Consider the following 57,671-nt stretch of genomic DNA (forward strand, 5'->3'; position numbering starts at 1 on the left):
CCGTCCTTCACCGAATAGATGTCGACCAGCCTGTCGCGCTTGGCTGCCGGCACATGAAAATAGGTGTCGACCATGTCGAGCGGCGCGAAGATGCGTTCCTTCATATAGACGTCGGCGGGGCGGCCCGAGACGAGCTGCACGATGTAGAGCGCGGCATCGAAGGCATCGGTCGGCGAATAGGAGAAGCGCGTTCCCGGCTGGAACTGGAGCACCGCTTCTCCCATGCGCGGAACATAGGTCTCGAGCGTGTCGTCGGGCTTGCGCTCGATCGAATTGACCAACCCCGCGGTACCGGACGAGGGGTCGAAGCCTGAGTTGGTAATCCCCGAAGTGTGCGTCAGCAGGTCCCGCACGACGAGTTCACGATCTGCCGGGACGATCCGGACCTTCGCGGGATCCTTATTTGCTTCAGGGGCAACGGCCACGCGCGGATTGGCGAAGGAAGGAATATATTTGCTCACCTTGTCGTCGAGCGACAGTTTCCCCTCGTCGACGAGCGTCAGCACGGTGAAGGCCGTCACCGGCTTGGTCGACGACATCACCCGAAAAATCGCGTCCTTGCGGTACGGCGTTTTGGCGACCGGATCGGAAAAGCCGAGAGCCTCATGCCAGACGAGCTTCCCGTGCCGCGCGATCGCGCCCACGGCGCCGTTGATTATGCCGGCATCGATCTGCTGCTGAACCGCCGCGCGCACGGCCGCGAGCCCCGCCTCGCTCATTCCAGCTTCGGCAGCCGGGCGAAGCGTCCAGTCGAATAAGGGCGCCGGCGCGAGTGAAGGTCCGCGCGGCGCACAGGCGCCCAGCGCCGCGAGCGCCCCCATCGACAGGACCGAGCGCCGCCCGAGATGCGCCGCACCCCAATCCGCCGCCCCGCCCGCAGCACCGAGTCCCGTCTTTTTCATGTCCTTCTCCCTTTCCGGCCCCGACTCTGCCGGCGACCGCCTTCTTTCTTCCATTTCGAGCGGGCGCGCTCAGACGATCCCGGCCCCAAGGCCGACCGCGCGCCGTTCCTGCGCCTTGCGCGCGCGATATTGGCTATCGCGATAAACCTGGATCATGTCGATCGCGCCGCCTTCCTCGGCGCGCGCCATCGCGAGGATGGGTGTCACGTCAATATCATAGGCGGCACGGAGCGTGCGGAACGCGAGCATCGTGTCATTTGCTTCCTGCGCGGCATGGAGCAGCGGACGGTCGACCAGCGAGGCCTTTGCATAGGCTGCGGCGATCGCTTCGGCCGACGACATCATGCTTTCGATCGGATCGGTCACATTGTGCGACTGGTCGATCATATAGGCCGGACTGAAGCCTTCGCGCGGATTCTGCTCGGCCTCGATCAATTCGTTGAACACGAGGAAAAGCTGGTGCGGATTGATCGATCCTGAATCGAGGTCGTCATCGCCATATTTGCTGTCGTTGAAATGAAAGCCGCCGAGCTTTCCGAACCGGTGCAGGCGGGCGACGATCTGCTCGATATTCACATTAGGGGCATGGTGACCGAGATCGACGAGGCATTTCGCCTTGGGACCGAGTTCCTGCGCCGCGAGGATCGAGCTGCCCCAGTCCGAGATCACGCTCGAATAGAAGGCAGGCTCGAACATCTTGTGCTCGAGCAGCATCCGCCAGCCATCGGGAAGCGCGGCATAGACTTCGGCCGCCGATTCCAGGTAGCGGTCGAGGCTCCGCGCCAGATCCTGCTGCCCCGGAAAGTTGGTGCCGTCGCCCACCCAGACGGTGAGGTCGCTCGCGCCGAGCTGCTGCCCGATCGCAATACATTCGATATTATGCTCGACCGCCTGCTGGCGCGTGCGCCGTTCGGTCGACGAAAGCGAGCCCGTGGCATAGCTGTGCGCCTGCCCCGGCTGATCCTGGAACGTATTGGAATTGACCGCGTCGAAGCCGAGCCCGAGCGCCTCCGCTTCGTCGCGAAGACCGCGATAATCCTCGACCCTGTCCCAGGGGAAATGCGGGCTCACGCGCGGCGTCGTGCGGCTGAGCTGATTGACGACCGCACAATCCTCGAGCTTCTCGTGAATATTGGTCGGCTCGCCGGGAATAGGGAATTTCGCGAAACGCGTGCCGCCTCGCCCGGCGCCCCAGCTCGGGATAGCGACCGAGAAATCCTTCACGCGCTGCTTGATGCCCGCAATCCCGACGCCGCGGCGCGCGAGCTTGCGCCCGAGGGCTTCATAATCTTCCTCGAGCGCGGGCATTTCGCGCGCATTGGCCTCGGCAATCAGCTCGTCCGAAATCGGCAAGGTCGTCGTCATCGTTTCATCTCTCCCTGCCGCGGATCAGCGGCTGAACGCCTGCGCGTTACCCGCGTCGACGTTGATCATGTTCCCGGTCGACTTTGCCGACATGTCGCTTGCGAGGAAATAGACTGCCTCGGCGATATCCTCGGGCAGTACGTCGCGCTTCAGCATCGAGCGCTGGCGATAATGTTCCTCGAGTTCCTTGCCCGCATCAATTCCGTGCGCGCCGGCGCGCTCCTGGCGCCAGTCGCCGTCCCAGATCTTCGAACCGCGAATGACGGCATCGGGATTGACGATATTGACGCGAATGCCGTCAGGCGCACCCTCGAGCGCCAGACAGCGCGCGAGATGGTTCGCCGCCGCCTTCGCCGAGGCATAGGCCGAGGCGTTGGTCGCGGCCGCCACCGCGTTCTTCGAGCCGATAAAGACGACGCTCGCGCCGCCCTGCTCCTTCATGCGCTTCAGCAGCGGCCAGGCCGAGCGGCTGGTCAGGAAATAGCCTTCGGCGAGGACATCGTAGTTCTTCTTCCAGAGCGCCGCGGTCGTCTCCTCGAGCGGCGCGGAGGAGGCGATGCCGGCATTGGCGACCAGAATGTCGAGCCCGCCAAATTCGCGGGCGCAGACTTCGAATGCTGCCTCCACCTCCGCCTCGTCGGTGACGTCGCAGCGCACGGCGCGCACGACATCGTTACCGAACTGCTCCGCAAAGCCCGCGCGGACGTCCTCGACTGCCGCCTCGTCGCGATCGGCGAGAAGGACGCAGGCCCCGTCGCGCATCAGCCGCGCCGCGGTCGCAGCGCCGATGCCGCCGGCTCCGCCGGTCACGATAGCGATGCGGCCGACGAGCGGCTTTGGCGCGGGCATGCGCTGGAGCTTTGCTTCCTCGAGAAGCCAATATTCGATGTCGAAGGCTTCCTGCTCGTCGAGCGCGATATATTCACCGATCGCCTCGGCGCCGCGCATCACATTGATCGCATTGCCGTAGAATTCGCCGGCGAGCCGCGCGGTCGTCTTGTCGGTCGCAAAGGTGATGCGCCCTACCCCCGGGATAAGTACGACGACCGGATTGGGATCGCGCATCGCAGGCGAATTGGGCCGCTTGCACCGCTCATAATAGGCGGCGTAAAGTTTGCGATAATCCTCAATCTTCTCGCCGAGATAGGCTTCGTCCTCGAGGCGGGCCGGGTCGAGCGTGAGGGGCGCGATCTTGGTACGCAGGAAATGATCGGGGCAGGAGGTGCCGAGCGCGGCGAGCCGCTCGAAGTCGGCGCTTCCGACAAATTCGAGCGCTTCGGCGTCATCCGAATAATGGCCGAGTTTACGCCGCGCGCCCGTCATCAGCCCGCGAAGGCGCGGCATGACGGCCGCCGCTACCGCCGCACGATCGGGTGCGGGCGCCACGCGCTCCCCGCCGAAGGCGGGCTTCGCAGCCAGACGCTCGTTGAGATAGCGCGCGGCGTCAGCGATGAGCCTAATCGTATGTTCGTAGCAAGCCTTGGCACTGTCGGCCCAGCAAATGATGCCGTGCCCGGCCAGCATCACGCCCTGCACCCCGGGATTGGCCTTCACATAGTCGCGAAGCTGGACCCCGAGCGTGTAGCCGGGCCGCTTCCAGGGGAGCCAGCCGATCTTGCCGCCCCAGATCGCCTGCGTCGCAGCTTCGCCGCCCGAACTTGCCGCGAGCGCAATGATCGCATCGGGATGGACATGGTCGACATGCTCGAACGGCAGCAGCGAATGAAGCGGCGTGTCGATCGAGGCCGCGCGGCCGTTGAGATTGAATGTACAATGGGGCAGATAACCGACCATCTTGTCGTCATCGTCGGGGCCCGAATAATGCGACTCGAGCGAGAGCAGCTTGTCCTGATAAAGCGTCGCGAAACCATCGAGCTTCATCGAGCCGATGTCACCGCCCGAACCCTTCACCCAGAGCACCTCGACCTGATTGCCGCTGAGCGGGTCGGTCTCGACGATCTTGGCCGAGGTGTTGCCGCCACCGAAATTGGTGACGGTCAGGTCGGAGCCGAGAAGGTTCGAGCGATAGAGCAGCAATTCCGCGGGGGAAAGCTTGGCCGCGACGGCATCGTCCCAGCGGCTCGAGGGAACCGCGAACGGAATGGCGGCAGTGCGAGCGGGCGCGGAGCCCGTTTCCATGATGGTATCCATACTCTCCCCGATAGTGAATCACTGTTGCATGATCAATCCCATACGCTACATTGCAATCATATTCAATCACGCGAACAGCAAAATCGGTCCCGGAAAGCATGTCTGAAAGCATAAGCTATATCGTCGTCGACATCGGCAAGACGCTGAGCAAGGTCACCGCCTGGACCAGGGATGGTACGCTTGTCGACCGGCAGGTCCGACCCAATGAGCGGGCGCAGCTGGAGGGTGTGCGGCGCCTCGACATCGGCGGAATCGGCGGATGGCTACGCGAAGCGCTCGCACGCTACCGCGGCGCGCCGGTCGAGGCCATCATACCCGTCGCGCATGGCGCGGGCGTCGTCGCGATGGATCCTGCCGGCAAGGGCGCGCTTTTTCCCCCGCTCGACTATGAACAGGCGATCCCGTCCGACATTCTGACCGCCTATCGAAGCGAGCGCGATCGATTCACCGTCACGGGGTCACCTCCGCTTCCCGACGGTCTCAATATGGGCTCGCAGCTCTACTGGATGGAGCGGCTGCACCCGGCCGCGATGGCAAAGGCCATATTGCTCCCCTGGGCGCAATATTGGGCGTGGTTTCTCTCGGGCGCGCTCGCGAGCGAGGTGACCAGCCTCGGCTGCCATAGTGACCTCTGGTCGCCCGCCGAAGGGCGGTTCGCACCGATGGCGGACCGACTCGGCTGGAGCACGCGCTTCGCGCCGCTGGCGCGCGCTTCGGACCCGATCGGCACGCTCCGCCCGGAACTCGCCGCGGCGACCGGGCTTCCTGCCAGCGCCGTCGTCCTCGCCGGCCTCCACGATTCGAACGCCGCACTGCTCGCGGCGCGCGGCTTTCGCGACATTGCCCGCAACGAGGCGACTATCCTCTCGACAGGCACATGGTTCGTCGCGATGCGGCTCGCCGCAGAGGCCGTGTCGATCGCGGCCTTGCCGGAGGCACGCGACACGCTCGTCAATATCGACGCCTATGGCGCGCCGGTTCCCTCGGCCCGCTTCATGGGCGGGCGCGAGATCGAGATGGTGATCGAACTCGATACGCGCCGCGTCGACATCCGGCCCGATCAGCCGCTGCTGCTCGCCTCGGTGCCGGCGCTGCTCGAGCGCGGCACCATGGTTCTTCCGACATTCGCGCCGGGGTTCGGCCCTTTCCCCGACCGCGAGGCCCGCTGGGTCGATCCGCCGCCGCAATGGGCCGGAACCTGGTATGCCCGCCGCGCGGCGATCTGCCTTTATGCTGCTCTCGTCGCCGATACCGCGCTCGATCTGATCGGCTCGAAGGAACGGCTGCTCATCGAAGGCCGATTCGCCGAAGCGGAAGTCTTCGTGCGCGCCCTCGCCGCGTTGCGCCCGGGCACCGACGTTTTTGTCGCCAACGCCCATAATGACGTATCGTTCGGCGCGCTGCGGCTGCTCGACCCCGCTCTCGAAGCCAGTGGTTCGCTGCGCCGCGTCGAGCCGCTCGACGGCGACCTCGCCGCTTATCGCGCCAAATGGCAGTCCGAGCTCGCCGCGGTGACGGCATGATCGTCGCTTCGGTTGCAGATTATCGCGAAGCGGCACGGCGCCGCCTGCCGCGCTTTCTCTTCGAATATATCGACGGCGGCTCCTATGCCGAGGCGACGCTTGCGCGCAACGTCGACGACCTCGCCGCCCTCGCGCTTCGCCAGCGAGTGCTGCGCGATGTTTCCGATATCGACCTCTCGACCGAGATTTTCGGGCAGAAGATGGCGCTGCCGCTCGCGCTCGCGCCCATCGGTCTCGCTGGGCTCAACGCGCGGCGCGGCGAATGCCAGGCCGTCCGCGCCGCCGAGGCGGCCGGGGTGCCCTTCACCCTTTCGACGGTCGGCGCCTGCTCGCTGGGCGAGGTCGCCGCGGCTGCCAGCAAGCCCTTCTGGTTCCAGCTCTATATGATTCGCGACCGCGCGTTCATGAAGGATTTGCTGGCCCAGGCCGCGGAGGCGGGCTGCAACACGCTCGTTTTCACGGTCGACATGCCGGTGCCCGGGAGCCGCTACAGGGATTATCACACCGGCCTTGCCGGCACGAGCGGCATCAAGGGCGCGACCTGGCGCGTCCTGCAGGCGATGCGCCGTCCCGCCTGGTGCTGGGATGTCGGCGTGCGCGGCCGCCCGCATACCCTCGGCAATGTCGCCCCTGTTCTGAAGGGCCGGACCGGCATCGAGGATTTCTTCGCCTGGATGCGCGGCAACTTCGATCCCTCGATCGACTGGCGCGACCTCGACTTCATACGCGCCGAATGGAACGGGCCGCTCGTCATCAAGGGCATTCTCGATCGCGAGGATGCCGTCGAGGCGGCGGAACTGGGCGCCGACGGCATTGTCGTCTCGAACCATGGCGGGCGCCAGCTCGACGGTGTCCTCTCGTCCGCCAGGGCACTGCCGCCGATCGCCGAGGCGGTCGGCGACCGGCTGACGATTCTTGCCGATGGCGGTATCCGGTCGGGCCTCGATGTGGTGCGCATGCTCGCGCTCGGGGCGAAGGGCGTTCTCATCGGCCGCGCCTGGGCCTGGGCGCTCGCGGCCGAGGGTGAAGCCGGGGTCGGCAAGATGCTGCGGCTCATCGAGGCCGAAATGCGGGTGGCCATGGCGCTCACGGGAAGCCGGAGCATCGCCGAACTCGGCCCCGACAAGCTGGCCTGACGAACGTTTCCGCTTGTCGGTCCTGACGAGAAGACCGAGGCGCTTGTCAAACGCGGCCGAGTTAGCGAAATATGAGCGTATTGGAGCGAATATGATAAGGGCCTTCCTGTCGAGGCCCGCCGCGCGGAAGAGAGGGAAGGAATTGCGTCCGATGCACCTTGAGGAGCGCGAGAAGCTGATTCTGGCAGCGCTGGACGGCACCGGCTTCGTGACTTACCGCGAACTCGAGACACGCCTCGACGCATCGCCCGCGACGATCCGGCGCGATCTCGCGCGGCTCGAGGAGGCGGGCCGGATCCAGCGCGTTCACGGCGGCGCGAAACGCCCGGGCGATGGCGACAGCAAGTCGGATCATCTCGCGGGCGTTCCCTTCGACAAGTCGATCACCCAGAATCTGGCTGCCAAGCAGGCGATAGGGAAAGCCGCCGCGTCGCTCTGCGATCCCGGTGAGGGGATCATGGTCGATGGCGGCACCACGACGCTCCAGATGTGCCCGCATCTCGCCGGTCTCGGCCTTCAGGTCCTCACCAACTCGCTCCACATCGTGAACGCGCTGCTTCCGCAGGCCGACACCCGCGTCCTGCTGCCGTCGGGTACCGTGTTTCGCGAACAGAATATCGTGCTCGCCCCGGCAGGCGAGGATTCGATGCCGCGCTTCCATGCACCCAAGCTGTTCATGGGCGCCTTCGCGGTCGGGCCGCAGGGGGTGATGCAGCAGGACGTCATCCTCGTCGCGGCCGAGCGGCGCCTCATCGACCGCGCCGAGCAGGTCATTCTGCTCGTCGACAGCAGCAAGTTCAGCGCGTCGTCGGGCGCGATCGTCTGCGGACTCGACGAAATCGACGTCATCGTAACCGATGACGGCATTCCGGGCAGTCTTCGCGCGACGTTCGCCGATGCCGGCATCAGGCTGATCGTCGCCCCCACGGCCTGACCGGCCTCCTCCAACCCGGAAGGCGCCGGACCCGGACAAGCATAGAAAAACGGCCCCGGCAGCGATGCCGGGGCCGATCAGTTTCGGGAGCGCCCTCCCGGGAGGAGCGGCCCGCCGCCGGGCGAGCCGCGATACGCCTCAGAATTTCTTCTTCACCCCGAGCAGCACCATGCGGCCGAGCGTCGAACCATTGGTGTAGCCCGAGAAGGAACCGATCGTCGGATTGCCGCCGAAGAAGGGCGGATCCTGGTTGAACAGATTTTCGACGTTGAGGGTGAAGGTCAGGTCCTTGAGAAGCCCTTCGCCTTGCGTTCCATATTCGAAGAACAGATCGACGGTGTTGAACGACTTGACCTTGCTCTGCGTCCCGAACAGCGCCGTGTTGATCACCGGGTCGAGATCATAGCCCGCGGTATGTTTCCACGTCGCCGAGGCCTTGAAGCCGCCGGACGCCATCCCGAGCGTGGTGGCGACAAGGAAATCGCTGTCGCCGGGCGACTTCAGCACGTCGGTGAAGGCCGCGCCGGCAATCGCCGCCGTGTCGCGCTTGAAGGTGTGCGTCCCCGCCACGCGGCCGAACACCGAGCCGAAGCCGGTATCCGCCTTGTAGGAGAGGTTGAAGTCGAGCCCGTCCTGTTTGACCTCGGCGAGGTTGTTGCGGCGGAAGTCGAGCAGCGAATAGACGCCGCCGAAGCCCGGCGAATAGAGCACATCGAGGCTGGTCCCGAGATAGGGCTGCGCCGCGCCAATCGCCGCCTCGACCACCTCCCGGCTCGGCGCGAGGGTCGAGAAATTGGCCCCCAGCGGCGTGTAGAAGAGCGCCGGGTTCGCAAAGGATATCTGGTCGGTCAGATGGATGTTGTAATAGGTCGCGCTGAGGCGCAGCCCTTCCGCAAATGGGAAGTCGATATCGGCGCCAATCGACCAGGTTTTGGCTTTCTGCGGTCCGAGATTCGGATTGCCGCCTACGAGGGCGACCAGCTGCTGGGCAGCCGACGCGGGCGGAACCCCCGGCGCAAGCGCAAGGAAGGCCGGAAGCGAGAAGGACCGAGTGTCGGGCGCATTGGTATCGGCAAGGCTTGGCGCGTTGAACGACTTGCCCCAGTTGCCCCGGATGGTCAGCCAGTCGGTCGGGACGAAGGTCAGGCCGAACTTCGGATTGAAAGTACCGCCAAAGTCCGAATAATGGTCGTAGCGTGCCGACGCCGAGAAGGTCAGCGACTGCATGCCGCCGAAACCATTGTCCGCGCCGAAGATCGGCACGACCAGCTCGCCGAACAGCGACTTGATGTTGCGGCTGCCCTCGACCGGGGTCGCATTTTGCTCGGTCCCCGGAACGAACTCGCCGAACACCACGTCGCGCAGGCTCTCGCGGTAGAATTCCGCGCCGACCGCGACATTCACTCCGCCGCCCGGCAACTGGAAAAGCTCGCCGTCGAGGATGAGGCGGCCATTGACGAGGCGCTGCGTTCCGGTCCCGATGAAGTTGCGGAAGATCGTCGCAAGCGCCGTCGCCGGCGTCGCCGAGGGATCATAGGGGTTGAGCGTTCCCGCCGCGATCGCCGCCGCCTGCCCCGTGGCATTGGGCTGCTGCTGGAAAATGTCGGTCGAGCTTTCCCCGAAGCTGCCGAGCGCGCGCAGCTGCCAGCCGCCCCCGAGTTCGGCGGTGAGGCTCGGAGTGATCTGGAACTCGTCGAGATTATTGGTTTGTCTGGTGTTGATCACGCCGCCATAGTTGAAGGCGACGCGCTGAACCCCGGTGTCGCCCGCGACCGGAACATAGCCCGCGAAGGCGACACCGCCCGCTGCGGCACAGGTAGCCGCGGGGGTCGTCGGCGCGCAGATGACCTGGCTGACGCCGCCGCCGCCCGAATTATTGTCGTTCGGATCGGCGCGTCCCGTCGTCTCGCGGCGCGTGTAAAAGGCCTTGAGCTCGAAGGTTACGGAATCGCTCAGATCCTGCATGAAGCTGCCGAAGATCGAATGCCGCGTCTCGCGCGGATAGAGCGTGGCGTTATCGGTGATGTCGCAATTGGTGATCGTCCCGGCGGTGCGGTTCGGCAGCGCAAAGGGCGTGTTGCCGACGAACACCGTACCCGCGTCGCACTGACCGCCGTTGGCGGTGACCTGCTGGTAGAAGTCACGGTCGCGGCCGAAAAGCTCGTCATGATGCAGGAAGGAATAGGAAATATAGCCCGAGCCCGAGCCCCAGTCGCTTCCTGCGGTCGCATTGGCCTCGACCACCGAATAATTGTCGGCAAAACCGTAACGCCCCATCAACTCGACGCCGTCGAAGCGCTTGCGTGTGATGAAATTGATGACGCCGCCGACCGCGTCCGAACCGTAGATCGACGAACCACCATCGGGCACAATGTCGACCCGCTCGATGACGCCCGGCGGAATGACGTCGGGATCGGGCGATGTCGAGAGCACACCCGCATTGACCATGCGGTGGCCGTCGACCAGCACAAGCGTGGTCGTTGCGCCCGAAGCGCCGAAATTGCGAATATTGGGCGTCAGGTTCGTTACGCCGCTGGCCCCAGCAGGCAGCGTGCGAACGCGGTTGAAATTGGTCGTGACCTGCGGAACCTCGGCGAGGATCTCGTTCGCCGTCGTCGCACCGCTCGAGACGATATCGTCGCGCGTAACGCCGACGACATTGGTTCCGGTCGGCGCGATGCCGCGGATCAGCGTGCCGGTAACGATGATGGCCTCGTCCTGCGAGGCATCTTCGCCGGGCGCGGCGTCCTGCGCTGCCGCGCCGGTTGAAATGGCGAGCGCGCCAAGCGCCGCGCCTGCAAACAGGTGCTTGATAATGTGTCGGGTCATTTTCGTCCTTTCCCCAAACCGCCCTGGCGGCAATTTTCCGGGCCCGATCTGCCGCGCCCTCCCTCAAGGCCGCGCGGCGTCGAACCCTGCCCGCGCATATTCGATAAGAAGTGCTCCCGAGTCAATTGCCAAATGATCATTATCGCGCTATTTCGGTCGCGTGGCTGGAAGGCGCAAAGCGAAACCGGCTTATTTCCGCCAAAAAGGCGGAGCTTGAAAATGATTGGTTCTGATTGACTAGCGGCGGAGGCTTACGCTACATTTTATTTCTGCGGTCGCTCACAAGCGCCGAAATTAGCCACTAGATGCGATCATGCATGACTGTTAGTTGTCGAGCGGACGATCCGGCACCGGTTCCGTACCGACCATGTGTTTCGCTCCGCCAAAAAGATACGAGAAGGGGAAGGATAGAAATGACCGAGGCAGCAGCGGCCGGAACTCCGGAGCAGACGGACGACTGGAAGGGCACGATTCTCGCCGGCCTGGCCAATTATATCGACGCGGGATCGATCGTCTCGGGCGCCGCGGCGCTCGCCCTCTGGCAGAGCCTCTATGGCCTGCCGGATAACCTCCTCGGCCTCATTGCCGCTTTTGGCCCAAATGCTATCGGTGCCGGCGTCGGCGCGATGATCGGCGGCTGGCTCTGCGACAAACTCGGGCGCAAGAAGATCTACCAGTGGGACATGCTCGTCTACGCCTTCGGAATGACGATATTGGTGTTCGCGGTCGCGCCGTGGATGATTGTCCTCGGCTTCCTCATCGTTGGCCTCGCGGTCGGTGCCGACATCCCGGCAAGCTGGTCGCTGATCGCGGAGGAAGCGCCAGACGAGAGGCGTGCCAAACACTCCGGCGTAGCGCAGATCCTCTGGAATCTGGGGCCCGTCGTCGTTCTGTTGATGAGTCTTGCCCTGACCGGCCTCGGCGAGCTCGGCGCGCGCCTAGTCTTTGCCCACCTCGTCATTATCGCCCTCGGCCTGACGCTGCTTCGCCGCAAAATGCGCGAATCGAAACGCTGGGAGGAAACGCAGAAATCGGACGCCGCACCCTTGCCGATTTCGACGCTGTTCAAGGGTCCCTATCTGACGTCGATCCTTGGCCTCGTCGGCATATACGGCTTCTGGAACCTCTGGGCCGGTACGAATGGCCTGTTCTTCCCCTATTTGATGGAAACGCTGGGCGTTGCGACACGCGCCGAGAGTATCGCTCTCCAGTGCCTGAACTTCACCCTGACGATGGCCGCCAATTTCTTTGTTTTCATGAAGCTCGCCGACAAGTTCGATCACCGCAAGCTCTTCCTGATCTCGGCGATCCTCCACGTTATCGGCATGGCGCTCTTTGCCGTCTTCCCGCTGAGCGTGCCTATCGTGTTGCTTCATATCCTGATCATCGGCACGGCGGGCGGCTTCGGTGCACAGGCCTTCTTCCAGCTCTGGAGTGCCGAGATGTTTCCGACCGCGCTCCGCAGCACCGCGCAAGGCGTGTGCTTCGCGATCGTCCGGATCGGACTTGGCTTTTTCAGCTTTTTCGTACCGCTTCTAGCCAGCGCCAACTTTACGGCCCTCGCCTGGATCCTCACCGCATTCCTCGCCGTCAGCATGATCGTCGGCTGGCTCTGGGCGCCGAGCAACGCAGGCAAGACGCTCGAAGCGCTCGAACGCGAACAACGGCAGGCAGCGTGAGGCCGACTTGCTCCGGCAAAATATGATCCGGTAAAGGGAGAAAATGATCATGACCGATTATGAGAGCGCCTACGCCGGGTTCGACCTCGAAACCGCGCAGGCCAGTCTCTCGCGGCCCATGAGAGAGGGTCTGAATGCGGCGGAGGAATGCTGCGATCGCTGGTGTGGAAACGACCGGGTAGCGCTCCATTGGGCGTCCGAAGACGGCCGGCGCGAAAGCTGGACCTTCGAGCAGCTTCGCGATCGATCGTCGCGGATCGCCAATCTGCTCGCCGGGCTCGGCATCGGCGCGCGCGACCGCGTCGCCGGTCTGCTGCCGCGCACGCCCGATTTGCTCGCGGTCATTCTTGCTGTCTGGCGCCTTGGCGGTGTCTATCAGCCGCTGTTCACGGCATTCGGGCCAAAGGCGATCGAGCATCGCCTCGCGACGGCAGGCACGCGGGCGATCTTCACCGATGCCGGCAATCGCGAGAAGCTCGACGGTATCACGCACGAGGCGGCGGTCATCTGTGTCTCGGGCGCACGGCCCGGGGACATCGATCTCAACGCGCAGATCGGCGCGCAATCCGACCATTTCGAGCCCGTGCGGCGCTCCGGCAACGATCCTTTCCTGATCATGTTCACATCGGGCACGACGGGCGCGCCGAAATCGCTTTTCGTGCCGTTGAAGGCGATCGCGGCTTTCGCCGGCTATTTGCGCGATGCGGTGGGGCTCACGGCCGGCGATCGTTTCTGGAATGTAGCGGATCCCGGGTGGGCCTACGGCCTCTATTATGCCGTCACCGGCCCCCTCGCGCTCGGCCATGCGACGCTCTTCTACAGCGGCCCTTTCACCGCGGCGAGCACCGTCGAGATCATCCGCGAATATGGCATCACCAATCTTGCCGGCTCGCCGACCGCCTTTCGCCTGTTGATGGCTGCGGGTCCCGATGCTGTGAGGCCGATCAAGGGCCAGATCCACCGGGTGAGCAGCGCCGGCGAGGCGCTCAACCCGGAAGTCGCGCGCTGGTTCGACGAGCATCTCGAAGCGCCGATTCGCGATCACTATGGCCAGACCGAACTCGGCATGGTCGTCTGCAACCATCACGCGCTCGATCACTCAATTCGTTCGGGTTCGGCCGGCTTTGCGGTCCCCGGTCACCGCGTGGTGGTCGTCAGTGAAGCGGGTGAAGAGCTCGGCGCGCATGAGCCGGGCGTCCTCGCCGTCGACCGGGAAAATTCGCCGCTTTTCTGGTTCGGCGGCTACGAACAGGGCAGCGGCGACGGTGAAGGCCGCTATTATCTGAGCGGCGATGTGGTCGAACTCAACGAGGACGGCAGCATCAGTTTCGTCGGCCGCGCCGACGACGTGATCACCTCATCGGGCTATCGCATCGGCCCCTTCGATGTCGAAAGCGCGCTCGTCGAGCATCCCGCGGTTGTCGAGGCGGCTGTCATCGGCAAACCCGACCCCGAGCGCACGGAGATCGTCAAGGCCTTCATCGTGCTGGCATCGGGGCAGGTAGCGTCCGATGCGCTTTCGAAAGAGTTGCAGCGGCATGTGCGTGCACGCCTTTCAGCGCACGCCTATCCACGCGAGATCGAGTTTGCCGAAGAGCTGCCCAAAACGCCGAGCGGCAAGATCCAGCGTTTCCTGCTGCGCGCCCGCGAGAAGGCGGCGTAACCGACAAAGGGTCGACGATTACTTGCCGTCGGCCGTCTCGGCCGGATTCTTCATGAAGCCATGGGCGGCAAGCCACGCTTCGAACGCCGCCGGCCAATGGTCGACAGGCTGGCCCTGGCTGCGCATACCGAAGCCGTGCTGCCCCTTCTCGTAGATGTGGAGCTCGGCAGGGCGTTTGGCCGACGTCCATTTCTGAAAGATCTCGATGCTGGCCGACGGCGGGATGGTTCCGTCGTCGGCTGCAGTCACGATGAAGGCCGGGGGCGCATCGGCGGGAACGGCCGCTCCAGAGGCGAGCATGCCATAAACGGGCACGATAAAGTCCGGGCGCGCTTCGGGCGGAGCTTCGGTTGCCACGCCGAGCGTTGTCATCGCGCCAGCCGAGAAACCGATCATCCCGACGCGCGCGGGATCGATACCGAACCGCGATGCGTCGCGGCGAACCAGCCGTATCGCCTGGCGGGCATCGGCCATTGCCAGTTTCCGGTTGGGCTCGATCATCTTCAAGAGCTCGTCGACGCCCGTGGGTATGGGAGCGCCTGCAGGCCGAGGAGGCGTCCCGACACGATATTTGAGGATGAACGCCGTGATACCGCGATCGGCAAGCCAGCGCGCAACCTCCTCGCCCTCAAGATCCCACGCCAGCGCCATGAACGCGCCTCCGGGCGCCACGATCATCGCGGTTCCATTGGCCGTTCCATCGGCGGGCCGGACGATGGTTAAGGTCGGCTCGGTAACGTTCGTCTTGATCCTGATCTTCGATCCCGTCGGTGCGGCCGACTCTCCGGCCTGTTCGGAGCCGGTCCAATATGTGTCGGTGGGCGTTCGCTCCCAGATTCTGATTTCGCCAGAAGTCTGCAATTCCGGCTGCGCCTGCGCTTCGACCGCCCCCGACAAAGTTGCCGCGAGCCCGAGGATCGTAATTGTCCACCGCATCTTCATCTTCTTGCCCTCTCCCCGGATCGCGCGCGCGCCGTGCGCCGATTCTTCTTCGGTTCCGACATATCTTGATGGCCTATCATATAACTTACAAGCAATATTGACTGCTAGTGACGCGCCCATCTAGGATGACCCGTGAATGCAACCCGAAAAGGGGTGTGCGAAGGGAGCGATGCACGATGAGGCAGGTAAAGCATTTCCGGCGGGCTACGGGCCTCGCTATCATTCTGGCTATCGCCGCGACCGCGCCGCTGCCGGCGGCCGGACAGTCGAGCGACGACCTCCTCACCGAACTCGCCGATCCGCCCGCCTCGGCACGGCCCCGCGTCTGGTGGCACTGGATGAACGGCAATATCACCGAAGACGGGATCGAAAAGGACATTGCCTGGATGAAGCGCGTCGGGATCGGCGGGCTCCAGAATTTCGATGCGAGTCTCGCAACCCCGCAGGTTGTCGACCAGCGCCTCGTCTACATGACTCCCGAGTGGAAGAAGGCCTTTCGCCTCGCGGCCGAACGCGCCGATGCCGCCGGTCTCGAACTTGCCATCGCGGCCTCGCCCGGCTGGTCCGAGACGGGCGGTCCCTGGGTCAAGGCGGAAGATGCGATCAAGAAGCTGAGCTGGTCTGCCACAGTCGTCGACGGCGGGAAGCCATTCCGCGGCAAGCTGCCGTTGCCGCCGACCACGATCGGACCATTTCAGACGATCGTCGAGGGCGACGAACATGGGCTCTCGCAGAAACTCCAGGGCGTCGATGCCGTCTACCGCGATGTCGCCGTCTATGCGGTTCCTGCCGATACCGGGCCGGCGATCGCACCGCCCGCGGCGCGGCGCGGCGACGGCGTTGACGGCGATCTCTCGCTGCTTGTCGACGGCGATTTCTCTAAAACGATCGACCTTGGCGGCGGCACGCCGGGCAATCCGCCCTCGCTCATCCTGACCTACAAGACGCCGCAACAAATTCGCTCGGCCACGCTTTTCATGCGCGAAATCGCCTCGGTTGGCGCCATGCCGCGGTTCACGCCGCAGCTCGAAGCGAAATCCGGCGAGCAATGGCAAAAGGTCGCGACATTCGAACTGTCGAATGTGCCGACAACAACCGCTTTCGCGCCCGTGACCGCACGCGAGTTCCGGGTAGTATTCGCACCCTATAAGGGGCCGACGGGCCCGGGGCTCGGCGCCAACGCCCCCGGCGCGATCGTGCCCTCTTTCCTTGCGGGACCAAGCGGGCCGCCACCAGTCAAGGTTGCCGAATTGTCTCTGTCCGGGGCCCCGGTCATCGACCGGTTCGAAAGCAAGGCCGGCTATTCGCTCACCAATGACTATAACGCCCTGACCACGAGCGCGCCGCCCGGGGAGAAGGGCGCTCCGGCAGCCTCGATCCACAATCTCACGGACCGGCTGCGGCCCGACGGGACGCTCGACTGGACCGCGCCCGCGGGCAAATGGAAGATCGTTCGCCTCGGTTGGACGCTGACGGGCAAGACGAACCATCCGGCGCCCGCAGAGGCAACCGGCCTCGAGGTCGACAAGCTCGATAGCGCTGCGGTCGAGCGCTATCTCCGCCACTATCTCGACATGTACAGGGAAGCCGCCGGCAGCGAGCTCGTCGGCGCGCGCGGCGTGCGTGCGCTGCTCACCGATTCGAGCGAGGTCGGCACATTCAACTGGACACCGCGCATGGTCGAGCATTTCAAGCGCCTGCGAGGCTATGACCCCCTCCCCTGGCTACCGGCGCTGACGGGCACGATCATCGGCACACGCGCTGAGAGTGACCGCTTCCTGTACGACTATCGCCGGACACTCGGCGAGCTTCACGCGAGCGAGCATTATGCAACCGTAGCGCGCATTGCGCGCGAATATGGGCTCACGCTTTATGGCGAGGCGATCGAGGATCGGCGCGCGGTCATCGGCGACGACATGGCGATGCGCCGCTATGCCGACATTCCGATGGGAGCATTGTGGGTCTGGAACGACCAGAATGGTGTGCGTCCGACGCTGCTCGGCGATCTCAAGGGCGCAAGCTCGGTCGGTCATTTCTACGGCAAGAACATCATTGCCGCTGAATCGATGACCTCGGCGCTGGCGCCCTGGGCGATGGGACCTTCGGATCTTCGGCGCGTCATCGACCTCGAATTTGCGCACGGCATCAATCGGCCGGTCGTCCATACTTCGGTCCACCAGCCGCTCGACGACAAGAAGCCCGGGCTTTCGCTCATGATTTTCGGACAATTTTTCAACCGGCACGAAAGCTGGGCTGAAATGGCGAAGCCCTGGGTCGACTATATGGCGCGCAACAGCTACCTGCTCCAGCAGGGTCGCAATGTCGCCGACGTCGCCTATTTCTATGGCGAAGAAGGACCGATCACGGCGCTTACGGCTTATGGCCCGCTTCCCGATACCCCGGTTCGTCACGCCTATGATTTCGTGAATGCCGAAGGGCTCATCGACGGGCTGAAGAACGGCCCGGACGGGGCACTGCTTGCTCCGTCGGGAGCGACGTACCGCGCGCTCTATCTCGGTGGGCGGAGCGAGCGGATGACGCTCGCCGCGCTTCGCCGCATTGCCGAGCTTGCCGAGGGCGGCGCCACGATTATCGGGCGCGCGCCTACGTCGAGCCCGAGCCTTGCCGACGACAGCAAGGAATTTGACGCGCTGGTTCGCCGCCTGTGGGCCGGCGGCGACGAGACCGCCGTCGGCAATGGGCGCGTGATCAGGGGCTCCGATCTCGACGCAAGCCTCGTCCGGGCCGGGATAACGCCAGATGCGGACCTCGGCGCGGCGGCACGCGACACCATGTTCGTGCATCGAAAGCTGGCTGACGGCGACCTCTATTTCCTCGTGAACCGCTCGAAATCACCGATTAAGGTCGACGCCCGGTTCAGGGTGACAGGCAAGGCGCCCGAGTTTCTGAGCGCGATCGACGGCCGTTCGACTTCCGCCTCCTATCGTATCGACGGCGACACCACGGTCGTGCCTGTCGCGCTCGGCGCAGAGGAGAGTCTTCATATTCTCTTCCGCAAGGCTGCCGCCGGTACGTCGCGGACGGTGCCTGAACCAAGGCTTGCCGCTCCCGTCACCCTGAACGCGAACTGGAAGGTGACATTCCAGTCCGGACGAGGGGCTCCAGCATCGACCATGATGCCCTCGCTAGCTTCGCTTTCCGAAAATGCCGATCCGGCTATCCGATATTTCTCGGGCGAAGCCCGTTATTCGACCAGTTTCGAAGCACCGAAGTCCTACCGAAAAGGCAGCCCGCTCTGGCTCGATCTCGGTGCCGTGGGCGACATCGCCGAGGTAACCGTCAACGGTAAGTCTGTAGGGTCGCGCTGGCAGACGCCATTCCGGCTGGACATCGGCCCCGCGATGCGCACGGGCGAGAATAGCCTCGAGGTCAGGGTTGCAAATCTCTGGGTGAACCGCCTCATCGGTGACGCACAACCCGGCGCGGAAAAGATCAGCTTCGTGACGATCCCGACCTTCCGCTCCGACGCGCCGCTTCGTCCATCGGGTCTGATCGGGCCGGTCACGCTTCAGGCCGGGCGATAAGGCCTCGCGCACCAGTCCGGCCCGCCGGGCCGGTGCGGGGAACATCTTACCAGCACTGACCGTAAGTTTTTTCGCTCGCGTACGACTTTTCTTGAATATTGGGCTTTGATCGTTCAACTGTTCGCACATCAATCCTGCCCCCTGCGGGCATTTGAGGGCAAGTTATGGCGAGCAAAGCGGTTCTGGTGAAAGAAGAGCCTATTTCGACGAAACCGCAGCGCAAGACGCAGGCGGAACGAAGCGCAGCGACCCGAAAGGTGTTGCTCGATGCAGCGATCAAATGCCTTTTCGAACATGGGTACGGGACGACGACCACCATCCTCGTCGCCGAAATCGCCGGCGTGAGCCGCGGCGCCATGCTGCACCAATTTCCTTCCAAGGCCGATCTTATGACCTTTGTCGTCGAGGCGGTGTTCGAGGACGAGGTGAAGCAATATGCGAAGCTATTGAAAAACGCCAAGGATCCGCGCGAGCGCTTGCTCGCCTATCCGCTTGCGACCTGGAAGCTGCAAAGCCGGCCTGCCGGGGTCGCGGTACTTGAAATCCTGCAAGGCTCGCGGAGCGATCCGGTGCTGGCGAAGAAGCTCAAGCCGGTCCAAGCGAAGATCGAGAAGTCGGCCATTTCGTCGCTCGAACGCGAGTTCCCCAGCGGAGTCTCGATACCTCTGCTCCAGCTCGTTGTCGGCGTCGCTCGCGGCCTCGCCATTTCGCAGGTCATCGCGCCCACGGCTCGCAGCGGGCGAGCGCCGATCGAGCTATTCCAGCACATGCTCGAATCGGCAATCGGCGATGGTTTGCTTCGCGCGGAGCAGCCAGCCAGAAAGAGGTGAGCGCGCAATCGGCGCGAGCAAATAACAAGCAATCTTGACTGTAAATAGCTGCTCCTGCAATATCGGCCGAGCCGCGCGATGTGCTGCGGCCTTTGGAAGGATGAGGATATGAACGTCAAGATTGCAGCCGCAGCGCTGCTAGTCGCGGCTGCCCCCGCACAGGCCGCGGAACCCGCCAAGACCGATGCTGTCGCAGCCGCGCCCGCCGCCCCCGCGGCATCGCCCGCGCAACCCTTCTCGCGCGACACGACTTTGGAGGCCTTGATGGCCCACCCCGCCGCGAAAACCGCCACGCTCACGGTTTTTCCGGATCTCGACAAACATCCGGCCTGGGAAATGATCAAGGGCATGAGCGCAAAACAAATCGCCGATGCGACCGGCGCAATCCCCGAGGAAAAGCTCGTCGCACTCGACGCTGCGCTCAAGGACGTCAAATAAAGCCGAACGTCCCGGCGAAAGGATAGAACGCCCGGTTGCGATAGCATCCGGGCGTCTTCCGGTCAGCAGACCCGTCCGGGAAGTTCTCCCGACAATGCGAAGTCGCTTGCCGAGCGCCCGACCGCGAGCGGCATAGCCTTGGGACCGCGTCGCCACCGCTTTGCTCCATCGTCCCAGCGCGAGAAGCTTCGCGGATCGAGCTCGACGGCAACCCGGACGGTCGCACCGGCGGCAATTTCTGTTCGAGCGAAGCCGGCAAGGCGCCAGCTCTCGCGTCCCAGGCGGTCGGCCGCGCGGATATAGACTTGCTGGACGTCCGCACCGCTGCGACCGCCCGAATTAGTCACATCGACGAATATGCGCGGCGCCGCGCCATCGTCGACGATTTCGAGGTTCGAATAGTCGAACCGCGTGTAACTCAGCCCGAACCCGAAGGGAAAGAGCGGTTCCCTGTCCATGATTTCGTACCAGCGATAACCCGAATTGGCGCCCTCGACATAATCGACCGTAAACGGTGCGATGCGCGCGTTGCGCTCGCCTGCGGCCAGCGCGGCGTCGCGGGCGCGAAGCTGCTCAAGTCCGCCCGGCTGGGTGCGCGGCGCCTGATCGTCGGTGGCAGGAAAGCTGATCGGCAGCCTGCCCGATGGATTGACATCGCCAAATAGCAGTCGCGCGATTGCCTCGCCCCCGCGTTGCCCCGGATACCAGGCCTCGAGGACGGCTGGAACCGAAGCGAGCCAGGGCATCAGAACCGGACCACCGGTTTCAAGTACGACGATCGTGCGGGGATTCGCAGCTGCGACGGCCTCGATCAGCGCATCCTGGTCGTGAGGAAGGGCAAGGGTCAGCGCATCGATCGCCTCGGTCTGCCACTGGGTCGCGAAGACGATCGCCACTTCGCTTTCGCGCGCAAGGGCGCATGCGGCGGCAATGTCGCTGCCATCGGCAAAACGGACCTCGGCCCCCGACGCCCGGTCGCGGAGCGCGTTCAGCGGCGAGGAGCAGTGGTAGGTTTCGCGGCAGAACCATGAGGCATCGCCCGAATCGAGCGATCTTTCGTAAGTCACCCCGCCAACCGATCGAACCTGCGACGATCCGCCGCCCGAGGGCACGCCTATATCCGCGCGGCCGCCGATGACGGCGATCGAGGCGAGGTCGGCAGCGAGGGGGAGCATCGCATTCTCATTGCGAAGCAGGACCGCACCCGCTTCGGCGACCCGCTGGGCGACATCTCCGTTCGCAACGACATCGACCGGCTGCGGCGACGCAGGCGGCGGATTATCGAAAGCGCCAACCGCGATCATCGCCCCGACAATCCGCCGCGCCATATCGTCGAGACGCGCCACGGGTACCCGTCCCGCGTCGATCGCCTCGCGGAGCTTGTCCGTGAAGAAAATGGCACCGTTCAGGCGCTCGTCGAGTTCGAGGCCCGACTCCTGGTCGAGACCCGCAAGTGCGGCTTTCTCGGTCGAATGGACAGCGCCCCAGTCGGACATGACCCATCCCGGAAACTTCCAGTCCCCCTTGAGAATATCGTTGATCAGTACGGCGTTTTCGCCTCCCCAGTCGCCATTCACCTTGTTGTAGGAGGTCATAACCGAAGCGGGTTTGCCGATCTCGAGGGCGACCTCGAAGGCCAGCAGGTCGCTCTCGCGCAAATCAACCCAATCCATATGCGCATCGGCGATCATCCGCCCGGTTTCCTGCGAGTTCAGGGCGAGATGCTTCAGTGTTGCGGCAATATTGTTGCTTTGAACGCCCGCAACAGAAGCACCGCCGAGAACGCCGGTGAGCAACGGATCCTCGCCGATATATTCGAAGTTGCGGCCGGCCCATGGATCGCGCGTGAGGTTGATTCCTCCGACGAGCATGACGTTGAAGCCCTTCGCCTTCGCCTCGCTGCCGATCATCGCACCGCCGGCAAAGGCCAGATCGCGATCGAAGCTCGCTCCGGTGGCAAGCGAAGAGGGCAGCGCGGTTGCAGTGTCGCCGGGCCGTGCATCAAGGACGTTAGCGACGCCGAGGCTCGCATCGCTGATGCGCAGGTGCGGGATTCCCAGCCGTTCGATACCCTGCGTATGGCCCGAGGCCATCGTCATCCCGAACTCCTTCGCCCGCGGTGAGATGAGCGGAAAATAGCTGATGACAAGGGACAGCTTCTCGTCGAGCGTCATCCGGGAAACGAGCCCTTCGGCGCGTTCGGGCTCGCTGCGCGCGTCTCCGACGTGGTCGTTCCCCGCCCCCTTGCTGGCGACGCATTGCTGTTCGGAACTCATTGTCTCTCCACTTGTCGATTTTCACCGATGCACGCTAGGGCTATTCGAGCGCCTTAACAAGCATCTTTGACTGTTTGTTTTTAGATAGGTGCCGGATATTCGACGAGGCCGGCCCGGAGCCCGGAGCGCGGCGCCGAGTCTGGCTCAAGACGCTGTTTGAAACAGTCAGCCTTGCTTGCATGTAGCCACGCTGCTAGAAGCGACAGGAGAAAATGACGCGAGCCGATGCGCCGCGCAATTTCCACGCCCGGGAGCCGGACAGGCAAAGGGCCGACGACTGGAGAGACGATGTCACGGCTATTTCACTCTACGTTTGCACTTCTCGCGCTCGCGACCGCGCTTCCCATTGCCATTGCGCCCCAGGCTGCGGCACAGGCAGACACTGTGCGCGGCGAGACGCTTTTCAAGCAACGCTGCGCCATGTGCCACAGCGTCAAAGGCAAAGGCGGAAAGCTGGGTCCCGACCTGACGGCAGTTGTGGGCCGGAAGGCGGGTGCAGGCAGTTTCGCTTATTCACCGGCAATGAAGGCCTCGAAAATCGTCTGGAAGCCGGCGGCGCTCGACACCTATCTTGCCGCCCCCATGAAGATGATCCCCGGGAGCCGCATGGCGATCTCGGTCTCCAAGCCCGAGGAGCGGAAAGCGCTCATAGGCTATCTGGCCGCGGCCAAGTAAAGGCAGGCAAAGAGCGACACTTGCCTCCGCCCCTCGGCGGCGGCGGCGGCCTAGAGTATGCGCGTCCCGCTTTTCCGAACGATCGCACAACCATAAGGGTCGAGCGCGATCACACCCTCTGCTGCCTCGACTACCCGGGGCTCACTACCCGTGTTCTGATAGAAAAGGAGGGAGCCCGAAGGTCCGGTGCGCGAGCTTTGCTCCACGCCCTGCGGCAGCGGCGCGGGTACGATCCCCGTTTCGGCAAACAGCGGCTCGAAGAGGCTCGAGACGAGTTCGTGGGTGAGATAGGTTCCCACATAAATGACCGCACCCTTCCCCACTTGGCGCCGGGTAATCGCCGGCTCGCCAGCCAGAAATCGAGAGGTCCAGCGGCCGATGACCTCGGTCTCGTCCCCGATTTCGAGACTTTCATAGCCGTGGACTGCCTTGATTTCGGTTCCGCCTATATCGATGAAATGTTCGCGCCGGGCCGATTCTGCGGTGCGTCCGCTGCGCATATTCTCGACCTGAAACACCGGCCCCGACAGCACCGAGGCGGCGCCGGGCGCCGGCAGCCTGCCAAACTCCCCGACGTTGACGCCGCATAAGCCGGCAAGCGGTCCGGGCGGCGTCGAGGTCAGGATATGATTGTTGGCGTCGCGGGTGGCGGTCCGCGCCCCGACGACGACGATCCCCCCGGCCTCGGCAAAGCGTTCTAACTTCGCGGTCCACAGCTCGTTCCAGATCGCGAGATGCGGGACGAAGGCGATCCGCGCGCGGCTCAGATCATCGCCAGGCGCGGCGAAGCCGCAGGCCACGTTGCGCAGATAACAATAATGATGCAGCGGCACCGAAAGCTCGGTCAGACCCGGAAGGCCCAGCGAGAAGGTCGATTGGGCGAGTTCATTCTCCCAGTCCGCCGCAAGGATCGCCACGTCCATGTCGACGCTGCTGCCCATTATGTCACCGCGCACTGCCTTCAAACTTGCGATCGTCTCCTTGAGTTCGGCGAAGCGCCGGCGCGGGACGCGATCATGATCGAGCACGCCCATCCAATAGGCCTCCGCGCCATAGCGCGCGCTCGTCCAGCGGAACCACAATATGCCGTCGGCGCCGCGCGCCACCGCAGAGAAGGCAAAGCGCTTGATCTCACCGGGCTCGAGGTTCGGAATCGCGAAACCCGGATGTGCCCCTGCCCCCAATTGCAACTCGGGGACTATAAAATTGCCCGCCCAGCCGCGAAAATGGTCGAGCTGCATGGCCTGGGCGTAGCCGAGGCCAGCCTTCATGAACTCGTCGCGCAGCCCGGGATAGAGATCGGTTCCCAGAAAATCGAGGTCGGACCCGAAGCTGCGCAAATCGGTGTCGTTGAGACGGCCGATATTATGAAAGACAAACCATTGCGGATTGGCCGCGCGCAGCAGATCGACCTGATCGCGCTGGAAGATCTGGGTCGCATCGGCAAGAAAGCGCCGATAGTCGAGAAGATGCGAGGGATCGGCCGAGGCGGGGCGATTGTTGATCGGGGTTTCGACCTCGGCAAAGCTCGCATATTGCCGGTTCCAGAAGATGGTTCCCCAGGCCCTGTTGAGCGCATCGATATCGCCGTAACGCCCTTCGAGCCAGGTCCGGAAGCCCTGCTGTGCGGCCTCCGAATGCGTTTCGGAAAAATGGGTATTGAGTTCATTGTCGGTCTGCCAGCCAACGACATGCTTATTGTCCCGATAGTGGTCGGCCAGTGCCCGCGTTATCTTCCGGCCATATTCGCGGAACAGCGGGCTTGTCACATCGGCATGCTGCCGCGATCCATGCCGCAGCTGGCGACCTTCGGCATCGACGCGCAATATTTCGGGATGCCGCTGCGTGAGCCAGCGCGGCGGTGTCGCCGTTGGCGTACAGAAGATCGTATCGATCCCGTGGGCGCCAAGCACCTCGATCGCCTCGTCGAAAAGCGAAAAGTCGAACCGCCCTTCCTCGGGTTCGATCACGCTCCAGGCGAACTCGCCCATGCGGACGGTCTCGATGCCCGCCTCGACCATGAGCCGAGCGTCCTCGGCAAGATGCGCTCTCTCCTCCTGCTCGGGGAAATGGCATACACCGATCAGGAAGCGGTCGATAGGCAGCGGGCGCCAGGGGCTTGCGGCATCGGTCATTGTTTCTCACCTGTCGTCGATTGAGGGGCGCAGCCCGACGGAACAAGTCCGACGGTCCAGGAAAGCGCCTGTTCCATGAAACGGAGATTGTCGGGATCACGGTAGGTTTCGGGGCGATGACCGATGGCTGTGTAGAAGGACCGGCCGCGCCCGACACAGCGGGTCCAGGCAATAGGATGATCGCCCATTCGGAGATCGCGCAGCGCGCTCACCGGCGCGTAGCTCGCTTCGTCGAGCGTGAGCAGGACCGTCGTACCAGGTCCGCGCGGACTCTTGGCGAAGCTGTACCACTCCTCGAGCATTGTCCAGTCGGGGGACAGCCCGGCCGTGATCGGCGAGGCACTATCCTCGATCCGGATCCGGGCCGTCTGATGTTCGTCGACATGGCCGATGAAGCGGGCACCGATCAGCGTGTCGGCGTACCAGTCCCAGATATAGAGCGGATCGCCCCCCGACCCGTGCACGGCGGCGAAGCCCCCGCCTCCCTCGACGAAGGAACGGAGCGCGGCGCGCTGCCCGAGCGTCAGGACGTCGCCGCTGACATTGTTCCAGATCACGGCCTTGAACTGGTCGAGGTTGGCGGCGGTGATATCGCCGGGATCACTCGTAAAGATGAACGTCCAGCCGCGGCGCGCCGCGATGTCGCGAAACGAGGCCTCGGCCGCCTCGACCGAGGGCGCATCGCGAAAGCCGTTGCTGCGCTCGAAGACCAGCACCGCTGTGCCCCCTGCCGGGACGGGGCGCGGTTCCTCATTGTCCCCGCTGTACCTCGCACAGCGCTTCAGGCGTTGGTCGCGCGAAATCGGCAGGCCGGCAAGCAATCGATCGAGCTTTTCCAGCTCCCCCGCATCGAATGCGAAGGCCTTGGCGACCATGCGGAGCGATATGATCGTCGCGAAGCTCGGCGCCTCGTCTTTCGCGAGCGCCGGCGGCAGCTTTGCAAGGAGGCCGGCCTGTTCGACCGCCCTGCGCGCCGCCGGATCGATCAGCAGATCGAAGAGCGGTGCATCCGCCGAATAGCGCGCGCCGGCGAGCGGACAATCGGTCACCGGCTCGTTGGCGAGGGCTCCCGCGGGGACGAGTGTCGCGGCCAGCGCGAGGAAAGGTGACAAGAATTTCCCGAAGAAGCTCATGTCCGGCGCGCCCTCTCCCCCCGTTCGCGCCGATAGGCCAGGATACGTACGATCCGACGGTGCGTGTCGCCGGCGATAGGATAGAAGGCGATGGTGGCCACGCTCGCGGCAAACAGCAGAAAGGGACCAAGCCCGTAAAGGAGGACGATACCCTGGAGCGTTTCGGCCGATTGGGGTCGGTTCGGGACATAGCCGATCCAGCCCATGATGATGCCGATAAGGCCGGTTCCCACGCCGAGCGCCACTTTCTGCGAGAAGGCGATCAGTCCGAAGATGGCCCCCTCACCGCGGATGCCGGTTTTCCACTCGCCAAACTCAACTGTGTCGGGAAGCATCGACCAAAAGGTCAGGATGAAGGCCGAGTTGCCGATCCCGACGAGAATCAGCGGCGTCCAGAGCGCCGCGCCGCCGCGCGGCGCGACAAGGAGGATGAAGAGATAGGCAGCGAGATTGAACATGGCGCCCGTCACCCAGACAAAGCGTTTACTCGTCCACCGGGCGATGATCATCCACGGCAGCATTGCCAGCGCGGCAGCGCCAAGCGTTACAACGAGGCCCGAGGTAACTGCTGCTTCGGAGCCGACCCAATATTTGAGATAATAGATGAGTGCCTTGCCCGACATCGTATAGCCGGTAAGCCCCGCGACCGTCGCGACAAGAAGCGCGAGAAAGGCTCGATTGTGCCGGACAATCGCGATCATGTCGCCGAAACCGGGATGTTTTTCCTCTACGTCGGTCACCGCCTCGCGCGTTGTTGCAAAGGTGATGAGCAGGATGATCGTTGCGATAACCGAATATAGTACGCTTACCAGAAAGAACCCGGACTGCCCCCCGCCGAAGGCCTTGGCGAGCGGCAACGTCAGCGAAGCGAGGAGTAAGCCGCAGCTGATCGCAAAGAGCATGCGCGCCGCGGCGAGTTGACCGCGCGCGTCGCTATCCTGCGTCATCTGCGCCGACAGCGCGATATAGGGGATATTCACGAAGGTGAAGACGGTGCGGTAGACAAGGTGGGTCGCGAAACAATAAGCGACCAGCGCGCCGCCGCTGAGCCCCAGCGGCAGGAACATGGCGGCGACCGAAAGCCCGAGCGGGATGGATCCGAACAGGAGATAGGGCCGGTAACGCCCCCAGCGGCTTTTTGTCCGGTTCGCGATGAGGCCGATGACAGGATCGGTGATCCCTTCCCAGATCAGCGCGACCATGATGATGAGCCCCGCCGTCCCGGCGTTGATCTCGAGAACGTCGGTATAAAAGTAGAGAAGGAAGAGCGAAGCGAAGGTGAAGCTGAGGTTGAAGGCAAAATCGCCCGCACCATAAGCGATGATCCGGCCAAGGCCGAGGCGCTCTGCTACGGCGTGACGCCCATCGCGCGCTACCGCACCCCCGGCGATCGGCGACGGGATCGCCTCGGACAATTGGCTCACTTCATATCTCCCGCAAATTCGCCGGCGCCCACTTCATCGGCGGTGCGACACGACATTTCTCAATAAGTGGTGCGCCCGCCCGACGTGTCGAAGACCGCCCCGGTTGAAAAACTACATTCCTCCGACGCGAGGAAACAAACCATTGCGGTCGTTTCCTCGGTCTTGCCGAGCCGGCCCATCGGAATCTTCGAGCGCATGAAGTCGATTTGGCTCTGTGGCATCTGCGCGAGCAGCGGGCTGTCGAAAACCGCCGGGGTCACCGCATTGGCGAGGACGCCTGCGGTGGCGAGTTCCTTGCCGAGGGACTTTGTGAAAGCGAGCACGCCGGCCTTCGACGCCGAATATGCCGACGCATTGGGATTGCCTTCCTTGCCCGCGACCGAGGCGACATTGATGATACGGCCATAGCCGCGCTGCGCCATCGCGCCGGCGAGCGCGCGGCAGCAATAGAAGGTCCCCGAAAGATTGATGTCGACGACCTTGTGCCAGCCCTCGAGCGGGAATTCGGTAACCGGGGTCGTCGGCCCGGTAATCCCGGCCGAATTGACGAGGATATCGACCGAACCTGCTGCTGCCAGCGTTTCGGCAGCCGCCGCCTCGACCGCCGGCCAGGAAGAAATATCGACGAGGATCGCTGCCACGACGTCCAGTTCTTCGGCGGCGCGATCGAGCGCGTCGCGGTCGAAATCCCAGAGAACCACCCGTCCGCCTTCGCCCGCGATGCGCCGTGCGACATCGAGACCAAGACCCGACGCGCCGCCCGTGACGACCGCGGTCCGTCCTGCAAAGCGCTCAGCGAATATCGTCATCTCATCCATCCTGTTCCATGCGATCCGCGCGCGGATCGATAATTTCGCGGCGGGCGGCCGCCGATTGCGTTCGCTATTCGATAAAGTCCGCGACCGTTCGCCACCGCCCGATGAAAAAGGCATCGGCCGCAAGCGCCAGCGGCGCCGCGTCGACCTCGCATTCGCCGCTCCGCACGAGGGCTGCGAACCGCCGGTAGATCGAGGGATATTCGCGGCTCGGTCCAATATTCTGGCGCGAGCCTGCAAGGATGAGTTCGGCGCCGCCGAGCGCGAGCGAGACCGTGCCCACGTCGGTCACGACGTCGATCGACCAAGTTTGCTCGCCCTCCTGCAGAAAGTCGAGGACAGCGTGAAACTGTCCGCTAAGGCCGACCCGCCCGACAAGTTCCGCCGCGACGGGCGTTGCGCAGTTCGCAGGGACGTCGAGCCGCGCTTCGGTGAGAACGATCCGCTCGGGAAGGATGCGCGTCAGGATCGACAGCGCATTGATCCCCGGATCGAACACGCCGAGCCCGCCCGGCTCCCATATCCAAGTCTGACCAGGGTGCCACTCGCGCACATTCTCGCACCAGCGCATGCGCACCTCGCGCACCGTCTTGCCGGCGAGCCAGCCCTGCGCCGGAAGGACCGCGGGCGCGTGCTGCGAGTGCCAGCCGGTGTAGAGGGTCACCATCTTGCGCCGGGCAATGCGCTCGAGCTCGGCAAGCGCCGATAGGCTTGCCGCGGGCGGCTTTTCGAGCAGGACATGTTTTCCGGCCAAAAGCGCCGCGCGCGCGATCTCGAAGCGAAGCTGGGGGGGCGTATTGACCGCGACGGCGTCGAACTGTTCGGCGGCAAGCGCGGCCTCCAGGTCGGGATACGCCGGCACCCCAGCGGCGCGGCTGCGCGGGGAGACGCCCGCGACGAGTTCGAAGTCGCGATCAGCGACAATCGACGGAATATGCTGATCGACGCTGATCTTACCGAGACCGACAAGGGCAATACGGATGGGCATTAGTGATTGTCCCGCGGTACGCCGAAGCGCGTGCTGATCCGCTGGAACGCCTCGGCGCCCTCGAGAATGGCGCCTTCACTCAAATGGCCGACGCTGCTGCGCTGCAAGGCCTGCCATGGCGTTTGTGAAGGCGGGTAACGATAACCTCGGTTCGCCTCGAGCGCCGCGCGGCGGTGCGCGATCTCTTCGTCGGACACGAGCAGATCGACCCTGCCGCCGACAAGATCGACCCGCAGCCGGTCCCCCGTCTCCAATATGGCGAGATTCCCGCCAGCCGCCGCTTCGGGCGAAGCATTCAGGATCGACGGCGATCCCGACGTGCCCGACTGCCGGCCGTCGCCGATACAGGGCATCGACCGGACACCCTCACGAATGAGCTTTGCGGGCGGCTGCATGTTGACGACCTCGGCAGCCCCCGGAAAACCGATCGGTCCTGCGCCACGCATCACGAGGATGTCTGCGGCGGTAATCGCCAATGCGGGATCGTCGATCCGCGCGTGATAGTCTTCGGGTCCGTCGAAGACGACCGCCCTCCCCTCGAATGCGTCGGGGTCGGCGGGGTTCGAGAGATACCGATCACGGAATTCCTCCGAGATAACGCTCGTCTTCATGATCGCCGAATCGAACAGATTGCCGGTGAGGACGAGGAAGCCTGCGCGCGCCTTGAGCGGCGTACCGAACGGGCGGATCACGTCGGGCAGGACGGTTTCGGCGTCGCGGCAATTCTCGCCGATTGTCTTGCCATTTACTGTGATGGCCTTTTCGTTGACAAGACCTGCGCCGATCAGCTGCGCAACCACCGCGGGCACCCCGCCGGCGTGATGGAAATCCTCGCCGAGATATTCGCCGGCGGGCTGGAGATTGACAAGCAGGGGGACGTCGTGACCGACGCGCTGCCAGTCTTCGAGCGGCAAATCGACGCCCGCATGGCGCGCGATCGCGGCGAGATGAATGGGCGCATTGCTCGATCCGCCAAGCGCCGAATTGACGACAATGGCGTTGTGGAAGGCGTCGCGGGTCAATATGCGCGAGGGGCGAAGATCCTCGTGCACCATGTCGACGATGCGCAGCCCGGTCCGATAGGCCATTTGCGCACGCTCGCGGTAGGGCGCGGGAATCGCCGCCGATCCCGGGAGCTGCATCCCAAGCGCCTCGGCGAGCGAGTTCATCGTCGTCGCCGTTCCCATCGTGTTGCAATAGCCCGGCGACGGCGCCGAGCTTGCTACGAGATCGAGAAACTCGGCATAGTCGATTTCGCCCGCTGCCATACGCTGGCGCGCCTCCCAGACGATGGTGCCCGACCCGGTGCGGCGGCCGCGATGCCAGCCGTTGAGCATCGGCCCCACCGACAGCGCGATCGCAGGAATGTCGACTGTCGCCGCCGCCATGAGGAGCGCGGGTGTCGTCTTGTCGCAGCCGATCGTGAGGACGACACCGTCGAGCGGATAGCCGTAAAGGCTCTCGACAAGGGAGAGATAGGCAAGATTTCGGTCGAGCCCGGCGGTCGGGCGCTTACCGGTTTCCTGGATCGGGTGCACGGGAAATTCGATCGCGATGCCGCCCGCCTCGCGAATGCCTTCGCGGACACGCTTGGCGAGCTCGATGTGATGACGATTGCAGGGCGCCAGATCGCTGCCGGTCTGCGCGATACCGATGATCGGTTTGCCCGACTGCAGTTCCTCGCGCGTGAGCCCGTAACTCAGATACCAACCTAGATAGAGCGCGGTCATGTCCGGATTGGCCGGATTATCGAACCAGGCGCGCGATCGCAGGCCACCGGATTTAGTCACGAACGTCTCTCCCTCGACCGCCCGCTATGCGAGTCCGGCCTCCTGAGACTATCCGTAAAACCAATACCGACATTTGCAAGCAGTAATGCCTGTTTGTTACATTGACCCGTTCGCGGGTCCAGTTCGGATTGCCGGACCGAAACCGCAAGAAGCGCTCAGATCCTCGCTCCAACCTTCACAGGGAAGCTGAAGATATTGCCGGCCAGCGGCTGGGCACGCAGCTCCGCCCCATCGAGCCCCTTGCGCGCCGTCGTCGCATAGGCCGTCCGCCCATCCTCGCCGCCGAGCGCAATCTTGGTGACGTTCGCGACCGGCAACCGCACCTCGTCGGTGATTTGGCCATCGCGATCGTAGCGGCGCGCGCGCCATCCGTTCCATAGCCCCAGCCACACGCCGCCTTCGGCATCGCATGTAACGCCATCGGGCCAGCCGTCGCCGGGCGCAACCGCGGCGAAAAGGCGCGCCTCCGAAAGCGCCCCGCCCTCGCCGATCGCATGGACCCATATTTCCCGCGCCAGCGTATCCACCGTGAAGAGCCGCTTCCCGTCGGGTGAGACTGCCGGTCCGTTCGTGATGCACATCGCGGCTATGGTGCAAGGCCGCACGTCCCCGTCATAACGGTAGAAGCGCCCGCTCGCGTCGGTCTCGCTATTGTCCATCGTGCCGAACCAGATGACGCCATCGGGTCCGAGGGCCGCATCGTTCAGCCGGTTACCAGGTAGATCGGGCTCGACCGCGACAATATGCGAGAAATTGCCATTGTCCGGATTGAACTCATAAAGCCCGTCGGCAAGGCCCGCGACGAGGCGCCCGTCAGGCATCGGCAAAACCCATCCGATCCGTGCCGGCGCCGGCCAGCTCGTATGACCGAGCGTCGCCGGGTCGATCCGGTGAAGGGCGGGCGCGACGATGTCGACGCACCAGAGACAGGCGCGGCGATTGTCCCATACCGGTCCCTCACCGAGCACGGCCTGGAGGTCGAAAAACGGTGCGGCGTCTATAATATTCATGGCAAGCTCCAGTCGCGGGTCCGGCTGGTCTTGCCAATGCCGGGATTCAAGGCGTTGCAGGGATCGAGCGCGCGGTAATGTGCTTCGAGCGCCGGAGCGGCGGGATAGAGATGCCCGACATTATGTTCAGCGGGATATTGTGCACCGCGCGCATCGAGCAGCGCCAGCAGCCGATGTTCGAGCGCAACCGGGTCGACGCCCTTCCGGACCAGATAATCCTGGTGAAAGACGTGGCAGAAGAAATGGCCGTAATCGAGTTTCGCGACGATATCGCGCTCGATCTCGGGCGGCAGCGTCTCGACCCACTCGAGGCAATTGCGCGGCAGGGCGATATCGAGCGCAACAATGTCCTCGACTTCATCCGGGTGGACCGCACGGTAGCGAACGGCCGCCCCGGCGACCGCAAAGCGGTGGAGCATCGCGCGCGCGGCTTCCTTTTCGGAACATTCGAACATGTCACCGGCATCGCTCGGAAAAATCCCGGCGAACATTCGGCGGACATAGCCGAGACTGTCCCTCGGCACCTTGACGATGAGATGATGTTCGAAGCGGTCGCGGTATTGGCGCATCGCCGGGGGAAGCTGGTCTCCGAAGAGGCGGGCCGCTGCGTTCAACATCCGGTCCGACAGCGCGGCCGGGAGTATAGGCAACCGGCGCGCCCAGCGATCGATCCACGCCTTGGCGCGAAACAGGCGCGGGAGGCGCGCCGTGCCGAGCGCCGCGATAGCGAGAACCATATCCTTGCCGTAACGGTCGGCGAGATCGAAGGCGTCGCGGTGGATATATTCGCCCGAGATCGGGAGCGACGGCGCATCGAGCAGCAGCCGGCGGCGAATGCGCGTGAGTTCGTGCGGATCATTTGTTCCGACATAAAAGACCGCGGCATCTTTCTCGCGCTCAAAACTGTCGACCCGCACCGCGAAGACCACGAGCTTGCCGGCGCTGCCCGACGCCTCATAAAGCCGCGAGGGGTCGGCATTGAAGCGCGCCGGCGTCGGCGCATCGACCGCCCGCACGATCGGTTCGTAATCGCTCGCCGCCGAGGCGGCGCGATTGTCCTCGACAATATCGGTGTCCGCGAAGCGGCCGGCTTCGAGGTTGGCGAGAATGGTCTCGGGATCGTCGCCCAGCGCAAGCCCGAGATGGTTGCACAGCGTGAGGCGGCCATCGGCGCCGACCTGGGCGTAGAGGGCATATTCGGTATAGGCTGGCCCCCGCCGCACCAGCGCGCCCCCGGAATTGTTGCAGATGCCGCCGACGACCGAGGCGCCGATGCACGACGAGCCGATCACCGAATGCGGCTCGCGCCCGAGCGGGGCAAGCCTTTCCTCCAGATCATAAAGCGTCGTTCCGGCAAGGCACACGACCTGCTCGCCGCCGCGAAGCGGAAAGACACCCTTGATCCGGCTCGTGTTCATTACCACGACCGGGCGATCATATTGTCCGTCGGGCGTCGACCCTCCGGTCAGGCCGGTATTCGCGGCCTGGCAGATCAGAATCCGTCCCTCTTCGACGCACGCCTCGGCGAGCCGCCACATTTCGACGAGGCTCGCCGGGCGAATGACCGCCTCGACGGGCCCGCTGCCGAAGCGATAGCCGGTCGCAAAGGGTTCGGCGGCGCTCGCCGTCAGGACATGGGGCGATCCCGCAATATTGCGGAGCCGCGCGAGGAAGCTCGCGCGGTCCGGCTCAGCGGCCATCGTTCCAGGCGATGACCTTGTGCTTCTGCTGCCCCAGCTTTTCGATGCCGAGCTCGATCACATCGCCTTCCTTCAGCCATATCTGCGGCGACTTGCCCATGCCGACGCCGGGCGGCGTCCCGGTCGTGATGATGTCGCCGGGGAGCAAGGTCATGAATTCGCTGACATAGCTCACCAGCTCGGCGCAATCGAAGATCATCGTTCGCGTGTTGCCGCTCTGCATACGCGTGCCGTTGACATCGAGCCACATGTCGAGCTGCTGCGGATCGCCGACCTCGTCGGCGGTCACGAGCCAGGGGCCGACGGGGCCGAAGGTCTCGCAGCCCTTGCCCCGGTCCCAGGTTTGCCCGCGTTCGAGCTGGAACTCGCGTTCCGAGAGATCGTCGACGACAAGATAGCCCGCGACATGGTCGAGCGCCTTGTCCTTGCCGACATAGGAGGCGCGCTCGCCGATCACGATGCCGAGTTCGACCTCCCAGTCCATCTTGGTCGACAGACGCGGCTTGCGCACATCGTCGTTGCAGCCCTGGATACACGAGACGGCCTTGGTGAAGATCACCGGCTCGCCTGGGACCGGCATGTTCGATTCTGCCGCATGGTCCGAATAGTTGAGACCGATGGCGATGAACTGGCGCGTCCCCGCAACCGGCGGTCCGAAGCGAACCGGCTGCTCGACGAGCGGCAGCACCGTCGGGTCGAGCGCACGCAGCCGTTCGAGACCGGCGCGCGAGAGGGCTTCGGCATCGATATCGCCGACAACATCGCCAAGGTCGCGAAGATTGCCTTCCTGGTCGATCAGGCCGGGGCGTTCGGCGCCGGCTTCGCCATATCGAACGAGTTTCACTTTCAGCTTCTCCTTAATCTTGTCGCAGGCCCCATAGATACAATCATAGCTGCTTGCAAATGTTGCCGCACCCCAATCGCCCCCGAAACATCACCCTGCAGACGACATTCCCGCAGCGCGCGTAAAAATCGCATCCCGGGTCTTTTCGATGGCCTCCATCGAGCGAATGAAATCATCGTCCGCGTGCGGAAAGGCTGCCCCGTCGACAAGCGTGGCCCGCACCGCCGCCAGCTGCGCAGCATAACTGCTGGGCCCCTCCACGGTGCGGCTCTCGGATCCACCTCCGACCTCAAGCGTCAGCAGGTTGCCGCGCTGCGGCACCAGCGGATTGACGACCGACAGCACCCCCTCGGCACCCTCGATCCGGAGCGAGACGGCTGGCGCCTCCACCGTCATCGACGACGAAACCCGCGCGGTTGCCCCATCGGGATATTTCAGCTCAGCGGCAAAACTCGCATCGACGCCACCCCGCATCTCCGCCTCGACCGAGCCAAGCTCGAAATTCTCGCCTGCAATACGGCGCACCCACGCAAGCGGATAAATGCCCAGATCCATGAGCGCGCCGCCGCCAAGCGCTGCCTGCCAGCGGATCGGATCTTCAGGATCGATCGGCGCATCGAAGACAGCGTCGATGCGCATGATCCGTCCCAGCACGCCGCTCCCGACAATTTGCATTATCTCTGCGAACAGGCGGTGATGCGGCGAGTGCATTGCCTCGAAGACAGGGACCCCGCGCGCGGCGGCGATCGCCGCCACTTCCCGGGCTTCGGCGGACGACAGGGCAAAGGGCTTCTCGACCAGCACTGGCTTCCCGGCCTCGATGGCGGCGATCGCCTGCGCCGCATGATAGCGCGGCGGCGTGCCGATATAGACGAGGTCGATGTCGGGATCGCCAATGAGCGCATCATAGCTATCGAGCGCCCGCCCGATACCATGTTCCTTCGCATAGGCCGCCGCGCGGGCCGTGTCGCGCGCCGCGACCGCACTGACCTCGACGCCCTCCGTTTCGCGCGCCGCAGCGATAACCGCATAGCTCGCGACCCGCGAGGCACCGATCAATCCGATCCGAAGATCGCTCACCGAAGGTTCTCCTCCAACGGATTGCTCAGCGCGCCGCGAAGCGAAGTCCCGTTAATCGCGGCCGCCGTCAATAAGGCCAGGGCGCGCGCGAGAAGACACCGCCGTCTACCCAGAGCGTCTGGCCGGTCACGAAGCGCGAGGCATCGCTCGCAAAGAACAGCACGACATCCGCCACGTCGTCAGGCCGCCCGGCCCGGCCGAGCGGCGTAATCGGGGCCCAGCTCGCTTCATAATCGGGGGCTTCCTCGAGCGTGCGCGCGGTGATGATGGCGCCCGGAGCGACGCAGTTCACCCTGATACCGAATTGCCCGAGCTCGACCGCGGACGATTTGGTAAGCTGCTCGATGCCGCCCTTGGACGCGGTATAATCGACGAGATTGGGAAAGGCGTGCTTGTTGCAGCCCGAACCCAGGTTCACGATCGCGCCGCCGCCCGCCTCGCGCATCAGCCGTCCGGCTGCCTGCGTATTGAGGAAGCAGCCCTTGAGGTTGGTGGCGATTACACGGTCCCAGGCTTCTTCGGCGAGATCGAGGAGCGGCGACCAGCTCTGCACGCCCGCATTGTTGACGAGAAGCGCTGGTGCGGCGCCCGCCCATTCGGCGGCGCGGGCGTGGAAAGCGTCGACCTCGGCCCGCGCGGCGACATCGCAGCGAACCGGCAGAATGCGCGTCCCGCCCGCGGCAGCAGCAGCGGCACTCTCCTCCGCCCCGACCGCGTCGCTGCTGTAGCTGAAAGCGACGTCATAGCCCGCCGCGGCAATGGCAGAGACGAGGTGGCGGCCGATCCCGGTGCTGCCGCCGGTTACGATGGCGAGTTTCCGGCTCACAGGCTCATGCCTCCGTCGATGACGATGTTGGAACCCGTCATGAAGGGCGCCTCGTCGGATGCGAGGAGAAGCGCGGCCGCGGCGACCTCGCCGGGCTGGCCGATCCGCCCCATCGGCTGGCGGGCAACGAAGGCGGCGCGCGCCGTCTCGACGTCACCGCTTTCCCGCCAGCGGCCGTGCAGCGAGGGCGTCTCGACCGTTCCCGGCGAGATCGCGTTGCAGCGAATACCCTGCTTCACGAAATCGAGCGCGACCGACATGGTGAGCCCGATGACCGCTGCCTTGGTCGCGCCATATGCGAAGCGATTGGGCGCAGCCATGACCGAGGAGACCACCGAGGCTATGTTGATGATCGAACCGCCCCCGCGCTCGATCATGCCGGGCAGAAAGGCGCGGATGACCGAGGCCATGCTGCGGACATTGAGATTATAGCTCTGGTCGAGTTCGCTGAGCGGCCGGTCGAGGATCGTCCCCGAAGCCACCATGCCGACGCAATTCACGAGGACGTTCACCTCGCCGGCACCCGTCGCCGCGGTTTCCACCGCGGCATCGTCTGTTACGTCCAGCAGGAGCGTCTCGACGCCCTCCGGAAAGGGCGTATCGTCGAACCGGATGTCTGCCGCGACGACCGCGGCCCCTTCCCGCGCAAAGGCCTCGGCGATGCTGCGACCGATGCCTTGGCCGGCTGCACTTACGAAGCATCGTTTTCCATGCAGCCGCGGTTTCGGGGTGTCCATCTCAGCTCCTCTCATCCGGTTTTCTCAGGCTCACCCGCATCGGGCCAGACCAATTAACAGTCAACATAGCTTGTAAATGACCGAGCCGCGATTGAACAGCCTGAATTTGCCGTCAGCCGATATCAATTCCCATCAGCCGCGCATTTGCGGCGCGATCGGCGCCGCCGGCAGCAAAATCGTCGAACGCATGTTCGGTGACGCGAATGATGTGATCGCGGATGAATGGCGCGCCTTCGGCCGCTCCGTCCTCGGGATGCTTCAGGGCGCATTCCCATTCGAGAACGGCCCATCCGGGAAAATCATATTGCGCCATGCGCGAGAAGATGCCGCCGAAGTCGACCTCGCCGTCGCCGAGCGAGCGGAAGCGTCCCGGACGATCGACCCATGACTGGTAACCGCCATAGACCCCGGCGCGGGGCGACGGGTTGAATTCGGCATCCTTCACATGAAAGCAGCGGATGCGCTCGTGATAGATGTCGATGAAGCCGAGATAGTCGAGCTGCTGCAAGACGAAGTGACTGGGATCGTATAGTATGTTCGCGCGAGCGTGTCCCCCGACGGCATCGAGAAACATCTCGAAGGTCACGCCGTCGTGCAGATCCTCGCCGGGATGGATTTCATAGGCCACATCGACCCCCGCCTCGTCGAACTTGTCGAGGATCGGCTTCCAGCGCCGCCCCAGTTCGGCAAAGGCATCCTCGACAAGTCCCGCAGGGCGCTGCGGCCAGGGATAGAAATAGGGCCAGGCAAAGGCGCCCGAAAAGGTCGCGTGGGCCGTGAGACCAAGGCGCCGGCTCGCTTTTGCGGCCAGCTCGAGCTGGCCCACCGCCCAGCGCTGCCGCGCAGCCGGATTGCCGCGAACTTCGGGCGCGGCAAAGGCGTCGAACTGCTCGTCATAGGCCGGGTGTACGGCAACCAGCTGCCCTTGGAGATGCGTCGAGAGCTCGGTAATCGCGAGGCCTTTGTCGGCCAGCATGCCTTTCACCCCGTCGCAATAGGCTTCGCTCTCGGCGGCGAGCCCGAGATCGAACAGCCGCGCGTCCCAGCTGGGGATCTGTACGCCCGCATAGCCGAGCGACGCGGCCCAGTCGGCAATGGCCTCCAGGCTGTCGAAGGGCGGCGTATCGCCTGCGAATTGGGCGAGGAAGATGCCCGGTCCCTTGATCGTGCGCATAAGCAGCTCCTTCAGACGATGAAATCGATCCAGCCGCATTGCTCGCGGCTCGCTCGCACCGAAGCGGCGACAAAAGCCATGCCGCGCACGCCCTCGGCGATCCCGGGAACGAGGCCTGCCCCGCCTCCGCGAAGCTGTCCGGCAAAATCGCGGTAGATATTGGCGAACGCCTCGAGATAGCCTTCGGGATGTCCGCCCGGCGTGCGGCTCGACCGCAGCGCCGCGGCACCGAGGCTTGTGCCCGCACGGATCAACTCCGCGCTTCCATCCGAACGATATTGCAGAAGTTTATTGGGTTCCTCCTGCCGCCACACGAGCCCACCGTGCTCGCCGTAGACCCGGATGCGCAGCCCGTTGAGCTCGCCGGTCTCGATCTGCGAGGCGAGCAATACCCCGCGCGCGCCATTGTCGAAGCGAAGCAGCACCGCCACATCGTCGTCAAGCTGGCGGCCGGGGACGACCGCCCCGAGATCGGCAAGCAGGCGGGTGACGCGCTGACCGGTAATAAATTCGGCAAGGTGGAAAGCATGGGTTCCGATATCGCCGATGCAGCCGCCCTCGCCCGCGCGCGCCGGATCGACCCGCCATTCGGCCTGCTTGCCTTCGGCGCCGCCTGCCAGCCAGCCTTGCGGATATTCGACGACGACCTTGCGGACCGCACCGATCGCGCCTGCCGCGACGCGCTCACGCGCCTCGCGTACCAGCGGATATCCCGAATAGGTGTAAGTGATACCGAAAGGCGCGCCGGACTCGCGAACCAGTTCTGCGAGCTCGCGCGCTTCGGCGAGCGTCGCGGTGACCGGCTTGTCGCAAAGCACCGGCAGGCCCGCGGCAAGCGCGACACGCGCGGCCGGGAGGTGATGGAAATTGGGCGATACGATCGCCACGAAATCAGCGCCGTCCGCTCGAGCGCCTTCGCCTGCGACGAGCGCCTCGACATCGGCATAGGCGCGATCCGGATCGATCCCGTAGCTTTGCCCGCCCTCGCGCGAGCGCGCGGCATCGCTGCTGAAAGCGCCAGCGACCAGTTCGATCTCGCGGTCGAGCTCGGCGGCGATTCGGTGAACGGGACCGATGAAGGAACCCGGGCCTCCCCCGATCATCGCCATGCGCAGGCGCCGGTCCGTGGCGGCCACCGGTCAGGCCTCGAGCGCGGCGAGGAAGGCGAAGGATTTCGCCGCCGCCTCGATGCGCGGCATGGCGAAGGGCGGCTCCTGCTCATAATAGAAGTGGCGCGCGCCTGCCGCATAGGCGGCGGGAAGGACGCGTGCCCAGTCGACGCTTCCCGATCCGACTTCGGTCGGATCGGTGCGCATCATCGTGTTCGGCACAAATCCCCGCTTCACATCCTTGACGTGAAGCTGGCGCACCCGCCCCCTGTGGCGGCCGAAGAACGCTACCGGGTCGATCCCGGCCGAGGCCAGCCAGCCGACATCGAGTTCGAAATGAACGAGCGCGGGATCGGTTTCGGCCGCGAGGATATCCCATCCGGTGCGTGTACCGAGCGACATGAATTCGAGGCTGTGATTATGATAGCCGAGCGATAATCCATAGGGCTCGAGGGCGGTCGCCCGTGCGTTGAGCTTCGCGGCAAGATCGGTCCACATCGCCTCGCCCCCCGAGCGCACGGCGCGCGTCAGCGCGGCAGCGATATCTTCACCGGCCTCGAGCTTGAGCCCGCTCGGCAAGGGAAACATCGGTACTACGATCTGCCTGAGACCAAGCGTCTCGGCCGCCCGGGCGATCTCGCCGGCATCGCTCATCACCGAGAAGGCGCCCGAGACACCAAGGTGCAGCGAACTGATCGCAAGGCCCGCCTTGTCGGCCGCGGCGCGGACCGTCGCGGCATCGCGCCCGAGCAGCCCGGGAAGCTCGACATCGCGAAAACCGATCGCAGCCACTTTCGCCAGCGTCCCTTCGAGATCCTTCTGCGGATCCTCGCCGAGCGCATAAAGCTGGATACCGACCGGCAGGCCATACCGCTCGAAGAAGCGCGAGGATCGGGGTCGAACAGCGCAGGCGGGAAGCGCCAATGCGGCTGCGGCGGCCCCTCCGCCAAGGAGGAGCGAACGGCGATCGAGCGTGAAGGTCATCGAATATCTCCGGCTGGAACGAGGGGTTCGGACATCGTGTCGGCTTCGGGATCGAGCGGGCGCGGCGCCGGCGGCCGAAAGGCAAAATAGAGGAGCAGCGCACCGAACATCGCGAGTCCCGAAGGAATGAGGAACAGCGTACGGTAGTCGGTTACCAGCCCCTGCGCCGTTTCCTGCGTAAAAGCTGCGGTGAGCCAGGGGAAAAGGAAGCTCGCGACGACCATGCCGACACCCAGAATGAGGAGGTTGAACAGCCCCTGCGCGCTCGATCGTACGTCCGCCGGGAAGGCTTCGTCGACGAAGATATAGACGGTCGCAAAGAAGAAGGCGTAGCAGATGCCGTGCAGGAGCTGCACCGCGACGATCGTCGCCACGCTGTCGGGCATGAAGGCGAAAACGAGAAAGCGCGCGGCATGCCCGAGAATGCCGATGATGAGAACCGGCCGCCATCCAAGTTTTGCCAGCACCGAGCCGAGCACCAGCATCGTCAGAATCTCGGCGACCTGGCCGAGACTGAGAACGACCATCGAAAGATTGCCTGCGATGCCGACACGCTGGGTGAGAAACGCATCGGCCATCACGAAATAGCCGTTGTGCACCACCGCGTCGATGAAGGTCACGGCAAAAAGAATGCCGATGAAGGGCGTGCGCAGCATGCGCGCCGCGCGCCGCCATGCGAGCCGGTCGATGCCCTCGCCGCTACGCGGCGGCGTGTGCGGCAGGGTCAGCGAATAGGCGGCCATGGCGAAGGAGAGAAACGCGCCGACAAGGAAGATCGAGCGCATCTCGACAACGTCGGCTCCGGCGCCAAGGAGCAGGATGAACGGCCAGCTCGCCATCACCCAGCCGATCGTGCCGCCCATGCGGACCGAGCCGAACTGGCGCGCTGGGTTTTTGAGATTGGCGAAGGCGAGACTGTTCGCGACCGAGAGGGTCGGGACATAGACGAGGCTGTAGCCGAGGTAGAACAGGAAGAAAGGCAGGAAGCTCGTGCTGTAGGCGGTTCCAAGAAGGCAGAGACCGCCGATCGCGTGACTCGCGGCGAGAAAGCGCTCGGCCGCGAAACTCCGGTCGGCAAACTGGTTAGAGAAGAAGATACCGACGATCGCGGCAATACCCCAGCTCGTTCCGACGAGTCCCTGCTCGGCGGGCGAGAAACCCAGCATCGACATATAGGGAAAAATCTTCGGCTGCCAGGCGCCCCAAATGGCGACCTGCAGGATCATCATCACGAACAGGCGGAACCAGATCGTCATTGCCACTCCCCTCGCGGTTCCTGTTTCGAATCCATTTCGAACCGTCTGCACTCCGCCTAGCCGGTCACAACTTCCGGGACAACATGCTTGTAACTTTGCTGACGCGGCGATAGGTGTCGAGGAAAGAGCGGAGGAGAGGATGGATCAATTGAGTCGGCGCAGCATGCTGCGCAACATCATGCTGCTCGCGGGCGTCGCCGCGATCCCGCAGGGCAGCGCGAACGCGCTGTTCGCAGGGCCGCAATCGCTTCCCGCGTCGACCCTTGCCCTTTTCGCAGCGGTCGCCGAGACGATCGTTCCCGAAACCGATACGCCGGGCGCGATCGGCGCCGGCGTGCCGGCCTCCTTCGACAAGCTGATTGCGAACTGGGCGTCGCCCGCGCATCGCGAAAAGCTCATCGCTGCGCTCGCTGCGATCGAGGCCATGGCCTTTTCCGAGCGGGGAACCGGCTTTGCAGCGCTCGACCCCGAAAGCCGCTTCGCGCTGCTCGACGCCTATGATCGCGCGCGGACTGGGGGGGCAGATTACGCGAAGCTCAAGGAGCTGACCGTCACCCTCTATTATCTCTCCGAAACCGGCTCGACCGTCGAGCTGCGCTACGAACATTCGCCCGGCGCCTGGGAGCCCTCGATCGCCGTCACCGCCGACACCCGCAACTATGGCGGCACCGGCCTCTTCTGAACCCCTGACGCAATTATCCGGAGACTAAGCATGTTCGACGCCATCGTAATCGGGTCAGGCATGAGCGGCGGCATCGCGGCCAAGGAGCTTTGCGAGCGCGGACTGAAGACGCTGGTGCTCGAGCGCGGCAAGATGCTCGAGCATGGCGCGTCCTACACCGACTCGGTTCTCCCCTGGGAGATCGAGAATGCGAACATGATCCCCGAGGAGGAACTGGAGCGCGACTACCCGATCCAGCGCGGCTGCTACGCGCTGACCGAGGTCACCAAGCAATATTGGGTGAAAGATCGCGAGCAACCCTATAGCATGCCCGAGGACAAGCCGTTCGACTGGTACCGCGGCAATCATTTGGGCGGGCGCTCGATCATGTGGGGCCGCCAGACCTACCGCATGAGCGAGATGGATTTCGAGGCCAATGCGAAGGACGGGCACGGGGTCGACTGGCCGATCCGCTACGCGGATATCGCGCCCTGGTATAGCCATGTCGAGAAATTCATCGGTGTCTCGGGCTCGCGCGAGGGTCTCGCCCAGCTTCCCGACGGCGAGTTCCTCCCGCCCTTCGCGCTCAACGACGCCGAGAATGATTTTGCCGACAAGGTCGCGAAAAACTTTCCCGGGCGCCGGGTGATCCCGGGGCGCTGCGCGCATTTGTCCGAAGCCCGGCCCGAGCATCTGGAACTCGGACGCATGCAATGCCAGGTCCGCTCGCTTTGCGATCGCGGCTGTTCCTTCGGCGCCTATCACTCGAGCCTCAGCTCCTCGCTTCCCGCCGCCGAACGCACCGGAAACCTCACGATCGTCACCGACGCAGTCGTGCACAGCATCGTCCACGACCCCGCAACCGGCAAGGCGAAGGGCGTGCGCGTCATCGACGCGCACAGCAAAAAAGCAAGCGTCTATGAGGCAAAGGTGATTTTCCTTTGTGCCTCGACAATCGGCACGACCCAGATTCTCCTGAATTCACGAACCGACGCGCATCCCGCGGGCCTCGGGAACAGTTCGGACATGCTCGGCCGCAATCTCATGGATCATATCATGACGGGGACGGCTGGCCTTTATCCGGGCTTCGAGGATCGCTTCTATCGTGGCCGCCGCCCCACCGGCTTCTACATTCCGCGCTTTCGCAATGTCAGCGAGCCCGCCGAGTACGTCCGCGGATTCGGATTTCAGGGCGGGGTGATGCGCAGCGGCTGGAAGACAGCATGGGGCGCGGGAGCCGGGATCGGCGCCCCGCAAAAGGAAAAGGCGCGCAAGCCCGGTGGCTGGTTCGTCTTTCTCAGCGGCTTCGGCGAAATGCTGCCGAACCCGGATAACCGCATCACGCTCCATCCGTCCAAGACCGACCAATGGGGCATCCCGCAGGTGCATATCGAATGCGTCCACGGCGAAAACGAGCTTCGAATGGGCAAGCAGATCGCAGCCGACGGCAAAGCGATGATCGAGGCGGCGGGCGGCACCGTCATCATGGGCGGGACCGGCGCGCTGTCGAACCCGGGCAAGGGCATTCACGAAATGGGGACTGCGCGCATGGGCAAGGATCCGCGCACGTCGGTGCTCAACAAATATAACCAGCTCCATGACGTGCCCAATCTGTTCGTGACGGACGGGTCGGCGATGACCTCGGGCGGCTGCCAGAACCCCTCGATCACCTATATGGCGCTGAGCGCGCGCGCCGCGCACCATGCGAGCGAACTGCTGAAGGCCGGATCGATCTGAGGGGCCGGGCGGTGCCCGGTCCGCCCCACCACGAGCGCAGCGCTTCAGAACAGCCCGAGCGCCCCGCCTCGCGCTTCATGGTCGCGAAACAGGGCGAGCCGCTCGGAATCGAGCAGCGGCTCCGCGTCCGCCGGATCGATGCGCCAGATCGAGGCCGGATCCGAGGTCACCCTTCTCCACCGATCGCTCGCCGCGCCCTTGCCGGGATCGCCGCTGTCCATGAAGGCGAGAAGCCGCGCCTGCATCGACCGGGCAATCGCGCGGTCGCGCTCGCCAAATCGGGCGTCGGGCAAATCCAGCGCGCCGAAGAAATAGGGAATGTCCGCGGTATGGAAGGCGCGGTAGCGCGCAGGATCGGTACCCGGAAAAACATGTTCGAAATGATAGGCAAAGACCGGCACGCCCTCCGCAGCACGCCGCTCCCCCCAGAGGATCATGCCGGCAACACGCCGGTCGCGCCCCAACCGCTGCGCCGAGGCCGCGGCTTCCTTGTCGCTCTTATGGGGATAGAGCGCGAGCACGCGCGGCGCGAGTGCGCCGAAGCGCTTATGTACCTCGGCTTCGAAGGCGGCTATGGTGCCAGGATCGGCCCCGGGGTCGGATTCCTCGCGCGTATAGCCGATCATGACCGGGACCCGCGAGGCGAGCGCGGTCGACGGCGACTCGGGCCAGGCCGGGAGGACGCGCCCATCGGTCACAGGCAGCGGCAGGCCGACGAACGGCGCACTCAATATCTTTTCCGCGCCAAGAGCCCGCAGCGCAGCGATATCGGCAGCGCCGGCCCTTGCCATGCTCGTCGCGCCAAAGGCCTCGGCGGCAGCGAGCGGCTGGTTCGGTATGCCGATCACCGGGCCGCTATGGATGACCGCCCGCTCGAAAAGGCCCCGCCCGAGGGGCGAGACAAGCAAGCCGGTCACGAGCGCCGCCCCCGCCGACTGCCCGGCGATCGTGACATTGTCCGGATCTCCTCCGAACGAGCCGATATTCGCCTTCACCCATTTCAGCGCCGCGACGATGTCGAGAAGCGCATAATTGCCCGACGCGCCATGAGGCGACTCTTTCGCGAGGTCGCCGTGCGCGAAGAATCCGAGCCGGCCGAGACGATAGTTGATCGTCGCGACGACCGCGCCCTGTGCCGCCAGGCTTGCACCGTCATAGGAGGCGATATCGGCGCCGCCCGACATGAAGCCGCCGCCATGGACGAAGACGAGTACCGGCCGCTTTCGAGCGGCGCGCGGCGTCCAGATATTGAGATAGAGGCAGTCCTCGGATTGCTTGCCTGCAATCAGGAACGAAGGCGTATAGGGTCCGAAGGGTTTCGGTTCCCCCTGCGGACAGGAGGGCGCGAAATTCGTCGCTTTCAGCCGGTCGCTCCAGGCGGGAGCCGCCTCGGGGGCGCGCCAGCGAAGCGCGCCGACCGGCGGACGGGCATAAGGGACACCGCGGAACACGCGCACGCCCTTCTCGACCGCGCCTTCGACTTCACCGCCTTCCGTCACGACAAGCGGACCATGCGCCGCCGCCGCAGTCGGCAATGACGTTGCCGCGAGGAGCGCGACAAGGAGAGCGCGGCCACCGTTCCTCGACGTCATTCTCCGAAGCGCAGTACCGCCAGTCGCTGCGCCAATGTGCCTGAGCATCAGCGGCACACCCAGCTCGATGCGTCGCCGAGCGGCCCCTTTCCTGCATTGCGTGCCGATTTCGGCCAGGCGCAGACGGGCCGCGTACGGACCTGCTTCGCGGGTTCGCCCATGAGCGCAGCGAGGGGATTGTCGAACTGGGTCGCGGTCAGCCGGTCGGGCGCCGTTCCGCTTTCGGCCCAGCGGTCGACTTCGCCGATATAATCGATCGTGTCGGGTCCCTCGCCGCCCGCACAATGGGCGACGCCCGGAAGCATGAAAAGACGGGTCGAGGCGGCGAGCTTCGGGCCGACGGCGCGCCGCATCGCGGTATCATATCGAAGCGTATTTCCCGCTGGGATCGCTGCATCGTCCCAGCCATGATAGATGAGAAGCTTGCCGCCGCGCTTCAGGAACGGCGAAATGTCAGGGTCGAGCGCGTCGATCGCAGGGCTCACGCTTGCGCGTCCGGCGCGCCAGTCGCTGTCGAGATCGAAGCGCGCCGGGTCCCATTCGGGATCGCCATGGACGAAGTAGCGGTAGAAATTCGTCGCCATTCCCGGCCCCGCTGCGGTCTTGCCGAGGAGCCAGCTCTCCCATTGATATTCGCTGCCCGGCGGCAGGCCGGGCATGACAAGCGCACCCGACCGCAGCGCTACCGGAGCATAGACCGCCTTCACCGCCGCGACCTCGGACGCCGTCAGGCAGGCATCACCCGAAGCCCCGGCCTTGCAGGCCAGTTTTGCAGGATCGAAACGGCACGAGGCGGGATTGCCGATGATGCCGTCGGCCGCGCCGTCGAGTCGATCGCACTTCGCGATGGCGGCCGCGCGGACGTGCTTCAGCTTGTCCGCGAAACCGGGCGAGCCGGCGGCAGCCTGTGTCATTTGACGCACCCGCGCGAACGAGGCCATGAGCCCCGAAAAATCATTGGCGGGCGCGCCGACCGCGATCGCGTCATAATCGGCCGGATAGCGCTGCGCGAGCATCAGCGCATCGCGGCCGCCGTTCGAACATCCGTGAAAGATCGACCGCGAGGCTTGCGCCCCATAATAATCCGCGACGACTGCTTTGCCGAAGCGCGCACCGAGATGGTTCGCGCGGTGGCCGAAATCCGCGATCCGTTCCGGATGCCCCAGCGCCCATTTCGGCGCGGGCGACACATCGTGACCCGCGTTGGTCACGACGGCAGCGTAGCGGGCGCCCACAGGCCTTCGCAGAGCGATATTTGCCTGCGCGTAGGATCCTTCGAACCCGCCTCCACCGATCCCGACGAACTTCCCGTTCCAATCGTCGGGGAGCCAGATTTCGAACTTGATCTCGGATCCTGCAGCGGGCTTTGTAACCGCCTTGACGCGGCAAAAGGCCGGGCCGAAGGACCGCTGGAAGGGCGGGAGCGCCGTTCCCGCAGCCACATGTCCGGCGCTCGTCACGGCAGCGCCTCCGAAGCTTTTCCCCTCAAGGCCGCTGCAGCGCGCCGCGAATGCCCCGCCGGCCTGCTCCCCCGCAGCCACGCCCCCGGAAGCCGCAGCATAAACAATGGCGGCAATACCCGACCCTATCGCTAGCCTCGAAATTATCGCCATAGCGCCTCTCCACCTGCGCCCGGGTCGCCCGGGTCTTCATCTTCGATGCGTAGCCAAACTGACTATTCCGGTCAATGTTGACTGCAAATTTGACTTGGCGAGCCGACTGGAATAGCGTGCGCCCGGCAGGCATGCGAAGACGCAGCCGCACAAAGTGAAGGCGCCGGGGGGCGCCGCCGCAAATCGGGGAGAGGCATGCAACAAATCGGTGATAGCAAGATGGTGGACGACGGGGCGCACACTGCGGTCGTTCTTCCGTTTCGTGACCGCGACACAGCGCACGAACTGACGCACGGTACAAGGGCGCCGCGCGACGAGCGCGCAGTACCCGCAGAAAAGCGTTGGCGCCCCATCCGCGATGTGGCGCAGGGACTGGTGATCCTTGCCGGGACGATGCTATTGATTGAAGCCGCGCGGCAGCTTTTGTCCGGCGGCTGAAGAAGGCGCCGGCGCGAGCGGGGGGCTCAGCCGAGCCCGGCCTCGATCGCCAATCGCATTGCCGTGATCGCTTTGACCGGGTCGAAGCCTGTCGGCGTGGGCCCGAAGAGTTCGATCGAGTAGTCGCCCCGGAATCCCAGTCTCTCGGTCGCCCGCACGATCGCGGCCACATCATAATTGACCGCGCGATAGTCGGCATCGAATTCGCTGCCCTTGGCAGAGACGAGATGCAGCCAAGGCGCGAGCCTTTCGGCAGCAGCGATAACCGATTCCGTCGTCGCGCCGGGGACATTGCCCCAGTCGAAGATGGTTCGAACATTCGGAAGGTCGATCGCCTCGAGGAGCGCCACCACATTCTCGATTTTCACGCTGTGTCCGAAGTGATTCTCGGTGAGGAGCATGATGTTTTTCGGCGCTGCATGGCGTGCAAGTTCGGAGAAGGCCGACGCGGTCCGCGTGACGTCGAATGGAGATTTCGGATTAAGACTGCTCATGTTGACGCGCAGCGAGGGCGCGCCGAGCAGGGCCGCCCGATCGATCCAGGCCCTCGCTTCGGCAAGCGCCGCTTCACGGTCGCTATCCGCCGCGGCGCCGAGATCGAGGCGGCTGTCGACCTGGACGTTGATGATCTCGACGCCGCTCTGCGACGCCGCGGCCGCCACCGACCGGCAATAGGCTTCCGTGGTTTCCTCGAACTGAAGATTCCATAATTCGAGTTTGCGAAGACCGAGGGTGTCGGCGACGAAGTGCGGCGCGCCGACCAGATCGAGCCTGCCCTTGGGCGGGGGCGGTGCGCCTGGCAGGCGAAAGGGAATGAGGTCGCGGAGCGAAACGGTGGTCACGCCGATTCGCGCGGCGGCGGTGGGGCGCGCGACTGCAGCGGGACCCGCGGCGAGCAGCGCTGCGGCCGTGCCGGCGAGAAAAGCCCGCCTGTTTACAGCTGCGTCTTTCATCACCTTCTCCTCACTCCGACCGGATCATGCAATCCGGCTCTCTTTTAACAAGCAGTCTAGCCCGCTTGTTATATGGCCACTTTAACACTAGGCTGTCCGACACGCTACCGGCAATTAACCGGAGTCGACGTTCTGGGGAGACTATATGAGGCACATCGCCGGAATCCTTATCGCGCTGGCGGCAACAAGCGCTGCAACCGCGCTGGCAACCACCCCCTCCCCCGTCGCCGACTGGCAACCCGATTACCGATATGATGGAGAGCCTCCCGAAAGCTTCGCAAGTGTCGGCGATGTCGACTGGAGCAGCACGGGCCAGGAAATCGTCGCGCGACCGCGTGCGGGAAGCAAGGGAGGCTGGCTCATCCTGCCTCCGCGACTCCAGGACGTCGCCGCCTATGCCGAGTTTCGGTGCTCTGCCCCTTGCGAGGCGGGTATCCAGATCCGTTCATTCTCCGGGACCGATGGACATTGGAACGGCACCGTGGCGCGTTTCGGCAGTCGGTCGGCTGGACTTGCCGGGGTCTCGGAACAAGGTGGCGAACCGAGGTTCGAGGCGCTCACCGGCGGCGGCGGTCAGAGCCGCTTTTCGGTTCCCAAAGGGGGAATGGCTGCAGGTGCCGCGCCGTCCGTCCCGGGCGTCGACAACCCGCTTCGTCCCCTCTTTCCCAAGCTTTCGGCCCCGGTCATCCCGCTTCCCGGCCGGGCGGATGCCGCACCCACCCGTTCGCCATCCTATGCCCCGCCCTCACCCAGCCGTAGCGCAGATGCTGCTGGCGGCTTTCGTCCCGGTGAGTGGAACAGCATCGAGTTGCTCGGCGACACCGATATTGCGCTCGCAAGCTTCAACGATGGCCGCAAGCACACTGGGGTCATGCCGGGCGGCGCGGATGGTTTCGGCCAAGTCGCGCTCTATGTCGGACCGGGCACGGGCGAGGTCCGCTTCCGCCATATTGCCGTCAAGGATCTGGGCGCACAGCAACGACCCGCCGAGGTCGCGTCGCCGCGCTACCGGGCAGTCAAGCTCGACGATTTGAGCTATGCGTGGGACACGGCTATCGCCGACATCAACCGCGACGGATACAACGACCTTGTCGCGGGCCCCTATTATTATCTCGGACCCGATTTCACGCTTCGACGCGAGCTTTATGTCGCGAGCAGCTTCAGTCCCGGCAATCAATATGCCGCGAACATGATCACCCATGCGCATGATTTCACCGGCGATGGCTGGCCCGACATTCTCGTGACCGAAGCGCGGCAAATGGCGCTTCTCGTAAACCCGCGCGGCGAGCCGCGGCGATGGGAGCGGCATATGGTCGTGCCGGGCAATATCTCCGAACTCACCCTGCTCGAGGATCTCGATGGCGACGGCACTCCCGAGCTTCTCCTCGTCCAGGCCGGTCGGGTGGCGATTGCGCAGCCCGCGCCAGGCAAGGCGACCGAACCATGGCCGGTCTTCTTCGTGTCGGGACCGGGAGCGAGGCTGCACGGGTTCGGCGCCGGCGACATCGACGGCGACGGCCGCAAGGACATCCTTCAGGCCGACGGCTGGTGGCAGCAGCCCGCAAGCGGGCTCTTTTCGGCCGAATGGCAGTTCCATCCCTATCTCTTCTCAAATCCCGAGCATCCCGGCGATCGCGTCGAAGGCGGCGGCGAGATGGCGGTGGTCGATGTCAATGGCGACGGCCTTGCCGACGTCATCACGTCGATCAACGCGCATGGCTTCGGCCTTGCCTGGTATGAACAGGTCCGGAATGCCGGCAAGATCGATTTCCGCCCGCATTTGATCATGGGGGACTACCGCGGCCTCAATCCCGGCGGGCTGACGGTCTCGCAGCTCCACGCAGGCGTCGTTGCCCGCGACGTAGATGGCGACGGCGTGATCGACTTTTTCACGGGCAAGAAGCGCTGGGCCCACCTCGACAGCCACGCCGATCCCGATCCGGGCGGCCCCGCCTATCTTCTTCTCTACCGGGGAATAAGGGACAGGTCCGCCGGGGGCGGCGTTCGCTTCGAGCCCGAGATCATCAGCAATCGCGCCGGCGTCGGCTCGGCGCTCACCGTGGGGGACATCGACGGGGATTCGCTACCCGATGTTGCGACCTCGGGTGTCGATGGAAGCTGGGTATTCCTGACAGGTCACAGGAAAAAAGGCGCAAAAAAATGAACGATCGCCCCTCTCTTCGCGCGAGCCTTGTCTTGCTAGCCATCGCCAGCGCGGTCCTCCCGGCTGCGATCGGCGCGCGCCCTGCCAAAGAGGCGACGGGGTGGACCAGCTTCGAAAGCGATGCCGCGGCAAGCCATTTTTCGCCGTTCACAGATATCGACCGCACGAACGTGGGCGATTTGACCCAGGCCTGGGCCTATGAAGTCGGCGACATCGCCCTTTCATGCGAGCCTCTTGTCCTCTCCGACCGGCTGATCCTTGTCGGCGAAGGCGGCGCCATCGTGGCGCTCGACCCGGGCACCGGGCGCCAGCTGTGGCGGACCGAGGACAATGTCGCCTATCGCGGCCTGCGCGGCTTAGCCTATTGGCGCAGCCCCGATGGCAAGGAAGAGCGCGTCTTTCTTCCATCCGCCACGTCGGTGCGCGCGCTGGACCCAAAAACCGGGACAATATATCCAGACTTCCGCATCGATCTTCGCCAAGGGCTCGATCGCGATCCCCAGAAGATCCGCCGGATTGCCCCGACGTCGCCGGGCCGGGTGTTCGAGAATCTCCTGATCCTCGGCTCGATAACGGGGGAAAATTATGATTCGCCGCCGGGCGATGTCCGTGCGTTCGATGTCCGAACGGGAAAGCTTGTCTGGACCTTCCACACGGTTCCGCGTCCTGGCGAGCAAGGCGCGGAGAGCTGGCCGGCCGATGCCTGGAGCTATAGCGGCGGCGCCAACGCCTGGGGCGGCCACACGGTCGATGAAAAGCGGGGGATTCTCTATTTCGTGACGGGTTCCGCCGTATATGATTTCTACGGCGGGGACCGGAAGGGCGACAATCTCTACGCAAACAGTCTCGTCGCGCTCGACGCCCGCACCGGGAAATATCTCTGGCACTTCCAGGCCGTTCATCACGATCTTTGGGACTATGACATGGTCGCCTCGCCGACGCTCCTCACCGTGCGGCGCGGCGGAAAAAGCGTCGATGCGGTCGCAGCGGCCGGAAAGACCGGCTTTCTTTATGTGTTCGACCGCGTGACCGGAAAGCCCCTCTTCCCGATCGTCGAGCGTCCCGTGCCGCAGTCGGATGTCCCCGGCGAATATTCCTCGCCCACCCAGCCTTTCTCGACGCTTCCCCCCTTTGCGCGGCAAAGCTTCACCGAGGCCGATCTCGACCCCGAAATGCCCGAGGCCGAGCGCGAGGCTTTCGCCGAGCGAATGCGCAAGGCGCGGAACGAGGGAATTTTCACCCCGCCGGCTCTCGACCGCGAGACGGTGCAGATGCCGGGCAATCATGGCGGCGCAAACTGGGGGCAGACCGGCGCCGGTCCGCTGGGTCGATATTATGTCGTTTCGATCAACCTGCCGGCCATGCTCCAGCTCAAAGCGCCCGTCGACAAAGCGGAACTCGAGCGGATCGCTGCCGCTTCGGGCAAGGGCGCGGCGATTTACGCCGAGAGTTGCGCCATGTGCCACGGCGAGGACCGCAAGGGTCAGAGCGGCATTCCCGGCCTCGCCGGGATCGCGGCGCGGATGCCCGAAGCCGACATGCGTTCCGTCATCAGGATGGGCCGGGCCACCATGCCGTCCTTCGCGCATCTCGCGAGCGCCGATCTCGATGCCTTGAGCACCTATTTGCGCACCGAGGGGCGTCTCCCGGCAGCCGCTTCGCCGCCGCCGGGGGCGAGCTCGCCGCTTCGGATGCCGGGGACCGAGACCGCCGATCGCTCCCCCAACGGCTCGATGCGCTACCGCACGGGCTACAATCAGGTGGATTTCACGGTTCGCCCGCCTTGGCAGACATTGACCAGCTACGACCTCAATAGCGGGAAGATCCTGTGGCAGGTTCCTGTGGGAACGGTCCCGGGACGAGCCGCGCCCACCGGACGCGCATTCATCAAGGGCGGCCTCCTCATCACCGCTGGCGGTCTGGTTTTTGTTGCAACCGAGGCCGATCGAAAGCTCCATGCCTATGACAGCGACACCGGCAAGCCGCTGTGGAGCGGCGCACTTCCGTCGCACCCGCGCGGCGGGCTCATCAGCTATCGCTACCGGGGGCGCCAGTTTATTCTGGTGACCGCCGGATTCGGAGGGGCTTTTGGCATGTTTGAACTTCCCGGCAGCGCCCCCGGCCGCAACGCCTATCTCGCCTTCGCACTGCCTACCGGCCAATAGCCGGAAAAACGCGCCCTAGCCTCGGATCCAGAGAAAGATCGCCATGACGCTGAAATATATTCTGCCGCTTCTTTTCCTTTCCGGCTGCGCGGCCCAAAATCAGGTTCCACCCGCCGCCCCCGCCCCGAGCGCCCGGACGCAATCGGAGTTTCCTGCGGTGCAGGCCTTTGCCGACCGAATGGTGGCCTCGGGCGGCGTCCCTTCGATCGCGATCGCGGTCGGTGTCGGCGATGAGGCGCCGACCTTCATTTCGGCCGGACGCATTGCGCAGGATCCCGGCGCTGCACCGACCGGTCCCGATACGCTGTGGCGGATCTATTCGATGACCAAGCCGGTGACCGGCATTGCCGCGATGATCCTCGTCGACGAAGGAAAGCTTCGGCTCGATCAGCCGGTCGGCGACTTCATCCCGTCCTTCAAACAAAGCCAGGTGCTCGTCGAGCCGTCGAAAAGCCTGGCTACCAGGCCCGCGTCGCGGCCGGTCACCGTGCGCGACCTCATGACGCATAGTTCGGGACTGAATTACGGGATCGCGGCTGCCGGACCCGCGGCCGAAGCGCTCAAGAAGGACGGACTGCTCCCCTATATGTTCAACCGCGCCGGCGAGACCGAGCTGCGCCCCCTTCGCCCCGCAACGCTTCAGGCGTTCGCCGAACGCGCCGGCCACGCCGGCCTCGTCGCCGATCCGGGCCAGAAATTCTCCTATTCGATGGGTCTCGACGTCCTCGCCGCGGTCATCGAGCGCGCCGCCGGCATGCCCTATGAGGATTTTCTGCAGCAGCGGATGTTCGGACCGCTGAAGATGACGTCGACCTACTGGCAGGTCCCCAGGAGCGAGACCGCGCGATTTGCCACTTTCTATCTTCCCAAGGCCGTCGCCGCCTTCATCGCTCCGGGCAGCACCGACGGGGGTGCCAGCCCCTATGCCGTGGTCGATGCCGGCACCGATTCCATCTATCTCGACAAACCGAGCTTTCCTTATGGCGGTGCAGGCCTCGTCTCGACAGCCCGCGACTATGACAGGTTCCTCCGGATGCTTGCCGGCGACGGCAGACTCGGGTCGGTGCGGATCCTCAGCGAGAAGACCGCGCGCCTCGCCCGGACGAACCTTCTGCCTGCCAATGTGGCCCTCCTGAATTTCGGACCCGTTCCACGGGACGAAGCCGCCGGAATGGGCGCCGGCGGCTTCGTGACGACGGTGGAGGTCGACAGCTTTGGAAGGCATCGGGGGACATTCGGCTGGGATGGCGCCGCCGGTACGCGCGCCTGGACCGATCCCGTCACCCGCGTCCGCGCGACGATGATGATCAATGGCGCCAGCCAGCCCAATGTCGGAGAGGAGTTCGACAAGGCGGTCAACGCCGATCTCGCGGCGCGGAGGGCCGGCGCATGACCCGAATGATGGACACGGCAGGACCTGCGATCCTCGAACTCGAGGGTATCGGCAAGACATACAGACGCCGCGGCGCCGACGTCAGGGCCGTCGACGGGATATCGCTGACGGTGACCCGCGGCGAGGTTTACGGCTTCCTGGGACCGAACGGGGCCGGCAAGAGCACGACCATCCGCATGGCGCTCGGCCTGATCGCGCCAACCGCAGGCACCGTGCGTCTCTTCGGCCACGATCTTGCGCGCGATCGCGGCCCGCTTCGCCGCGTCGGCTCGCTCGCCGACGGCGGGTCCTTCTATCCTCACCTCAGCGGGCGCGACAATCTGCGGATCCTCGGCAAGACGATGGGGCTCGTCGATCCGCCGATCGACATCCTGCTGGAGCGCGTCGATCTTGCCGCCGGCGGGCGCCGCAAGGTGAAGGAATATTCGCTCGGGATGAAGCAGCGCCTTGGCGTCGCAGCAGCGCTGCTCAACGATCCCGAACTGGTCATTCTCGACGAGCCGACCAACGGCCTCGACGCGGCGGGCATTCGCGATATGCGCTCGCTCATCAGATCGCTTGCTGCCGACGGCAAGGCGGTCTTCCTTTCGAGCCATTTGCTGCACGAGGTACAGCAGCTTTGCGACCGCGTCGCGATCGTCGCGCGCGGCCGTCTCGTTCGCGAGGCGCCAATCGGCGAACTTCTCGCGGCTGGCAGGCGGTCGATCGTCGAGGTCGGGGATGCCGTGGCGGCCGCGACGCTTCTGGGCGGATCTTGGCCCTGCCATCCGGGGGACGGCCACGTCGAGATCGATGTCGCACGCGAGGATTTACCCGCGGTGGTCCGCCGCCTCGTCGAGGCGGGGATCGACGTCTATGCCGTGCACGCAAAACAGGAAAATCTCGAGTCCATCTTCCTCGAAATGACCGGAGACCAGAATGATTGACGCGCTATCGGCCGAGCTGTTGAAACTCTTGCGCCTCCGCGCGACCTGGCTCCTCGCCTGGAGCTATCCGATCCTTCTCCTGGTCCTCGGCGCCCTCGTCATCGCCTATGGGCTTGCGACCGGCAAGCCGGCGTCGCCGCCTTCAGGTGCCGCGGCCTGGACGGCGGAGACCGCCAACTTCTGGCTCTTTCCCCAGACCACGTTCGGCCGATATCTGGTCGCGAGCTTCGCCGTCTTCTGCACTGCGAGCGAATATGGCTGGAACACCTGGAAGCTCATCGTCCCGGCGCGCGCACGCTGGCAGCTCATCGCGGCCAAGATCATCGCCGCCTTCGCCCTGCTCATCGCGGCCTTTATCGCCGCCGATGTCGTGATGCTCGCCAGCGCGCTTCTGGGCGCCGCGCTGGCCGGTCCGGCGATCCCGGCCGGCGTGACGGCGGCGGGGCTTCTTTCAGCGCATGTCGGCGGTTTTGCAGCCGTGCTCGCCCCCACGCTCTACACGGTCGTCCTCGCGACCTGCCTGTCCGTTCTCACACGCTCATCGCTCGGCGCGCTCCTCCTCGCGGTCGCTTTCATCACGATCGAAGGACTTTTCCCCGCAGCGGCCTTGTACGCGCACGGCTATGCACCCGGCATTGCGGCGACGCTGGCCGAAATCCTGCCCTTCCATCATCTCGGCAATATCAAAAGCTGGTTCCAGGAAGGCAGGGCGCTCACCCTGATTTTCCCGCCGGACATTGCGCTTACACCGGGCCTCGTCCACTCGCTTGCCATCGTCGGCGCATGGACGGCAGCACTGGGGGCGCTAGCGATCAATAGCTTCGAGCGGCAAGACCTTAGCTGAGCGGTCCGGCATAATGGAGCGGAGTGCCGTGCGGTTCCCGAGCTGCGAAGGCAAATTATGACCGGGCCGAAGATTGCGGCGCGCCCGAATTCGCTCCCGCCTCATCCAAAGAAAAGAGGAGGCGGACCGACGGCCCGCCTCCTTCATTCGTCCGTGCCGGCCTCCGGGCAGATGCTGGCGTCGGCCCGGCCCTAAAAGCCTGCAGTAATCTGGAACGCTGCGGTGCGGCCGAAGGGTATGCCATGGGCATCGGCAATGACCTTCTCCGACTGCCTCACGAGCGGCGGCGTGTCATTGAACAAATTCTGGATCGTCAGCGAAAAGCGGAGCGACTTCAGCGGCGACTTGCGCTTGGCGAAATCGGTCGAATAGCCAAGGTTGAGATCGAAGGTCGTGTAGGACGGGACCCTCTCATTGGGAAGGACAGCGTTGATCGGGTTGCGCGCCTGATCGTTAGTGAAAGGCCCGGTGTAGTTGGCGAAGAGCGTCGCGCTGGCACCGCGCCAATAGGCCCCGATATTGCCGCGGCCGCGCCACTTTACCGACCGGGCCGAAAGCAGCCCCAGCGTGCTCAGCTGGACCGAATCGTCGATTACCCGTTCCTTGAAATTGAGAATGACGTTCGCGCTGGCGCCGATGTTGAGGAAGACCTCGCCAACCTCCTTTTCCCAGCTCGCACTGAGGTCGAGGCCATCGGTAAAGGTCTCCGACTGGTTCTGGAAACGCGAGTCGAGCAGGACGCGGATCGAGCAGAAGTTCGAGAAGCCGCCGAGCGTCGAGACGCCGCCGCCAGCCGTGTAGATCGGCGTGCTCAAGATTGACTGGAGCGCCGGATCGGCGGTCGAAATATCGCCATTGTTGCACGTCGCAGGGTTGTTGATCGGCGTGATATAACTTTCATAGCCGCTATAGGTTGGCGGATTGCTGCCCGCATCGGGGCCCAGCGGAAACTGGGCGATCGTCGCCGGAAAGACGAGCCGGTCCTTGAAGCGGATGTTGTAATAGGTGGCGTTGGCTTTGAAACCGCCGCCGGGCTTGAACGCGGCCGAGAGAGACCAGTTCGTCGAGCGCTCGGGCTTGAGGTCGGGGTTCGAGCCGAAGAGAATGCCCGCGGTTGTGAAACAGAGACCCGGGCCGAAGCAGAGGTCGTTCACGACGCGCGGGTCGAGGTTCGCGAAGTTCACCGGATAGAGGGTCACGAATCCGGACACATAGGCGGACGGATTCTTGTCGGTGATGCCGGGGGCGCGGAACGACGTGCCCCAGGTACCGCCGAACGACAATATGTCCGA

The 57,671-nt window shown here is 64.5% G+C and carries 43 protein-coding genes (2 of these 43 running past the window's edge); 17 read left to right on the plus strand and 26 right to left on the minus strand.

What is annotated here, in order from left to right:
- The 3 genes from AC2S9W_RS14210 to AC2S9W_RS14220 all read right to left on the minus strand — a co-directional run.
- Positions 1-902: the 5' portion of a serine hydrolase domain-containing protein gene (locus tag AC2S9W_RS14210; RefSeq protein WP_486571042.1), read on the minus strand. The gene continues 442 nt to the left of window position 1, outside the view; only the first 902 of its 1,344 coding nucleotides appear in the window; its start codon is at positions 900-902; its stop codon lies off the left edge, out of view.
- A gap of 69 nt (positions 903-971) precedes the next feature.
- A complete protein-coding gene (locus AC2S9W_RS14215; protein ID WP_486571043.1) occupies positions 972-2,267 on the minus strand; it encodes a sugar isomerase in 1,296 nt (431 codons plus the stop codon).
- A 24-nt stretch (positions 2,268-2,291) separates the two neighbouring features.
- Complete coding sequence (locus AC2S9W_RS14220) at positions 2,292-4,406, minus strand: bifunctional rhamnulose-1-phosphate aldolase/short-chain dehydrogenase (RefSeq protein ID WP_486571044.1); 2,115 nt, start codon at positions 4,404-4,406, stop codon at positions 2,292-2,294.
- A 110-nt stretch (positions 4,407-4,516) separates the two neighbouring features.
- Here AC2S9W_RS14220 and AC2S9W_RS14225 point away from each other — a divergent pair, with 110 nt between their 5' ends.
- The 3 genes from AC2S9W_RS14225 to AC2S9W_RS14235 all read left to right on the plus strand — a co-directional run bounded on the left by AC2S9W_RS14225 (position 4,517) and on the right by AC2S9W_RS14235 (position 8,011).
- Positions 4,517-5,941 (plus strand): FGGY-family carbohydrate kinase, encoded by a 1,425-nt coding sequence (locus AC2S9W_RS14225; RefSeq protein ID WP_486571045.1) that lies wholly within the window; start codon positions 4,517-4,519, stop codon positions 5,939-5,941.
- Positions 5,938-7,077, plus strand: coding sequence for an FMN-dependent L-lactate dehydrogenase LldD (gene lldD / locus AC2S9W_RS14230; RefSeq protein ID WP_486571046.1), 1,140 nt, complete (start codon positions 5,938-5,940; stop codon positions 7,075-7,077). Before AC2S9W_RS14225 ends, lldD begins: the two co-directional genes overlap by 4 nt.
- Positions 7,078-7,228: 151 nt before the next feature.
- Positions 7,229-8,011: a DeoR/GlpR family DNA-binding transcription regulator gene (locus tag AC2S9W_RS14235; RefSeq protein WP_486571047.1), complete on the plus strand. Its 783-nt coding sequence runs from the start codon at positions 7,229-7,231 to the stop codon at positions 8,009-8,011.
- Positions 8,012-8,149: 138 nt separating this feature from the next.
- Here AC2S9W_RS14235 and AC2S9W_RS14240 read toward each other — a convergent pair whose 3' ends face one another.
- Positions 8,150-10,840: a TonB-dependent receptor plug domain-containing protein gene (locus tag AC2S9W_RS14240; RefSeq protein WP_486571048.1), complete on the minus strand. Its 2,691-nt coding sequence runs from the start codon at positions 10,838-10,840 to the stop codon at positions 8,150-8,152.
- Between the two features lie 413 nt (positions 10,841-11,253).
- Here AC2S9W_RS14240 and AC2S9W_RS14245 point away from each other — a divergent pair, with 413 nt between their 5' ends.
- Both AC2S9W_RS14245 and AC2S9W_RS14250 read left to right on the plus strand, forming a co-directional pair.
- On the plus strand, positions 11,254-12,519 hold the full coding sequence (locus tag AC2S9W_RS14245) for an MFS transporter (protein ID WP_486571049.1): 1,266 nt from the start codon (positions 11,254-11,256) through the stop codon (positions 12,517-12,519).
- A 49-nt stretch (positions 12,520-12,568) separates the two neighbouring features.
- Positions 12,569-14,182: an AMP-binding protein gene (locus AC2S9W_RS14250; RefSeq protein WP_486571050.1), complete on the plus strand. Its 1,614-nt coding sequence runs from the start codon at positions 12,569-12,571 to the stop codon at positions 14,180-14,182.
- A gap of 18 nt (positions 14,183-14,200) precedes the next feature.
- On the opposite strand, the gene AC2S9W_RS14255 is transcribed toward AC2S9W_RS14250, so the two are convergent.
- Complete coding sequence (locus tag AC2S9W_RS14255; protein WP_486571051.1) at positions 14,201-15,124, minus strand: alpha/beta hydrolase; 924 nt, start codon at positions 15,122-15,124, stop codon at positions 14,201-14,203.
- Positions 15,125-15,300: 176 nt separating this feature from the next.
- Here AC2S9W_RS14255 and AC2S9W_RS14260 point away from each other — a divergent pair, with 176 nt between their 5' ends.
- From AC2S9W_RS14260 to AC2S9W_RS14270, 3 genes are all read left to right on the plus strand, one after another.
- The gene (locus AC2S9W_RS14260; RefSeq protein WP_486571052.1) at positions 15,301-18,669 is read left to right on the plus strand and encodes a glycosyl hydrolase; all 3,369 of its coding nucleotides are present in this window, start codon (positions 15,301-15,303) and stop codon (positions 18,667-18,669) included.
- A 164-nt stretch (positions 18,670-18,833) separates the two neighbouring features.
- Positions 18,834-19,499: a TetR/AcrR family transcriptional regulator gene (locus AC2S9W_RS14265; RefSeq protein ID WP_486571053.1), complete on the plus strand. Its 666-nt coding sequence runs from the start codon at positions 18,834-18,836 to the stop codon at positions 19,497-19,499.
- A 108-nt stretch (positions 19,500-19,607) separates the two neighbouring features.
- Complete coding sequence (locus AC2S9W_RS14270) at positions 19,608-19,937, plus strand: hypothetical protein (protein ID WP_486571054.1); 330 nt, start codon at positions 19,608-19,610, stop codon at positions 19,935-19,937.
- Between the two features lie 62 nt (positions 19,938-19,999).
- Here AC2S9W_RS14270 and AC2S9W_RS14275 read toward each other — a convergent pair whose 3' ends face one another.
- Positions 20,000-22,213, minus strand: coding sequence for a beta-glucosidase family protein (locus tag AC2S9W_RS14275; RefSeq protein WP_486571055.1), 2,214 nt, complete (start codon positions 22,211-22,213; stop codon positions 20,000-20,002).
- A gap of 288 nt (positions 22,214-22,501) precedes the next feature.
- Here AC2S9W_RS14275 and AC2S9W_RS14280 point away from each other — a divergent pair, with 288 nt between their 5' ends.
- Positions 22,502-22,888 carry a c-type cytochrome gene (locus AC2S9W_RS14280; protein WP_486571056.1) on the plus strand — a complete coding sequence of 129 codons (387 nt, stop codon included), beginning with the start codon at positions 22,502-22,504 and terminating at the stop codon, positions 22,886-22,888.
- Positions 22,889-22,938: 50 nt separating this feature from the next.
- Here AC2S9W_RS14280 and AC2S9W_RS14285 read toward each other — a convergent pair whose 3' ends face one another.
- The 16 genes from AC2S9W_RS14285 to AC2S9W_RS14360 all read right to left on the minus strand — a co-directional run bounded on the left by AC2S9W_RS14285 (position 22,939) and on the right by AC2S9W_RS14360 (position 41,893).
- Positions 22,939-25,023, minus strand: a complete 2,085-nt coding sequence (locus AC2S9W_RS14285) for a beta-galactosidase (RefSeq protein ID WP_486571057.1) — start codon at positions 25,021-25,023, stop codon at positions 22,939-22,941.
- Positions 25,020-26,156 (minus strand): ThuA domain-containing protein, encoded by a 1,137-nt coding sequence (locus tag AC2S9W_RS14290; protein ID WP_486571058.1) that lies wholly within the window; start codon positions 26,154-26,156, stop codon positions 25,020-25,022. Before AC2S9W_RS14290 ends, AC2S9W_RS14285 begins: the two co-directional genes overlap by 4 nt.
- Positions 26,153-27,571 carry an MFS transporter gene (locus AC2S9W_RS14295; RefSeq protein ID WP_486571059.1) on the minus strand — a complete coding sequence of 473 codons (1,419 nt, stop codon included), beginning with the start codon at positions 27,569-27,571 and terminating at the stop codon, positions 26,153-26,155. The genes AC2S9W_RS14290 and AC2S9W_RS14295 overlap by 4 nt, the downstream gene beginning before the upstream one ends.
- Positions 27,572-27,639: 68 nt before the next feature.
- On the minus strand, positions 27,640-28,389 hold the full coding sequence (locus AC2S9W_RS14300; RefSeq protein ID WP_486571060.1) for an SDR family NAD(P)-dependent oxidoreductase: 750 nt from the start codon (positions 28,387-28,389) through the stop codon (positions 27,640-27,642).
- A 73-nt stretch (positions 28,390-28,462) separates the two neighbouring features.
- Positions 28,463-29,383, minus strand: a complete 921-nt coding sequence (locus tag AC2S9W_RS14305; RefSeq protein WP_486571061.1) for a Gfo/Idh/MocA family protein — start codon at positions 29,381-29,383, stop codon at positions 28,463-28,465.
- The gene (locus tag AC2S9W_RS14310) at positions 29,383-31,173 is read right to left on the minus strand and encodes an IlvD/Edd family dehydratase (protein WP_486571062.1); all 1,791 of its coding nucleotides are present in this window, start codon (positions 31,171-31,173) and stop codon (positions 29,383-29,385) included. The genes AC2S9W_RS14305 and AC2S9W_RS14310 overlap by 1 nt, the downstream gene beginning before the upstream one ends.
- A 155-nt stretch (positions 31,174-31,328) precedes the next feature.
- Positions 31,329-32,183: an SMP-30/gluconolactonase/LRE family protein gene (locus AC2S9W_RS14315; protein ID WP_486571063.1), complete on the minus strand. Its 855-nt coding sequence runs from the start codon at positions 32,181-32,183 to the stop codon at positions 31,329-31,331.
- Positions 32,180-33,883, minus strand: coding sequence for a D-lactate dehydrogenase (dld, locus tag AC2S9W_RS14320; RefSeq protein WP_486571064.1), 1,704 nt, complete (start codon positions 33,881-33,883; stop codon positions 32,180-32,182). Before dld ends, AC2S9W_RS14315 begins: the two co-directional genes overlap by 4 nt.
- Positions 33,873-34,727 carry a fumarylacetoacetate hydrolase family protein gene (locus AC2S9W_RS14325; protein WP_486571065.1) on the minus strand — a complete coding sequence of 285 codons (855 nt, stop codon included), beginning with the start codon at positions 34,725-34,727 and terminating at the stop codon, positions 33,873-33,875. Before AC2S9W_RS14325 ends, dld begins: the two co-directional genes overlap by 11 nt.
- Before the next feature lie 90 nt (positions 34,728-34,817).
- The gene (locus AC2S9W_RS14330) at positions 34,818-35,807 is read right to left on the minus strand and encodes a Gfo/Idh/MocA family protein (protein WP_486571066.1); all 990 of its coding nucleotides are present in this window, start codon (positions 35,805-35,807) and stop codon (positions 34,818-34,820) included.
- A 67-nt stretch (positions 35,808-35,874) separates the two neighbouring features.
- Positions 35,875-36,633, minus strand: a complete 759-nt coding sequence (locus AC2S9W_RS14335) for an SDR family NAD(P)-dependent oxidoreductase (RefSeq protein WP_486571067.1) — start codon at positions 36,631-36,633, stop codon at positions 35,875-35,877.
- Positions 36,630-37,370: an SDR family oxidoreductase gene (locus AC2S9W_RS14340; RefSeq protein WP_486571068.1), complete on the minus strand. Its 741-nt coding sequence runs from the start codon at positions 37,368-37,370 to the stop codon at positions 36,630-36,632. Before AC2S9W_RS14340 ends, AC2S9W_RS14335 begins: the two co-directional genes overlap by 4 nt.
- A 112-nt stretch (positions 37,371-37,482) precedes the next feature.
- Positions 37,483-38,544 carry a sugar phosphate isomerase/epimerase family protein gene (locus AC2S9W_RS14345; RefSeq protein ID WP_486571069.1) on the minus strand — a complete coding sequence of 354 codons (1,062 nt, stop codon included), beginning with the start codon at positions 38,542-38,544 and terminating at the stop codon, positions 37,483-37,485.
- 11 nt (positions 38,545-38,555) lie between these two features.
- The gene (locus tag AC2S9W_RS14350) at positions 38,556-39,653 is read right to left on the minus strand and encodes a Gfo/Idh/MocA family protein (RefSeq protein ID WP_486572089.1); all 1,098 of its coding nucleotides are present in this window, start codon (positions 39,651-39,653) and stop codon (positions 38,556-38,558) included.
- A gap of 30 nt (positions 39,654-39,683) precedes the next feature.
- Positions 39,684-40,637 (minus strand): sugar phosphate isomerase/epimerase family protein, encoded by a 954-nt coding sequence (locus tag AC2S9W_RS14355; protein WP_486571070.1) that lies wholly within the window; start codon positions 40,635-40,637, stop codon positions 39,684-39,686.
- Complete coding sequence (locus AC2S9W_RS14360; RefSeq protein WP_486571071.1) at positions 40,634-41,893, minus strand: MFS transporter; 1,260 nt, start codon at positions 41,891-41,893, stop codon at positions 40,634-40,636. Before AC2S9W_RS14360 ends, AC2S9W_RS14355 begins: the two co-directional genes overlap by 4 nt.
- Before the next feature lie 139 nt (positions 41,894-42,032).
- Here AC2S9W_RS14360 and AC2S9W_RS14365 point away from each other — a divergent pair, with 139 nt between their 5' ends.
- The gene (locus tag AC2S9W_RS14365) at positions 42,033-42,575 is read left to right on the plus strand and encodes a gluconate 2-dehydrogenase subunit 3 family protein (RefSeq protein WP_486571072.1); all 543 of its coding nucleotides are present in this window, start codon (positions 42,033-42,035) and stop codon (positions 42,573-42,575) included.
- 30 nt (positions 42,576-42,605) lie between these two features.
- On the plus strand, positions 42,606-44,291 hold the full coding sequence (locus AC2S9W_RS14370) for a GMC oxidoreductase (protein WP_486571073.1): 1,686 nt from the start codon (positions 42,606-42,608) through the stop codon (positions 44,289-44,291).
- A 44-nt stretch (positions 44,292-44,335) separates the two neighbouring features.
- Here the strand turns inward: AC2S9W_RS14370 and AC2S9W_RS14375 are convergent, their stop codons facing one another.
- Positions 44,336-45,883: a carboxylesterase/lipase family protein gene (locus AC2S9W_RS14375; RefSeq protein ID WP_486571074.1), complete on the minus strand. Its 1,548-nt coding sequence runs from the start codon at positions 45,881-45,883 to the stop codon at positions 44,336-44,338.
- A 47-nt stretch (positions 45,884-45,930) separates the two neighbouring features.
- The gene (locus AC2S9W_RS14380; protein ID WP_486571075.1) at positions 45,931-47,496 is read right to left on the minus strand and encodes a tannase/feruloyl esterase family alpha/beta hydrolase; all 1,566 of its coding nucleotides are present in this window, start codon (positions 47,494-47,496) and stop codon (positions 45,931-45,933) included.
- Between the two features lie 195 nt (positions 47,497-47,691).
- Here AC2S9W_RS14380 and AC2S9W_RS14385 point away from each other — a divergent pair, with 195 nt between their 5' ends.
- Entirely contained in the window at positions 47,692-47,934 is a 243-nt protein-coding gene (locus AC2S9W_RS14385; RefSeq protein WP_486571076.1) for a hypothetical protein, read from the plus strand.
- Between the two features lie 26 nt (positions 47,935-47,960).
- Here the strand turns inward: AC2S9W_RS14385 and AC2S9W_RS14390 are convergent, their stop codons facing one another.
- Positions 47,961-48,887 (minus strand): sugar phosphate isomerase/epimerase family protein, encoded by a 927-nt coding sequence (locus AC2S9W_RS14390; RefSeq protein WP_486571077.1) that lies wholly within the window; start codon positions 48,885-48,887, stop codon positions 47,961-47,963.
- Between the two features lie 808 nt (positions 48,888-49,695).
- Between AC2S9W_RS14390 and AC2S9W_RS14395 the strand changes: the two genes are divergently transcribed.
- From AC2S9W_RS14395 to AC2S9W_RS14415, 5 genes are read left to right on the plus strand one after another with little or no spacing between them, the layout of a single operon-like run.
- Complete coding sequence (locus AC2S9W_RS14395; protein WP_486571078.1) at positions 49,696-51,051, plus strand: FG-GAP repeat domain-containing protein; 1,356 nt, start codon at positions 49,696-49,698, stop codon at positions 51,049-51,051.
- Positions 51,048-53,216 carry an outer membrane protein assembly factor BamB family protein gene (locus AC2S9W_RS14400; RefSeq protein WP_486571079.1) on the plus strand — a complete coding sequence of 723 codons (2,169 nt, stop codon included), beginning with the start codon at positions 51,048-51,050 and terminating at the stop codon, positions 53,214-53,216. Before AC2S9W_RS14395 ends, AC2S9W_RS14400 begins: the two co-directional genes overlap by 4 nt.
- Before the next feature lie 43 nt (positions 53,217-53,259).
- The gene (locus tag AC2S9W_RS14405) at positions 53,260-54,609 is read left to right on the plus strand and encodes a serine hydrolase domain-containing protein (protein ID WP_486571080.1); all 1,350 of its coding nucleotides are present in this window, start codon (positions 53,260-53,262) and stop codon (positions 54,607-54,609) included.
- Positions 54,606-55,535 (plus strand): ABC transporter ATP-binding protein, encoded by a 930-nt coding sequence (locus AC2S9W_RS14410; protein ID WP_486571081.1) that lies wholly within the window; start codon positions 54,606-54,608, stop codon positions 55,533-55,535. The genes AC2S9W_RS14405 and AC2S9W_RS14410 overlap by 4 nt, the downstream gene beginning before the upstream one ends.
- Positions 55,536-55,554: 19 nt before the next feature.
- The gene (locus tag AC2S9W_RS14415) at positions 55,555-56,379 is read left to right on the plus strand and encodes an ABC-2 transporter permease (RefSeq protein ID WP_486571082.1); all 825 of its coding nucleotides are present in this window, start codon (positions 55,555-55,557) and stop codon (positions 56,377-56,379) included.
- Between the two features lie 191 nt (positions 56,380-56,570).
- Here AC2S9W_RS14415 and AC2S9W_RS14420 read toward each other — a convergent pair whose 3' ends face one another.
- On the minus strand, positions 56,571-57,671 hold the end of the coding sequence (locus AC2S9W_RS14420; RefSeq protein ID WP_486571083.1) for a TonB-dependent receptor domain-containing protein. Its footprint extends 1,953 nt past the window's final position; 1,101 of the gene's 3,054 nt are visible here — the last part of the coding sequence; the start codon falls outside the window, past its right edge; it ends in the stop codon at positions 56,571-56,573.

The organism is Sphingopyxis sp. 550B (assembly GCF_057401805.1).

Excerpts from the sequence above, each read along its gene's own strand:
- AC2S9W_RS14215 (WP_486571043.1), bottom strand. The coding sequence starts at position 2,267 with ATGACGACGACCTTGCCGATTTCGGACGAGCTGATTGCCGAGGCCAAT.
- AC2S9W_RS14220 (WP_486571044.1), bottom strand. The coding sequence starts at position 4,406 with ATGGAAACGGGCTCCGCGCCCGCTCGCACTGCCGCCATTCCGTTCGCG.
- AC2S9W_RS14225 (WP_486571045.1), top strand. The coding sequence starts at position 4,517 with ATGTCTGAAAGCATAAGCTATATCGTCGTCGACATCGGCAAGACGCTG.
- lldD (WP_486571046.1), top strand. The coding sequence starts at position 5,938 with ATGATCGTCGCTTCGGTTGCAGATTATCGCGAAGCGGCACGGCGCCGC.
- AC2S9W_RS14235 (WP_486571047.1), top strand. The coding sequence starts at position 7,229 with ATGCACCTTGAGGAGCGCGAGAAGCTGATTCTGGCAGCGCTGGACGGC.
- AC2S9W_RS14240 (WP_486571048.1), bottom strand. The coding sequence starts at position 10,840 with ATGACCCGACACATTATCAAGCACCTGTTTGCAGGCGCGGCGCTTGGC.
- AC2S9W_RS14245 (WP_486571049.1), top strand. The coding sequence starts at position 11,254 with ATGACCGAGGCAGCAGCGGCCGGAACTCCGGAGCAGACGGACGACTGG.
- AC2S9W_RS14250 (WP_486571050.1), top strand. The coding sequence starts at position 12,569 with ATGACCGATTATGAGAGCGCCTACGCCGGGTTCGACCTCGAAACCGCG.
- AC2S9W_RS14255 (WP_486571051.1), bottom strand. The coding sequence starts at position 15,124 with ATGAAGATGCGGTGGACAATTACGATCCTCGGGCTCGCGGCAACTTTG.
- AC2S9W_RS14260 (WP_486571052.1), top strand. The coding sequence starts at position 15,301 with ATGAGGCAGGTAAAGCATTTCCGGCGGGCTACGGGCCTCGCTATCATT.
- AC2S9W_RS14265 (WP_486571053.1), top strand. The coding sequence starts at position 18,834 with ATGGCGAGCAAAGCGGTTCTGGTGAAAGAAGAGCCTATTTCGACGAAA.
- AC2S9W_RS14270 (WP_486571054.1), top strand. The coding sequence starts at position 19,608 with ATGAACGTCAAGATTGCAGCCGCAGCGCTGCTAGTCGCGGCTGCCCCC.
- AC2S9W_RS14275 (WP_486571055.1), bottom strand. The coding sequence starts at position 22,213 with ATGAGTTCCGAACAGCAATGCGTCGCCAGCAAGGGGGCGGGGAACGAC.
- AC2S9W_RS14280 (WP_486571056.1), top strand. The coding sequence starts at position 22,502 with ATGTCACGGCTATTTCACTCTACGTTTGCACTTCTCGCGCTCGCGACC.
- AC2S9W_RS14285 (WP_486571057.1), bottom strand. The coding sequence starts at position 25,023 with ATGACCGATGCCGCAAGCCCCTGGCGCCCGCTGCCTATCGACCGCTTC.
- AC2S9W_RS14290 (WP_486571058.1), bottom strand. The coding sequence starts at position 26,156 with ATGAGCTTCTTCGGGAAATTCTTGTCACCTTTCCTCGCGCTGGCCGCG.
- AC2S9W_RS14300 (WP_486571060.1), bottom strand. The coding sequence starts at position 28,389 with ATGACGATATTCGCTGAGCGCTTTGCAGGACGGACCGCGGTCGTCACG.
- AC2S9W_RS14305 (WP_486571061.1), bottom strand. The coding sequence starts at position 29,383 with ATGCCCATCCGTATTGCCCTTGTCGGTCTCGGTAAGATCAGCGTCGAT.
- AC2S9W_RS14315 (WP_486571063.1), bottom strand. The coding sequence starts at position 32,183 with ATGAATATTATAGACGCCGCACCGTTTTTCGACCTCCAGGCCGTGCTC.
- dld (WP_486571064.1), bottom strand. The coding sequence starts at position 33,883 with ATGGCCGCTGAGCCGGACCGCGCGAGCTTCCTCGCGCGGCTCCGCAAT.
- AC2S9W_RS14340 (WP_486571068.1), bottom strand. The coding sequence starts at position 37,370 with ATGGACACCCCGAAACCGCGGCTGCATGGAAAACGATGCTTCGTAAGT.
- AC2S9W_RS14345 (WP_486571069.1), bottom strand. The coding sequence starts at position 38,544 with ATGCGCACGATCAAGGGACCGGGCATCTTCCTCGCCCAATTCGCAGGC.
- AC2S9W_RS14350 (WP_486572089.1), bottom strand. The coding sequence starts at position 39,653 with ATGGCGATGATCGGGGGAGGCCCGGGTTCCTTCATCGGTCCCGTTCAC.
- AC2S9W_RS14355 (WP_486571070.1), bottom strand. The coding sequence starts at position 40,637 with ATGACCTTCACGCTCGATCGCCGTTCGCTCCTCCTTGGCGGAGGGGCC.
- AC2S9W_RS14360 (WP_486571071.1), bottom strand. The coding sequence starts at position 41,893 with ATGACGATCTGGTTCCGCCTGTTCGTGATGATGATCCTGCAGGTCGCC.
- AC2S9W_RS14365 (WP_486571072.1), top strand. The coding sequence starts at position 42,033 with ATGGATCAATTGAGTCGGCGCAGCATGCTGCGCAACATCATGCTGCTC.
- AC2S9W_RS14370 (WP_486571073.1), top strand. The coding sequence starts at position 42,606 with ATGTTCGACGCCATCGTAATCGGGTCAGGCATGAGCGGCGGCATCGCG.
- AC2S9W_RS14375 (WP_486571074.1), bottom strand. The coding sequence starts at position 45,883 with ATGACGTCGAGGAACGGTGGCCGCGCTCTCCTTGTCGCGCTCCTCGCG.
- AC2S9W_RS14380 (WP_486571075.1), bottom strand. The coding sequence starts at position 47,496 with ATGGCGATAATTTCGAGGCTAGCGATAGGGTCGGGTATTGCCGCCATT.
- AC2S9W_RS14385 (WP_486571076.1), top strand. The coding sequence starts at position 47,692 with ATGCAACAAATCGGTGATAGCAAGATGGTGGACGACGGGGCGCACACT.
- AC2S9W_RS14390 (WP_486571077.1), bottom strand. The coding sequence starts at position 48,887 with ATGAAAGACGCAGCTGTAAACAGGCGGGCTTTTCTCGCCGGCACGGCC.
- AC2S9W_RS14400 (WP_486571079.1), top strand. The coding sequence starts at position 51,048 with ATGAACGATCGCCCCTCTCTTCGCGCGAGCCTTGTCTTGCTAGCCATC.
- AC2S9W_RS14405 (WP_486571080.1), top strand. The coding sequence starts at position 53,260 with ATGACGCTGAAATATATTCTGCCGCTTCTTTTCCTTTCCGGCTGCGCG.
- AC2S9W_RS14410 (WP_486571081.1), top strand. The coding sequence starts at position 54,606 with ATGACCCGAATGATGGACACGGCAGGACCTGCGATCCTCGAACTCGAG.